46 protein-coding genes and 1 pseudogene (1 of these 47 running past the window's edge) are annotated in these 57,671 nt (G+C 50.9%); 7 read left to right on the top strand and 40 right to left on the bottom strand.

Translation table 11 applies throughout. The features are described from left to right. Both CHB92_RS08205 and gcvT read right to left on the bottom strand, forming a co-directional pair. Window positions 1–366, bottom strand: the 5' portion of a protein-coding gene (locus CHB92_RS08205) for a 2-phosphosulfolactate phosphatase (protein ID WP_089318711.1). 360 nt of this gene lie to the left of the window's left edge; the window shows 366 of its 726 coding nt (coding positions 1–366); it begins with the start codon at window positions 364–366; its stop codon lies beyond the left edge, outside the window. 88 nt (window positions 367–454) lie between these two features. Continuing rightward, window positions 455–1,543 carry a glycine cleavage system aminomethyltransferase GcvT gene (gene gcvT / locus CHB92_RS08200; protein ID WP_089318710.1) on the bottom strand — a complete coding sequence of 363 codons (1,089 nt, stop codon included), beginning with the start codon at window positions 1,541–1,543 and terminating at the stop codon, window positions 455–457. 220 nt (window positions 1,544–1,763) lie between these two features. Here gcvT and CHB92_RS08195 point away from each other — a divergent pair, with 220 nt between their 5' ends. Together CHB92_RS08195 and CHB92_RS08190 are read left to right on the top strand one after the other, a co-directional pair. Further along, entirely contained in the window at window positions 1,764–3,251 is a 1,488-nt protein-coding gene (locus CHB92_RS08195) for a sensor histidine kinase (RefSeq protein ID WP_089318709.1), read from the top strand. A gap of 36 nt (window positions 3,252–3,287) precedes the next feature. Beyond that, window positions 3,288–3,722 carry a response regulator gene (locus tag CHB92_RS08190; protein ID WP_089318708.1) on the top strand — a complete coding sequence of 145 codons (435 nt, stop codon included), beginning with the start codon at window positions 3,288–3,290 and terminating at the stop codon, window positions 3,720–3,722. An 18-nt stretch (window positions 3,723–3,740) separates the two neighbouring features. Here the strand turns inward: CHB92_RS08190 and CHB92_RS08185 are convergent, their stop codons facing one another. The 27 genes from CHB92_RS08185 to lon all read right to left on the bottom strand — a co-directional run bounded on the left by CHB92_RS08185 (window position 3,741) and on the right by lon (window position 39,243). Then, on the bottom strand, window positions 3,741–4,343 hold the full coding sequence (locus CHB92_RS08185; protein WP_089318707.1) for a ribonuclease HII: 603 nt from the start codon (window positions 4,341–4,343) through the stop codon (window positions 3,741–3,743). A gap of 220 nt (window positions 4,344–4,563) precedes the next feature. Then, window positions 4,564–6,054, bottom strand: a complete 1,491-nt coding sequence (locus tag CHB92_RS08180; RefSeq protein ID WP_089318706.1) for a SusD/RagB family nutrient-binding outer membrane lipoprotein — start codon at window positions 6,052–6,054, stop codon at window positions 4,564–4,566. An 18-nt stretch (window positions 6,055–6,072) separates the two neighbouring features. Continuing rightward, the gene (locus tag CHB92_RS08175) at window positions 6,073–9,237 is read right to left on the bottom strand and encodes a SusC/RagA family TonB-linked outer membrane protein (protein ID WP_179222988.1); all 3,165 of its coding nucleotides are present in this window, start codon (window positions 9,235–9,237) and stop codon (window positions 6,073–6,075) included. Between the two features lie 558 nt (window positions 9,238–9,795). After that, window positions 9,796–11,265, bottom strand: coding sequence for a RagB/SusD family nutrient uptake outer membrane protein (locus CHB92_RS08170; protein WP_089318704.1), 1,470 nt, complete (start codon window positions 11,263–11,265; stop codon window positions 9,796–9,798). Window positions 11,266–11,283: 18 nt separating this feature from the next. After that, window positions 11,284–14,445 (bottom strand): SusC/RagA family TonB-linked outer membrane protein, encoded by a 3,162-nt coding sequence (locus CHB92_RS08165; RefSeq protein ID WP_089318703.1) that lies wholly within the window; start codon window positions 14,443–14,445, stop codon window positions 11,284–11,286. Window positions 14,446–15,415: 970 nt separating this feature from the next. Continuing rightward, a protein-coding gene (gene prfB / locus CHB92_RS08160) for a peptide chain release factor 2 (protein WP_106219087.1) occupies window positions 15,416–16,493 on the bottom strand; the annotation gives its coding sequence in 2 pieces (ribosomal slippage) (window positions 15,416–16,432 and window positions 16,434–16,493; 1,077 coding nt in all). 101 nt (window positions 16,494–16,594) lie between these two features. Continuing rightward, window positions 16,595–17,671, bottom strand: coding sequence for a branched-chain amino acid aminotransferase (locus CHB92_RS08155; protein WP_089318702.1), 1,077 nt, complete (start codon window positions 17,669–17,671; stop codon window positions 16,595–16,597). Between the two features lie 41 nt (window positions 17,672–17,712). Next, window positions 17,713–18,261 carry a cob(I)yrinic acid a,c-diamide adenosyltransferase gene (locus tag CHB92_RS08150; protein ID WP_089318701.1) on the bottom strand — a complete coding sequence of 183 codons (549 nt, stop codon included), beginning with the start codon at window positions 18,259–18,261 and terminating at the stop codon, window positions 17,713–17,715. 11 nt (window positions 18,262–18,272) lie between these two features. Further along, complete coding sequence (locus CHB92_RS08145) at window positions 18,273–18,998, bottom strand: ABC transporter ATP-binding protein (RefSeq protein WP_089318891.1); 726 nt, start codon at window positions 18,996–18,998, stop codon at window positions 18,273–18,275. Window positions 18,999–19,008: 10 nt separating this feature from the next. Further along, the gene (locus CHB92_RS08140) at window positions 19,009–22,053 is read right to left on the bottom strand and encodes a tetratricopeptide repeat protein (RefSeq protein ID WP_089318700.1); all 3,045 of its coding nucleotides are present in this window, start codon (window positions 22,051–22,053) and stop codon (window positions 19,009–19,011) included. Window positions 22,054–22,068: 15 nt separating this feature from the next. Further along, entirely contained in the window at window positions 22,069–22,356 is a 288-nt protein-coding gene (gene gatC, locus CHB92_RS08135; RefSeq protein ID WP_089318699.1) for an Asp-tRNA(Asn)/Glu-tRNA(Gln) amidotransferase subunit GatC, read from the bottom strand. Then, window positions 22,298–23,104 carry a lysophospholipid acyltransferase family protein gene (locus CHB92_RS08130; protein WP_245842383.1) on the bottom strand — a complete coding sequence of 269 codons (807 nt, stop codon included), beginning with the start codon at window positions 23,102–23,104 and terminating at the stop codon, window positions 22,298–22,300. The genes gatC and CHB92_RS08130 overlap by 59 nt, the downstream gene beginning before the upstream one ends. Window positions 23,105–23,210: 106 nt before the next feature. Then, entirely contained in the window at window positions 23,211–23,768 is a 558-nt protein-coding gene (locus CHB92_RS08125) for an NUDIX domain-containing protein (RefSeq protein WP_089318698.1), read from the bottom strand. 237 nt (window positions 23,769–24,005) lie between these two features. After that, window positions 24,006–25,931, bottom strand: a complete 1,926-nt coding sequence (locus CHB92_RS08120) for a DUF294 nucleotidyltransferase-like domain-containing protein (RefSeq protein ID WP_089318697.1) — start codon at window positions 25,929–25,931, stop codon at window positions 24,006–24,008. 156 nt (window positions 25,932–26,087) lie between these two features. Continuing rightward, window positions 26,088–27,986, bottom strand: coding sequence for an acetate--CoA ligase (acs, locus tag CHB92_RS08115; protein ID WP_089318889.1), 1,899 nt, complete (start codon window positions 27,984–27,986; stop codon window positions 26,088–26,090). A gap of 68 nt (window positions 27,987–28,054) precedes the next feature. After that, window positions 28,055–28,471, bottom strand: coding sequence for an AMP-binding enzyme (locus tag CHB92_RS26115; protein ID WP_245842382.1), 417 nt, complete (start codon window positions 28,469–28,471; stop codon window positions 28,055–28,057). Window positions 28,472–28,491: 20 nt separating this feature from the next. Beyond that, entirely contained in the window at window positions 28,492–28,701 is a 210-nt protein-coding gene (locus tag CHB92_RS26110) for a hypothetical protein (protein WP_245842380.1), read from the bottom strand. 21 nt (window positions 28,702–28,722) lie between these two features. After that, window positions 28,723–29,040 carry an AMP-binding protein gene (locus CHB92_RS26105; RefSeq protein ID WP_245842378.1) on the bottom strand — a complete coding sequence of 106 codons (318 nt, stop codon included), beginning with the start codon at window positions 29,038–29,040 and terminating at the stop codon, window positions 28,723–28,725. Continuing rightward, window positions 29,000–29,128: a hypothetical protein gene (locus tag CHB92_RS26285; protein WP_258178993.1), complete on the bottom strand. Its 129-nt coding sequence runs from the start codon at window positions 29,126–29,128 to the stop codon at window positions 29,000–29,002. The genes CHB92_RS26105 and CHB92_RS26285 overlap by 41 nt, the downstream gene beginning before the upstream one ends. A gap of 23 nt (window positions 29,129–29,151) precedes the next feature. Beyond that, window positions 29,152–29,535, bottom strand: coding sequence for a response regulator transcription factor (locus CHB92_RS08105; RefSeq protein WP_089318888.1), 384 nt, complete (start codon window positions 29,533–29,535; stop codon window positions 29,152–29,154). A 391-nt stretch (window positions 29,536–29,926) separates the two neighbouring features. Next, on the bottom strand, window positions 29,927–31,618 hold the full coding sequence (locus tag CHB92_RS08100) for a sodium:solute symporter family protein (RefSeq protein ID WP_089318696.1): 1,692 nt from the start codon (window positions 31,616–31,618) through the stop codon (window positions 29,927–29,929). 28 nt (window positions 31,619–31,646) lie between these two features. Beyond that, window positions 31,647–31,910 carry a DUF4212 domain-containing protein gene (locus tag CHB92_RS08095; RefSeq protein WP_089318695.1) on the bottom strand — a complete coding sequence of 88 codons (264 nt, stop codon included), beginning with the start codon at window positions 31,908–31,910 and terminating at the stop codon, window positions 31,647–31,649. 549 nt (window positions 31,911–32,459) lie between these two features. Beyond that, window positions 32,460–32,879, bottom strand: a complete 420-nt coding sequence (locus CHB92_RS08090) for a transposase-like zinc-binding domain-containing protein (RefSeq protein WP_089318694.1) — start codon at window positions 32,877–32,879, stop codon at window positions 32,460–32,462. A gap of 318 nt (window positions 32,880–33,197) precedes the next feature. Continuing rightward, window positions 33,198–33,926, bottom strand: coding sequence for an SDR family NAD(P)-dependent oxidoreductase (locus tag CHB92_RS08085; RefSeq protein WP_089318693.1), 729 nt, complete (start codon window positions 33,924–33,926; stop codon window positions 33,198–33,200). 245 nt (window positions 33,927–34,171) lie between these two features. Then, entirely contained in the window at window positions 34,172–35,566 is a 1,395-nt protein-coding gene (gene hslU / locus CHB92_RS08080; protein WP_089318692.1) for an ATP-dependent protease ATPase subunit HslU, read from the bottom strand. Window positions 35,567–35,624: 58 nt separating this feature from the next. Then, window positions 35,625–36,671: a type IX secretion system protein PorQ gene (gene porQ / locus CHB92_RS08075; RefSeq protein WP_089318691.1), complete on the bottom strand. Its 1,047-nt coding sequence runs from the start codon at window positions 36,669–36,671 to the stop codon at window positions 35,625–35,627. A gap of 82 nt (window positions 36,672–36,753) precedes the next feature. Further along, window positions 36,754–39,243 carry an endopeptidase La gene (gene lon, locus CHB92_RS08070; protein ID WP_089318887.1) on the bottom strand — a complete coding sequence of 830 codons (2,490 nt, stop codon included), beginning with the start codon at window positions 39,241–39,243 and terminating at the stop codon, window positions 36,754–36,756. A gap of 224 nt (window positions 39,244–39,467) precedes the next feature. Between lon and CHB92_RS08065 the strand changes: the two genes are divergently transcribed. Further along, window positions 39,468–41,447: an OmpA family protein gene (locus tag CHB92_RS08065; protein WP_089318690.1), complete on the top strand. Its 1,980-nt coding sequence runs from the start codon at window positions 39,468–39,470 to the stop codon at window positions 41,445–41,447. 91 nt (window positions 41,448–41,538) lie between these two features. Here the strand turns inward: CHB92_RS08065 and CHB92_RS08060 are convergent, their stop codons facing one another. The 5 genes from CHB92_RS08060 to CHB92_RS08040 form a co-directional block, all read right to left on the bottom strand. Next, window positions 41,539–42,039, bottom strand: a complete 501-nt coding sequence (locus CHB92_RS08060) for a DUF6702 family protein (protein WP_245842376.1) — start codon at window positions 42,037–42,039, stop codon at window positions 41,539–41,541. 84 nt (window positions 42,040–42,123) lie between these two features. Further along, window positions 42,124–43,254 (bottom strand): LysM peptidoglycan-binding domain-containing protein, encoded by a 1,131-nt coding sequence (locus tag CHB92_RS08055; RefSeq protein WP_089318689.1) that lies wholly within the window; start codon window positions 43,252–43,254, stop codon window positions 42,124–42,126. A 15-nt stretch (window positions 43,255–43,269) separates the two neighbouring features. Further along, window positions 43,270–44,583 (bottom strand): RIP metalloprotease RseP, encoded by a 1,314-nt coding sequence (gene rseP / locus CHB92_RS08050; protein ID WP_089318688.1) that lies wholly within the window; start codon window positions 44,581–44,583, stop codon window positions 43,270–43,272. Window positions 44,584–44,636: 53 nt separating this feature from the next. Further along, window positions 44,637–45,788 (bottom strand): 1-deoxy-D-xylulose-5-phosphate reductoisomerase, encoded by a 1,152-nt coding sequence (locus CHB92_RS08045; protein ID WP_089318687.1) that lies wholly within the window; start codon window positions 45,786–45,788, stop codon window positions 44,637–44,639. A 178-nt stretch (window positions 45,789–45,966) separates the two neighbouring features. Beyond that, entirely contained in the window at window positions 45,967–47,466 is a 1,500-nt protein-coding gene (locus CHB92_RS08040; RefSeq protein ID WP_089318686.1) for a GH3 auxin-responsive promoter family protein, read from the bottom strand. Between the two features lie 165 nt (window positions 47,467–47,631). On the opposite strand from CHB92_RS08040, the gene CHB92_RS08035 reads away from it, so the two are divergent. Both CHB92_RS08035 and CHB92_RS08030 read left to right on the top strand, forming a co-directional pair. Continuing rightward, window positions 47,632–48,066 carry an OsmC family peroxiredoxin gene (locus CHB92_RS08035; protein ID WP_089318685.1) on the top strand — a complete coding sequence of 145 codons (435 nt, stop codon included), beginning with the start codon at window positions 47,632–47,634 and terminating at the stop codon, window positions 48,064–48,066. Window positions 48,067–48,119: 53 nt separating this feature from the next. Beyond that, the gene (locus CHB92_RS08030; RefSeq protein WP_089318684.1) at window positions 48,120–48,629 is read left to right on the top strand and encodes a hypothetical protein; all 510 of its coding nucleotides are present in this window, start codon (window positions 48,120–48,122) and stop codon (window positions 48,627–48,629) included. Window positions 48,630–48,716: 87 nt separating this feature from the next. On the opposite strand, the gene dnaA is transcribed toward CHB92_RS08030, so the two are convergent. The 3 genes from dnaA to CHB92_RS08015 form a co-directional block, all read right to left on the bottom strand. Then, window positions 48,717–50,141: a chromosomal replication initiator protein DnaA gene (gene dnaA, locus CHB92_RS08025; RefSeq protein ID WP_089318683.1), complete on the bottom strand. Its 1,425-nt coding sequence runs from the start codon at window positions 50,139–50,141 to the stop codon at window positions 48,717–48,719. Window positions 50,142–50,248: 107 nt separating this feature from the next. Next, window positions 50,249–51,181, bottom strand: a complete 933-nt coding sequence (locus CHB92_RS08020; protein ID WP_089318682.1) for a metallophosphoesterase — start codon at window positions 51,179–51,181, stop codon at window positions 50,249–50,251. A gap of 9 nt (window positions 51,182–51,190) precedes the next feature. After that, a complete protein-coding gene (locus CHB92_RS08015; protein WP_089318681.1) occupies window positions 51,191–51,946 on the bottom strand; it encodes a 5'-nucleotidase C-terminal domain-containing protein in 756 nt (251 codons plus the stop codon). A gap of 184 nt (window positions 51,947–52,130) precedes the next feature. Here CHB92_RS08015 and CHB92_RS08010 point away from each other — a divergent pair, with 184 nt between their 5' ends. Next, a complete protein-coding gene (locus CHB92_RS08010) occupies window positions 52,131–53,531 on the top strand; it encodes a T9SS type A sorting domain-containing protein (protein ID WP_089318680.1) in 1,401 nt (466 codons plus the stop codon). A 51-nt stretch (window positions 53,532–53,582) separates the two neighbouring features. Here CHB92_RS08010 and CHB92_RS08005 read toward each other — a convergent pair whose 3' ends face one another. Together CHB92_RS08005 and CHB92_RS08000 are read right to left on the bottom strand one after the other, a co-directional pair. After that, a complete protein-coding gene (locus tag CHB92_RS08005; protein WP_089318679.1) occupies window positions 53,583–54,920 on the bottom strand; it encodes an amidohydrolase in 1,338 nt (445 codons plus the stop codon). 304 nt (window positions 54,921–55,224) lie between these two features. Then, window positions 55,225–56,469: a serine hydrolase gene (locus tag CHB92_RS08000; RefSeq protein ID WP_089318678.1), complete on the bottom strand. Its 1,245-nt coding sequence runs from the start codon at window positions 56,467–56,469 to the stop codon at window positions 55,225–55,227. Window positions 56,470–56,725: 256 nt separating this feature from the next. On the opposite strand from CHB92_RS08000, the gene CHB92_RS07995 reads away from it, so the two are divergent. Next, window positions 56,726–57,469 (top strand): DeoR/GlpR family DNA-binding transcription regulator, encoded by a 744-nt coding sequence (locus CHB92_RS07995; RefSeq protein ID WP_089318677.1) that lies wholly within the window; start codon window positions 56,726–56,728, stop codon window positions 57,467–57,469. 100 nt (window positions 57,470–57,569) lie between these two features. Here CHB92_RS07995 and CHB92_RS26440 read toward each other — a convergent pair. After that, window positions 57,570–57,671 (bottom strand): annotated as a pseudogene (locus tag CHB92_RS26440) (PIG-L family deacetylase); the annotation flags it as partial.

Here is a 57,671-nt window from a genome sequence, read left to right as displayed (position 1 = left end):
CAGGAAGGCCCCTATCACGATTTCCTCAGCCCCCTCCGACATGCGGATGGCTCTGGTACCGTTCGTGGTCGTGATGGCAATCGTACGCCCTGTCACCTGACCATCCATATAAGCAAAAGGAGAGTTGCCCAGGTCAAAGCCTTCGGCCTTAATGCCATTCCGCTCGGCGGCTGTCAGGCAGCCCTGCGCTGCAAAGGCACGGCACTCCTCCAGCTGCATCACCGGGAAAATATTGGCAGCACCATGTGCAAAAGCTGTTACCATTGTGGAAGTGGCCCGTAGTATGTCCACGGCTACCACCGCCTTCCCCTTCAAATCATACAAGTGCAACAGCTCCGGGCTATAACACACATCTATACTTGCCATAGTGTTCTTATGATGAATAAAAAACAAAAGACACAGGGAGTAGCTTTCGCACTTGGCCTCAGCGTTCCCTGTGTCTTTCTGGTTAGTTTTACTTCTTATAAAAAGGCAGTTTTACCACCTGTGCCTTCATGTCTTTGTTGCGCACGCGGATAAACAACTCGGTGCCGGCCTTGCTATACTCTTTAGAGACATAGCCCATGCCAATGCCTTTGCTCAGTGAAGGCGACATGGTACCGGAGGTTACCTCCCCTATTTTCTCGCCTTCGGCATTTACGATCTCGTAATGTGCTCTTGGGATGGCCCGCTCCAGCATCTCAAACCCGACTAACTTGCGGCTAACGCCGGCCTCTTTCTGCGCTTTCAGGTTATCTGCATTCGTAAAGTCCTTATCGAACTTGGTGATCCAACCCAGACCAGCCTCCAATGGAGAGGTCGTATCGTTTATATCATTCCCGTAAAGGCAGAAGCCCATTTCCAGGCGCAGGGTATCACGTGCGCCCAAGCCGATCGGTTTGATGCCGTACTCTTTGCCTGCATCCATAATCGCATTGAACACCTGCTTCGCATCCTCGTTCTTCACGTAGATCTCAAAGCCGCCTGCTCCGGTATAACCGGTAGCTGACACAATCACATCCTGCACGCCTGCAAACTCCCCTTTCCCGAAGGTATAGTAAGTCATGTTGGGAAGGTCGATTGCGGTAAGCGCCTGTAAGGCCTCTGCCGCTTTGGGTCCCTGCACTGCGAACAGCGACACCTCATCCGAAACGTTCTCCATCTCCACACCTGCGGTATTGTACTTGCTTATCCAGGCCCAGTCTTTGTCGATGTTCGAAGCATTTACCACCAGCATGTACTCTTCCTCTCTCAAACGGTACACCAACAGGTCATCCACAATACCGCCCTCTTCGTTTGGCAGGCAGGAGTACTGCACCTTGCCGTCTGCCAGTTTAGAGGCATCGTTAGAGGTAACCCGCTGGATCAGGTCCAGGGCTTTAGGCCCTCGCACCATAAACTCGCCCATGTGCGACACGTCAAAAATACCCACGGCATTACGCACCGTATTATGCTCTTCTATATCTGATGAATAGCGTACAGGCATGTTGTAACCGGCAAAAGGCACCATTTTCGCGCCAAGGGCCTCGTGTACATCATTCAGGGCAATTTTCTTTAATTCCATTCTCGTTATGCTGTTCTGTGGTTCGTGGCAAATTTAAGTAAAATTAGGGCGCTACCGAAATAAAATGCCTTCTCCTGCCGGCACCCGGTCTTGCTCGGGGGCTTTCTTTTTAAGGCATTCCTCTTATCTTGCGGATGCTTGTCGTGTCGCGTAACCTAAAGTCTTCTCAGAACATGGCCTTAGGCAAGGACACGCGCTTCTGTATCAGACAAGTCTCCCCATGAAACTATCTGTAAAGCTTTTCGCCGGATTCGTGCTGGTTTTGGTGTTATTCACGGCCGTCGCCATCGTGAACTACCAACTCTCTGAGGACGTGATCAAAAACTCCCAATGGGTGTCCCGTTCGCAGGTCGTGATCCGGAACTCCGTAGCCCTGCAACGCAGCGTGGTAGACATGGAGACAGGCCTGCGGGGCTTCCTGTTAAATGGGAACAAAGCTTTTCTGGAGCCCTACGTGCTAGCGAAAGTGCAACTCCCCCGGCTGTTTAAAGAAACAGGGGCCCTTGTACAGGGCACAGAAGGACAGACGCAGAAGATCAATGAGATCATTCAGCTTCAGAACCGCTGGCAGGAGGTTTACGCAGAGCCGCTCATCGGCATGAAGCAAGCAGACAAGGTCCTGGACGACCCCGAGTTCGAAGTAAAGATTGACAGCATGATACTGGGGGAGAAAGTGCTTATGGACTCTATCCGAGCATCGTTTCGGGAGTTTAACACCATTGAGTACCAGATACGGGAAGATCGCCGCAACCGCCTGACCAGCAGTATTGCCACCACCCGCCAGGTGTCCACCTTCCTGACCATTCTGTCGGTTATACTAGGCTTAAGCTGGGCCTATTACATTACCCGCGTTATTACCAAGCGCATTGTTAAAATGGTAACGCTGGCAGAACAGATCTCGCAGGGCGACTACAAAACACAGATCATCGACACTTCGGGGGATGAGCTGAGCAAGCTCTCCGCCTCCCTTAACAGGATGTCGACCACCATCGACGAGACCTTTACAGAACTGGACCGCAAGAACAAAGAACTGGACCAGTTTGCCTACGTTGTGTCGCATGACCTGAAAGCCCCCTTAAGGGGCATAGAGGTAGCCTCGCGGTGGGTGGAGGAAGACATGGGCAGCCAGTTGCCGCCAAAGGTGCAGGAATACCTGCATATGATGCGGGTGCGCGTAACCCGCATGGAAAACCTGATCAACGGTATTCTGGCCCTTGCCCGCATCGGGCGTTCAAACCAGATAGCGGAAGACGTAGACGTAAACAAGCTCCTGAGTGAAATAGTAGAGCTGCTCTCCCCTCCGCCAGGCTTCGTTATTGACATACAAAAGAACCTCCCTACCCTGCACACCATCCGTATACAGCTGCAACAGGTCTTCAGCAACCTGATCAGCAATGCCATTAAATACCACGACAGGGACACCGGGCTGATTACAGTGCGGTACCACGAAACGGAGAAGTTTCATGTCTTTTCTGTAACCGATGATGGCCCCGGCATCGCCCCGGAGTACCACGACAGGATCTTTGTGATCTTCCAGACGCTGCAGGAACGTGATGCGGTGGAGAGTACCGGTGTAGGCCTTACCATCGTAAAGAAAATAGTGGAATGGCAGGGAGGCACTGTTCTGCTTACTTCGCAGCCGGGTCAGGGAGCAACCTTTACCTTTACCTGGCCAAAAACAGAAGAAGCAGAAGAAGAGCTGGCCTAATTTTTAGATTTAATAGAACCAGAAGCACCTATAATAATGAGTGAGAAGAAAGTTAATATCCTTTTAGTGGAGGACGACTACCTGGATATTATGAACGTGGAGCGGGAGCTTGGAAAGATCAGCGTAGAGTATCCCTTGCATGTAGCGCGCAACGGAAGGGAGGCCCTGGACATGCTCCGCGGGGAGGGGGTGCCTAAAATATCACCTGTTCCAAGCGTGATCCTGCTGGACATAAACATGCCCAAAATGAATGGCATGGAGTTCCTGGCCGAATTGCGGCGGGACCCGGAGTTCAGCCATATCCCCGTCTTTATTATGACTACCTCTAACGAAGACACAGACCGGCTGGCTGCGCAGCGCCTGAACGTGTCGGGCTATATTGTAAAGCCCCTCTCCTTCGACAGCTTCGAGCGAAGCCACTCCTCCCTGGATAGCTTCAGCCTCTTTCTGGACCTGATAAAATTAAAATAGGGAATAGACAGGGGCAGGCTACGAAACAACCAGGTCGAGTTGTTCCGGCAGCAGCGTGAAGGACTGCCGGTGATGGGCCGTAACGCCGTGCTGCATAATGCCTTCCCGGTGCTGTTTGGTGGGGTAGCCCGCATTGTTCTCCCAGCCGTAGTGCGGGTAATCCAGCCCCAGCTTGCCCATCAGGTCATCGCGATACGTTTTAGCCAGTACAGAGGCCGCCGCTATGGAAAGATAACGCCCGTCCCCCTTCACCATGCAGGCATAAGGCAGGTCCCTGTAAGGTTTAAACCTGTTCCCATCCACCAGCAGGTACTCGGGCTGCTTTTGCAACAGGTCCAAGGCCCGGTGCATCGCCAGGTAGGTCGCATTAAGAATATTGACACTGTCTATCTCGGCAGGGCTAGCCTCTCCTATGGCCCAGGCCACCGCATCTTTGAAAATGTCCTCCCGTAGCAGTTCGCGCTGTGCCCTGGTCAGTTTCTTGGAGTCATTTAGTAAGCCATGGCGATAATCTGCTGGTAGCACAACGGCAGCGGCCACTACGGGCCCGGCCAGGCAGCCTCGCCCTACCTCATCTACGCCTGCCTCCAGCAAATATCCGCTGTGGTTTGATAAAAGCATATGCTCGTGTTTGATACAAGTATAAAGATAAAAGCCCACTGGCCAAACGACGGATGAGCTTTTTCTTAACAAAAAGCGATCGGATCGGGTTCTGTTTTTCTTCGTTCTCCATGCCCCTTCACCCTGCACTTGATGCCCAATAACCTGCACCTCAGCAGAGGTGCCTCAAATAAAAAAAGGCGACCCCAAGGCCGCCTTTTTCTGCATTACCAGGTATTAATTAATCAACATCCCAGAAAATTCTTTGGTCAAAGATATTCGCCAGCTTCGGCACGTTTGTAGCATTAGAGGCAAGTTCCGTCTGCACATAAGGGATGCGCACAGGGAACTTCGGGGTAACTGCCGTCAGTGAAAGCGGGTTACCAGCAGGATAACCTGTTCTACGGAACTCGTTCCACGCTTCGATACCGTTAATTCCGTTCAAAGCGATCCACTTTTGGGTAATGATGGCCTCTACTTTGTTTGCAGAAGCCTCCCAGCCCACCAGGTTCATATCCTGCTCCAGGTAGGCATCCGCGCCGGTAGCTCCCAACAAGGTAAAGGACGCTTTCACACCAGCTTCGTACAGGGCTTTTGCATCACCTATAAGATAACCGCGCTGTACGGCCTCTGCCTGCAGGAACAGGCTTTCAGAAGAAGTCATCAGGTAAATTGGCTGGGCATACCCCGCCTCTGCGAAGGGTTTGATGATGGCTTTACCAACACCAGACACCACTGAGGACTTGTTGTCGTCACCTGGCGATACCCCGTTTCTGATACCCTTTAACTGGCCGGCATTATGAGCAGCCGTTGCCGAAACGCGGGTGTACAGTCTTTCTACCCGTGGGTCGCTGGTGGTTTTCAGGAACTCGATCGCAAACTCGTTGGCACGGGTGGCTCTGTTACCAGAAGTAACAGAACCCGTTGTGTTGTAACCAATGTTCGCTACCAGCGGGTTAGTTTTGCCGCTTGAGTTGTTAAAGCCAGGGTTCACAGCTACCTCTTCGCCAGCTGCCAGGAACTCAGCACCTGCCATGGCCTTGATGCCAGCCTCTGCTACGCTTGGCTTGGCGATGCTCTGGCGCATGTACACGCGCAGCTTCAGGGTATTGGCGAATTTCTTCCACTGCGCCATGTTCCCTTTAAAGATAATGTCCTCCGCCCCGGGCTTTGCAGCCGCCACGTCCAGCGAGGCAATTCCCTCATCCAGCAAAGTGATCACAGTCTTGTATACCTCCTCGGCCGAGTCGTAGGCTGGAGAGATCTCATCCGTGCCTTGCAGGGCACTTTTCACCGGAACGTCTCCCCACAGGTCCGCCAGCAGTTGGTAGTTATAGGCCTGCAGGATTTTGGCAATAGCCACGTAGTTCTTGTTACCGCTCTCTTTCGCCTGTTTCTCAACGTACTGCAGGTCTCTCAGGCTGCCTGCATAAAGGTTGGTCCAGGTATCGTTGTAGGAGTTAGCAGTTAAGTTGTACTGCTCCTCCGACACGTACCACAGGTAATCCGAGGCCTGCGCCCAGTTGCCCACCCACAGGTTACCCAGGATGTTAAGGTCCTCTCCTACCTCTGTGGCTGTGGCGCGCATGGCACTTGGCAGGGTAAGTTTGGCGGTAGAAACTGTTGAGTTGTTGGGGTTGGTGTTAACGTCCAGGAAGTTGTCCTCACAGGCCGTTGTTGCAAGCAACAGGCCAAGCCCCAGCATATATTTACTATATCTAAATAGCTTCATAATGACTAGTCTTATTAATTAGAAAGTTACTGATAAGTTTACACCGTAAGATCTGGTAGACGGTGTCGTGTTGTACTCACGGCCCTGTGAGTTGCTTGTACCGAAGATGCTTGCCTCTGGGTCGATGAACTCGTTTTCCTCCGGCACGAACAACAACAGGTTACGGCCAACAAAAGCCACTGTCGCTCTGCCAAAAGGCGTCTTCGCGATGAGAGAAGTTGGCAGGTTGTACGTAAGGGCAGCCTCGCGCAGCTTCACGTAAGAAGCATCGATCACGTTGTTTTCTGCCACTGCGTTGTACTGCCCATACCAGTAGTCAAAGCCGCCGTCTTTTGTCTTGATGTCTGTGTTCGGCTTAAACACGCCCGGAGACGTCTCCACAACAGAGTTAGGGTACACAAAAGGCTGACGGCCGTACTGCGCCGTTTCTTTTGAAGAGCCAGTAAACACCAGGGTGTTCTTAGTACCAGAGTAGATAGACATTCCCTGGCGGATATCCCAAACAGTAGAGAGAGACAGTCCTTTATAAGAGAAGGTGTTGTTGATACCCACGATATAATCCGGGTTAATCTTACCCAGGATCTTCAGTTCAGGATCTCTCTTCGGATAACCTGTGGCCGGATCAATAATCACACGGCCTTCTGGGTCGCGCAGCAAGGCAGTTCCTTTCAACACAGGGAAAGACTCGCCCACGATGGCCGTAGGAACGGCACCACCAGTACCAAAGGCAAGCTCTTTCGAATCGCCGTACAGGCTCTCCACGATGCTGTTGTTTTTAGAGTAGTTAACTCCGATGTCCCATCTGAAACCACCCATTGTTCTTACAGGTGTTGCATTCAGGGCCAGTTCGATACCCTTGTTGCTGATCTCTCCCGCATTTACATAAGCACCTGTGTAGCCCGAAGAAGGCGAGGTAGCTATCTTCACGATATTGTTTGTGCTCAGCGTCTTATACACGGTCGCATCCAGGGTCACCAGGTTATTGAAGAAAGACAGCTCAGCCCCTACTTCGTATGAGGTTGTGAACTCTGGTGTCAGGTTCGGGTTGTACACAGTGTTATCTACCGTGTAAGAGGTTAAAGAGCCATAAGGGAAACCGGTACCCACGCTAAAGATAGGCTGCAGCGTATAGGGATCGGCATCATTACCTACTTTGGCGTAGCTGGCTCTCAGTTTACCATAAGACAGTACGTTGTTGTCTTTAAGAGCAGGTACAGCCTCTGTAAACACAAAGCCTAAGCTGGTGCTTGGGTAGAAGTAAGAGTTGTTCTCATCAGACAAGGTAGAAGACCAGTCGTTTCGGCCTGTCACGTTCAGGAACAGGTAGTCTCTGTAACCCAAGGTAATATCCCCAAACACGCCATAGATGCGTCGCTTGAACGACTCCTCAGACGCACTTACCTCCCCTACTCGGTTACCGATGTTGTAGAAGTCAGGAATAGACAGGGCGTTGGCCGTAGCGCTCAGTTGTCTGGTGTCGCGCTGTCTGATGTTCTGGCCAACAATCACCTGCAGGTTAAGGTCATCTGTCAGGTTTTTCTTGGCAGTTACAAGAGCGTCAGAAGTGATCTCACGGATAAAGATATCTGTCTCGGTCACCGCGCCCGGGAAGTCAGAAGGACGGTCGTACTCTTCGCCGTTCGGGTCCACACCATTGTAATCTACCTGCGCAAAGGTCTGCTTTCTTCTGTCAGTAGACACGTCTGTACCCAACCGGTAAGTAAAGCTCAACCAGTCCAGCGGATCGTAAGTAACAGCCAGGTTACCCATTACACGGTCCAGGTTGCTGTGGAAACGGTTGTTGTCGATTACCCAGTAAGGGTTAGGATAGTAACCAGAGAAGAAGCCGTCAGGCGCAGCGAACTTGTTGTTTCTCCAGTCTTTGTAGTCAGCCAGGTCGATCATACGCGCACCGTTCAGCACGGCATTGTACACGCCTGTTCTACCGGTTGTACCCCCATAAGACACGTTTGTCACGTTCTTGTTGTAGCTCAAGGAAGCATTCGCGGTGATGTTGTTCGACAGCTTGGTTCCACCGGTAATTTTCACGGTGTTTCTTCCGAACTCATCGCTTGGGATAACACCTTTCTGATCTACGTCAGAGAAAGAAAGGTAGAAGTTAGACTTCTCGTTACCACCAGCCAGCGATACAGAGTTCTGGAATGTAGTACCCGTCTCAAAAAAGTCTTTCACGTTGTCTGGCTTAGCCGTGTAAGGCAGCATTAGCTGGCTTCCGTCTGCCAATACAGGACCTACCGGACGCAGCTGCCCGTCAAATTTTGGCCCCCAGTTCGTGTTTTCGTACGGCACATAGGTGTCCAGGTCATAGCCTGAGCCGAACTCGTTCTGGAAATCAGGCAGTTTCATTACGTTATCCAGCACGTAAGAAGTGTTGAACGTAACTTCTGCTTTCTTGCCGCGCGCAGCGGCGTTTTTACCAGACTTGGTTGTGATGATGATGGCACCGTTAGAGGCACGCGAGCCATAAAGAGCAGCCGCGCTTGGGCCTTTCAGTACGGTCATAGACTCGATGTCATCCGGGTTGATGTCGTTTACGCGGTTACCCACGTCCACCTGGCTACCAGATGTAGAAGAAGGCTGGATGCTGGAGTTATCGATTGGAATACCGTCTACAACAAACAGCGGCTGGTTCTCGCCGTTGAAGGAGCGCTGACCACGAAGCGTAACGCGCGTAGAACTGTTCACGCCGCCGCCTGACTTGTTGATCTGCACACCGGCCACTTTACCTTGCAAAGCACCCAGTACCTGGGTAGAACGGCCCTGTGTGATCTCGTCGGCCTTCACTTCGGCGATGGCATAGCCGATCGTCTTTGGCTTACGCTCGATACCAACGGCTGTCACCACCACTTCGCTTAACTGCTTCGTGTCTAACGACAGGGCCACGTTCACTGTGCCCGCGTTACCGATCGTACGCTCTACCACGTTGTAGCCGACAAAACGGTAGATCAGGGTCCCGCCATTGGCCGGTACGCTAATAGAATAAGTACCGTCGACTCCCGTGGTAGTACCAACTGTGGTCCCCTTTAAAATGACTGCCACCCCTGGCAGCCCCTGGGATGTGCTCTGGTCCGTTACCGTACCAGAGATCGTTTTGCTTTGGGCATACGCTTGTTGTAGAAGCGTAAGCACCAAGGCAAAACTCAGTAGTAGTAGTTTTCTCATCTGAGTTTTAATGGTTAAATTGGTTAGAATAAAGTAGATAAAAAGCTCGCGTATAGGCACAAAAAGGCCTGTAGCACCATTCTCAGGTGCCAAAAATTGGACATAACAAATACAGGACACACCGAAAACGGCGCCCGCGTGCTCGCCCATGATCAAATAAAAAGAAGTTATCCCAACGAGATACACCCTACAACGGCATATCACCTGAAATGAAGAGAGAGTAGCAGCAAAGCAACGACGAACCCGAATTTCCTACCACCCTGGTTGCCCTCGCTCCTAATCGACGTCCAAGTATATAGATATGAAAATATAAAAGCAAGGGAGCCCATAAAAAAGTTTGTTATAACATCAGTTGTCCGTTCAGGCCCCATTGCACGTTGCCACACGCTACAGCATACGTTTGCTGCTTTTTTGCCTTGGCTGTTCTCAGCGAGGCGTTTCCTGTTCAGGGCACAGCACCCTATTAACCAGACAGATAACAGAGAAACCTAATACCTTAAAAGCAAAAAAGCCCGCCATCTTACGACGGCGGGCTTTGGTTAAATTTAAAAAGGTAGCTTACAGCAATTTGTTTGTCGCTATCTCCGAGTTAGGCATCGGCCACACATAGTCGGTAGAGCTTGGAGCAACTGCCGGAGCATTTAAGCCGCTACCTGTCTTTTCAGGGAAAGTCTGAAGCGTTCTCATGATGTCCATGGAGCGGAAGCCCTCTCCCAGTAACTCAATTCTTCTTTCTTTAAGAATTGTGCTTACCAGCGCCGGCTGTGTGCTCACAGACTCAGCAGGGAAAGTATAGCTCGCGTCAGAGCGTTTCCTGACAGCTGAAAGCAGATCAGTTGCTTTAGCAAGATCGTTTGTTCTGGCTGCTGCCTCTGCATAATTTAGCAACACCTCCGCATAACGTATCACAGGAACATAATCTGTAAAAGGAGCCGGCTTGTTATACTTTTTGAGGTACTGGTTACCACCAGCAGCTACAATAAAGTTTACTCTTCTGGCATCTGTGGCTGACCAACTTGCATCGCCCACAATACCTGCACTGTTTAGATAGTACTCCCCGTTACCAGTTGGTGCCGCGTTAAAGTAGTACCCTAACTGATTTTGAAGCCCTGGGGCATCCAGATCAGACATAGGCATAGAGAATACAGATTCCGTTGTCGTGTAGTTAGCGAATGGAACTGCTACGTCAGCCTGTAAGGCATGCGCAACACCAGTAGTTGCGGTGAAAGGAGCCGCTGCTGAAACAATCTTCTGTGCTTCTTCCACTACCTTCGCATAATTGCCCATGTGCAGGTATACCCTGGTCTTTAGGGCAATAGCCGTGTTCTTGTGTGCTCTGGTTGTGTTGAGCACTGCTGATGCATAAGATGCTGGCAGACCACCCTCTGCCTCATTCAGGTCCTTAAGAATTTGCGCGTAAACCTGCGCTACAGTGCTGCGAGCCAGATCGTTGTTTGCTGTAGAAGTCTCAGAAATCAAACGCAGTGGCAGGCCAGGCGAGGCCCCGTTATCAGCATTAAAGGGCTTTGCGTAAAGCGTTACCAGGCTGTGGTAAGACAGTGCCCTCAGAAACTTGGCCTCTGCCTGGTACTGGGTGTAAAGCGTCGGATCAATCTTAGACTTGTTGTCCTCCAGCCCTTGCAAGAACACGTTAATGCGGTTAATAGAGGCATAAGCGGCTCCCCACAGGTTCTGCACCTCGTTAGTGCCTGACTGTACGTTTTGCTGCCAGGTCTGTAAGCCCGTAACGCCATTCGTCAGTCGGTTGATGTACTCTTCTCCTCTGATCTCGTTGTAAACGATGAGTCTGCCTCCGAAGAACTGGCCGCTTTTTAAGGCGTCATACAAACCATTTATCTGCCCTTGTATTCTATCCGGAGTGTCAAAAGCGTTCTTGTCTGAGATAGAGGTTTCCGGAACCGGGTTTAACAGTTCATCTGTATCGCAAGCTGCAAACGTGAATGGCAAAGCAAGAAAAGCCATTCTCAACAGATAACGCTTGCGTAAGGTTATATTTAAACTTTTCATTTTCCTTAATTTAAAATGTTAGAAGCCAACGTTTACACCCATTGTGAATGTTCTGCCCTGCGGTACAGAGTTACGCTCTACACCTGGGGTAATATTTGAGTTACCATTGGTTGAAATCTCAGGGTCAGCGCCAGTGTATTCTGTCAATACAAAGGCATTGAATACCTGAGCGTAAATTCTTACAGAGCTGATTCCTGCTTTACTCACAAGTGCCGCTGGTATTCTGTAACCCAGTGTAGCTGTCTGCAGCTTCAGAAAGTCCGCCTTCTCTACGTTCTCAGAAATTACAAGAGCTGAACCGTTAGACACGTTATCACCAAATACTACACTCGGGAAAGCTGTGCTCTTGTTCTCTGGGGTCCATCTGTCAAGCACATCCGTGTGGTTGTTCCAGAAGCGCTGATCGCGCAAGCCTGCTTTTGTACCGTTGTAGATGTAGTTGCCGCCAGAGTAAGTAAAGTTCAGGCCAAGGTCGATGTTACCATACTTAAAGGTGTTCTGGAAACCACCATACCAGGTAGGCAAGGCGTTACCAAGAATCTGTCCGTCAGCAGCAGCCGTAATAGCAGGGGCAGTAGTACCGTCCAGGTAAGTCCAGCGCTGCGAAGCTGGGGCAGCATGGTTGTACTGTACTTCTTTGCCTTCTTTGTTGATAAAGATACGCTGTCCGTTGTCTGGGTTAACCCCCGCAGTTTTAACACCATAAATGCTACCTACTGAATGCCCAACACGCGTGACGTTTGTCATTTCCAGACCACCTGTAAAGCCGAAGATATCTGCGTTACCGTCGGAAAGTGCCGTTACCTCGTTCTTAATAGAAGTGAAGTTAAGGTTTGTGCTCCAGGTGAATCTGCCGTTATCGATTGGGGTAGCGTTGATCGCAAACTCCAGGCCTCGGTTATACATAGAGCCCACGTTCTTTAGGATAGTGTTATCAGGAATACCCTTTGAAGGTGACTGGGGCGCGTTTAGAATCAGGTTATTTACATCATTGTTAAAGTAAGTGGCTTCGAACTGGATACGGTCATTCAGGAAGCCTAGGTCAACCCCGATGTTTGTCTGCGTACTGGTTTCCCAAGCTAACTCTGAGTTACCTGCCTGGCTGAATACCAATGTAGGCATGTCAGCATACAGGCCTGATCCGTACAGGAACAAAGAACCGTAGGCTGTTGGCAGGTTACCGTTACCTACTTTACCCCAGCTGGCTCTTAGCTTCACGTTGTTTGCTACGTTAGATAAGCCAGATCCTTTGTAGAAGCCTTCTTCTGAAAGTGCCCATCCACCAGACACACCACCAAAGTTACCCCACTTGTTTTCTGCAGCCAGAGCGGAGTTACCGTCTCTACGGAAGTTGACAGTCAGGAAGTAACGCTTCGCAAAATCGTAGCTAAAGCGAGAGAAAGCAGACACAAAGGCTCTCTCAGTATAGAAGTTGTTTGAAGGAGCTATGTTGGTAAAGTTACCCTGATACTCGTTAAAGAAGTTATCAGCCACACCAAACCTGTTAGCGCCCCATCCCTTGTTCTCAAAAGCCTGAATGTCAGAACCTACCAACAAAGACAGGTTGTGGTCATTGGCAACAGTCTTTTGCATAGACAAGGTATTGATCCAGTTCCAGTTGTCTAGGCGCTGGAAAGTGTTAGTTGCGTTACCCTTGTTCGTAAATCCGTCACCGTGCAATGGGTTCTGGAAAGAGATGCCCTCCACGCTTGTTCTGTCCATGGAGTAGGACGTGTTAAAGTCTACGCCTTTCACTATCTGCACATTGGCTCCGAAAGTACCGAATATACGGTCTGTTTCAGAAGTAAATGAGCTGAGGTCAAGGAGCGGAAGCGGGTTAGTGAAGCCAGACTGCGTCAGGTTGTTTCCTCTACCCATGGTATTATCAGGGCGGATGTTGTAAGACCCGTCAGGATTTCGAGGAGCAACGTTTGGCGCCGTTACAATCGCTAAACGACCAAGGCCACTCGTGTTGAAGGATGTGCCCGGAACAGAGCCTGTGTTTGGTGCGGAGTTAAAGCTGTTCACGTAGTTTGCGCCCGCTTTCAGCTTCAGCCAGTCCGTCAGCTTATGATCGATGTTAAAACGAACTGTCTTTCGCTGAAAGTTATTTCCTTTAATAAAGCCGTCCTGGTCTGTAAGTCCGGCAGAGAAAAAGTATGTCGTAGCATCAGTACCACCAGACACGCTTAAGTTATGGCTTTGAGAATATGCCTGACGGTATACCTCCTTGTACCAGTCTGTGTCTACTAAAGAGCCATCCTCATTGTAAGAAGGGAAGAACAGGGCCGAGGCTACTTTCTCGTCGTCTCCTTTACCACTCAGGATCTTCTGGTTCAGAACTGCTTCGTTCTTGATCATCATATACTGCTCCGCATTAAGAAGCTCCGGAAGCCTCACTGCTTTTGTAGTACCTGCCCAGCCTTCGTAATTTACTCTTGGCTTGCCAGATTTACCTTTCTTAGTTGTAATAAGCAGTACACCACCAGCCGCTCTTGATCCATAGATGGCTGTAGAGGCAGCATCTTTGAGAATGTCAATGGACTCAATGTCAGCAGGGTTGATATCGCCCAGGGCGTTGCTTGCCGCTGATGTGGCAGAATTATCTCCTGTATTAATAGCAATACCATCTACCACTACCAACGGGAAAGAGCTTAATGAAATGGAGTTTGTACCGCGGATGCGTATGACCGGTGGGTTGTTAAGCACACCGTTAGGCTGTACAATGTTAACACCGGCAGCTCTACCACCTAAAGCCTGATCAAAGCTTTGCACAGGCATTTCCTTTAACTTGTCCCCGGAAACAGAGGCGGCAGAACCAGTAAATTCCTGCTTACTTTGTGTACCATAACCTACCACCACAACCTCTTCCAGCTGTTTGTTATCTACAGCTAGTCCAACATTGATCGTGCTGGCATTCCCAATAGCGCGTTCGGTTACCTGGTAACCAATAAAGCGGAAGACTAAGGTGTTTCCACTAGCAGGCACACTGATGGAATATGTACCGTCTGCGCCAGTTGTTGTACCCACTGTTGTCCCTTTCACGATAACTGCCACCCCCGGCAGTACTTGCGATGTGTTCTGGTCCGTTACCGTACCAGACACGGTTTTGCTCTGGGCGTAGGCCTGCTGCAGCAGCGTTAGCACCAATGCAAAACTCATCAATAGTAGTTTTCTCATGTGAGTGTTTGTAATAAAGGTGAATAAGTAGTTAAAAGGTTAGATAAATTGTTTGTAATATTTTTAGTTAAGGCATAGTAAGGCCATGAACACTTTTTTTGAGTGCTTAAAATTGTACACTGTGGGGTCTGGGCAGCCTTAAAAAGGGAGCCAGCAGTGTTAAGTCTATAAGTTTGTGTATGGGGTTATTCCAAATTGATGCGCTCTACAACAGACACAGCAGGTTGGAACTGCGAGTGGGAATAGGAACTTGGCGTTAAGCTTTCTGTCAAATTTAGCGCCCCTGCTCCTAAACTTTCCCAATAATATGGTGCGGAAAATTCAAAAGCAATAGGCAATGAAAAATATTATGCATAGCGAATATCTATGGTTAAACATTATACAGCTCAACCTCTTACCCCCGCAGCAGGCCAGCACCAACTATGGCCCTTTGGGCGCTAGCTGCACAGATATCAGTTCCTCGCTCTCTTTATATCCAGCGCTGTCACCGGTTTCTTTTTACCGGAAGGCATTCTCAGTGCAAATTACCCCCCTAATACGGCACTACCTGAAAGTACAACACCATCTGGTTATACCATAATTGTGCTCTAGTTCTAGTTAGGAAACCAGGATTCTCTGCTAACACCAAAAGCTTCGCTCTTTATCCTACTATATTCCTATCACAAGGTTAACAACACATTGGCATTAAATCAAAATTATGGCTTAATTTTTAATTACTAAACAAAATAAAAGACATATTTTTAACATTATATCAAATTAACAGACTATATAATAAAATATTGTCAATACAACAAAAGTAAGCAAACACTTACCTGTTTGGACTATTCTAACAACCTCTTAGAAGCAAGTTTCCTTTATTGTAGTCTCCCAACACTATCTTATCCTTTTGTACAGGAACAAGCTTATAAAACGAGCAAGGCCAGTGTTATTAACACTGGCCTTGCTCGTTTTATTCATCAGATCGTGATGTTTACGCCTGCATCAGATAAGCCTTGATATATTCATCCAGGTCTCCATCCAGCACGTTTTGCACGTCGGTACGCTCCACGCCTGTGCGGATGTCTTTAATCAGCTTGTAAGGGTGCAGCACGTAGTTCCGTATTTGTGAGCCGAAATCGATCCGCTTCTTCGTACTCTCGATGCGGTCACGCTCTTCGTTGCGCTTCTCTATCTCCATCTGGTACAACCTGGACTTGAGCATGCGCAGGGCGTGTTCTTTGTTCATGAGCTGTGAACGCTCAATCTGGCACTCGATCACAATACCTGTCGGCTTGTGCTTCAGGCGTACCGCCGTCTCCACTTTGTTTACGTTCTGCCCGCCGGCACCACCCGAGCGGAAGGTATCCCACTCTATGTCGCCCATGTTAATCTCGATGTTGATGGTGTCATCCACAACCGGGTAGGCAAAAACCGAGGCAAAGGACGTATGGCGACGGCCACCGGAGTCAAAGGGCGAGATACGCACCAGGCGGTGCACCCCGATCTCGGACTTCAGGTAGCCGTAGGCGAAGTCTCCGGTAATCTCTAAAGTGGCGGATTTTATACCAGCCCCTTCTCCGGCATTGTAGTTCAGCTGCTTTACCCCAAAGTTGTGCGACTCGGCCCACATGATGTACATGCGCATGAGCATCTCGGCCCAGTCCTGGCTCTCGGTGCCGCCTGCCCCTGGGTTAATTTCGACAATGGCGCTCAGTTGGTCTTCCTCGCCGCTCAGCATCCGCTTAAACTCCAGCCCTTCTACAGCCTGCTCAGCTTTCCCATGTTCCTGCCGGATGTCTTCTTCCGACACGTCCCCCTCTTTGTAAAAGTCGAACAGCACCTCAAAGTCAGACACGGCTTTCTCCACCTCTTCATAGTGGTCTGTCCACACCTTTACCGCCTTAATCTCTTTGAGGATCTTTTCGGCTTCCTTCGGGTCATCCCAAAAGTCGGGGGCGGTGGTCTGCTTCTCTGTTTCCGCTATCTGCTCTTTTCTGGCATCGTAGTCAAAGATACCTCCTCAAGGCCTCTACTCTGGCCTTTAACTCTTTTACTTGCTCTGTTGTCATGCGTGTTGTGTATAATTCGTTTGTCTTGCTCCTAAATAAGAAAATGCTGAAGCACAAACCACACTAGCTTATACTTCAGCATTCTGTACTCCTTTAGCCGCTTACAGGCTGATTCTATACGTCCAGCCGTACTGGTCCTCTACCTGGCCAGTTTTGATCTTGTCTAATTCTGCCGCAATTTTGTTCGATACATCACGTCCCTCCACCGGCGGCAACTCATAATCTGTACCGTTGTAATGGATAACGGCAATCTGTGCCACAGTAGCAGCGGTGCCTACCCCGAAGGCCTCCTTCAGCTTGCCAGCATCCTGCGCCTCGATTACTTCCTCTACAGAGACTCTACGCTCTTCCACGGTATAGCCTAAGTCACGGGCCAGGCGCAGCACACTGTTACGTGTAATGCCGTTCAGGATAGTGGTGCTAACAGCCGGAGTGATGATCTTGTTATCGATCAGGAACATGATGTTCATGGTACCCGCTTCTTCTATGTACTTGTGCTCGCGGGCATCCGTCCAAATGAGCTGGTGGAAGCCTTTCTCCTGCATTTTGCGGGCTGGCATCATGGCAGCGCCATAGTTACCGGCTGTTTTCGCGAAGCCTGTTCCTCCCTCAGCGGCACGCGCATAGTTTGGCTCGATGGCTGCTCTTACCGGATGATTATAATAAGCGCCTACCGGACAGGTGAAAACGATGAAACGGTACGTAGCCGACGGACGGACGCCAATAAAGTCATCGGTGGCGAACATGAAGGGACGCAGATACAGGGCGCTTCCCGGTGCGGATGGAACCCAGGCAGCATCCAGGCGCAACAGCTGCTCCAGCCCTTGCATGAATATATCCTCCGGCACATCCGGCATGCACATGCGCTCTGCCGACAGGTTCAGCCTTTTCAGGTTATCCAGCGGGCGGAACAGCAACACGTCGCCGTTCTTGCTGTCACGGTAGGCCTTCATCCCCTCAAAGATAGACTGGCCATAATGCAGGGCCGAGGTAGCAGGACTTAAGGACATATCGCCATAAGGCATGATCTGCGGCGTTTGCCAGGCACCGTCTTTATAGTCGACCACCAACATGTGGTCTGAGAAGACTTTGCCAAACTCAATGTTACTGAAGTCCACTTCAGCAAGGCGTGACTGTTGCACACGCTGTGTAGGTATAGTTAGAGTATCAACTGACATAGTAAATTTATTTATTTCTGATAGGGTATTCTGTAGCGTTCCTAAACCCTTGGCTTCCAGGTTATCTCTTCGGCCTGTAGTTCATGGGTCATTTTACGGCAAAGCGCAAAAAGATAGTCCGACAGCCTGTTCAGGTACTTTATCACCAGGTCCTCGACCTCGGAAATCTCCTGCAGGCTGATTGCCAGGCGCTCTGCCCTGCGGCACACGCAGCGGGCAACATGGCAAAATGATACAGACTGGTGCCCTCCCGGTAGCACAAAGGCGCGCAGCGGGGGCACCTCGGCCATCATCTTGTCTATCTCCTGCTCCAGTAAGCTGATGTCCTCCTCATGCAGGTCCGGCGTTTTCATCTTAGACTTCTCGGGGTCTGTGGCCAACAGAGCACCAATGGTGAAGAGGCGGTCCTGTATCTCTTTCAAAATATCCAGCCGCCCTTTGTTTACCTCCTGGTCGCGCACAAGCCCAATGTAAGAGTTTAACTCGTCCACGGTTCCATAGGCCTCAATGCGCAAGTGGGACTTCACCACCCGTGTACCACCAATAAGAGAGGTTGTTCCCTTGTCGCCGGTCTTTGTGTATATCTTCATGGAGTTTACTGCTATTGTTCTGTCTGTAGGCGGGCAGCTGTGATCACATCCTCATTCACCAGGTCAGACTCTACCAGCCCGTCGCGCAGCCGAACAATCCGGTGCGCATACCGGGCGATGTCCTCCTCGTGTGTGACCATGATGATCGTGTTGCCCTTGGCATGCAGGTTCTCGAACAGCTCCATAATCTCATAAGAGGTCTTGGTATCGAGGTTACCGGTAGGTTCGTCGGCCAGTATAATGCTGGGGTCGTTGATCAGGGCACGGGCAATGGCCACACGCTGGCGCTGGCCACCGGATAGCTCATTCGGCTTATGCTTGCCACGTGTACCCAGTCCTACGCTCTCCAGTGCTTTCTGCGCCTTCTCCTCTCTCCTGCTCTTGTTATAGCCGGCATAAATGAGTGGCAAGGCCACATTCTCCAGAGAGCTCTGGCGGGGCAGCAGGTTGAAAGTCTGAAACACGAAGCCAATCTCTTTGTTACGCACCTCGGCCAGCTCGTTATCGGTCATGTTACTCACATCCTGCCCGTTGAGGACGTACGTACCGCCTGTGGGTGTGTCGAGGCATCCGATAATGTTCATAAAGGTTGACTTTCCAGAGCCGGAAGGCCCCATGAACGCCACGTACTCCCCTTTGTTTATTTTGATGGATACCGATTTCAGGGCGTGGATCGTCTCTGCGCCCATGCGGTACACCTTTGAGATATCGTTTGTTTCGATGATGGTGCTGCTCATATGCTTTTTTTCATAGTTGCCAGTTTTCAGCACGCGCCTCGATTTCCTGGCGTTTTTGGTCTAACGTCTCTATAAATGTACTGTATTCTGCCGCAGGAAGCAAGTTGCTAAGCGTTTCCTGCGCCTGCTCTGCATAGCTATAAAGCCCCTGATCCAGGCTTTCCAGGGCATAAGCCTTGTAAAGCTCCGCAGCGAAAGGGTTGTAGGTAATGCCGCTCAGCAAAATGTTATAAGCGGTCTCTTCCTTCGGCTGATACTTGTTAAAGAAATTTGCCGCTGCCAGCACTACCTCTTCATCATACAACAGCATCTTCAGGGCCTGCTCGTAACGGGCGGCTGCCTCTTCTGTACGTCCTTTCACTTCCGCAATACGCGCTTTAAAGTACAGCTTCTGGCGCTCGTCCCGGGCGGTAAAGTACAGCCGGTCCATCCGGTCAAGGAGGGCATCGTAGTTCTTGGTGTACAGCCAGAGCCTGAGCTGCTGCAGGTTTAGTTGGGAGCGCAACTCCCCTTCCGGTTGTAGTTGCGTAGCTGTTTCCTTTATAGCAAAGTAAGCGGTCCGCCACTTCTTCTGCCCCATCAGGTAATTTACCCGGGCCACCAGCGCCCTTCGTTTCAGGTCTTTCTCCCCGACGGCCTCTACCAGGGCATCCACCTCCCGCCTGCTCAGTTCCGGCAGGTAGGTAAGCAGGTACTGTACCTTGTCCTTGTCCGGGGCCTGTGCTATAACCGAGTCCACCTCCTGCTGTAAAAGCGCAGCAAGGTCCTGGGCCACCGCCGTCGCCGCTTCATTCTCTGCAAAAGCCACCTCCTCCAGTGCCTGCACGGCTTCTTCCGGCTGGTTTGCCAACGCCAGGGCGTAGCCATGCGAGAGGTAGGCCTGCGCATAACCATGGTCTTTGGCTTGCTTAAAGTAAGCGGCGGCAGCCTTGTAGTTCTGCTCTTCCAGCATCCACTGCCCTAAGGCGTTATAGTAATAGCCGCTGTTACTTTCCGACTGCAGGGCCAGGTTCTCAACCAGGCGCCTCCCCTCTTTTGGGAGGCCGTTGTAATGGTGCACCAAGCCTTTGAGGTAAAGCAGGTCCTCGAAGAACAGCTGGTTTCCCGGAGTGGCCAGGTAATTGTTTATCGCTTGCAGCCGGCTAGTGTCCCCTTCGTTCAGCCGGCTTATGGTCTGGTTATAGAAGAGGGTAAAGTCCTCCACCGCCTCCAGCGAGTCGGGTATAAAGGCCTCCTTACTCTCCGGGTCCTGCCCCAGCAATTGCCTGAGGGCGGCCATGTTGCTGCGCAGGGTCTTGTACTTGCCCTTCCGGCTCTCCTCCAGCACGGCCCGTGCCGGATCCAGCATCGCCTGTCGGGTATAGAAAGCCAGTTGGTTACTGTGTACAAAGTCCTCGTCAGAGGCAAACCGCTCTGCCAGGTTAAAGTAATACGCTGTGCTGTCCTGCACACTGGTTTGGGAATAAAGCAGTGCCAGGTTGTTATAGATCTCGGCACTCTCCGGGAACTCCTCAGCCCCCTGCTGCAGCACGTAGAGCTTCTCAAAGAAGTACTCCTTCTCGTTGTAAAGGTTAGCCAGGCGCACGTACAGCTTCGGGTTCGGCCGCTTCTCCAGGGCCTCCTTCAGCCGGAGAACCTCCTCATTCCGCTCCTGCGCCTCCCGGTGCATCGAGGCCAGGCTGTAATTAGCCTTCACATTGTTAGCATCGTAAAGATCGCTCTCCTCAAAAAAGCGCTCCGCCAGGATCTCATTCCCTGAAGCCGTATACAGGTCGCCGAGGTAATTGTAATAGCCCGCCTGCGCATAGAAGTAAGAGCGGTACTGCGTCCGCATCACCAGAATGGCGCACAGGGCCATGCTTATCAGCAGAAAAGAAAAGAGAGAAAGCTTCTTCGGCTCATACACCACCTTGTACACGGGCAAGCGCTCCTCCATCAGCCTGCCAAAGTTAACCATCACGTACAGGAAGAACCCAAAGCCAAAAGCCAGATGGGTGTACACAATCAGGTCGTGATACAGTACGGTAAGGGAATCGTTGGCAGTGGCGAAAGCATAGCCAATGCTCAGGAAGGTGATGGTGGCAAACACCAGGTACAGCACCGCCCCTGTCGGGCGGAAATGAAACAGGTTCTTATAGTAAGCCTCCCGCTGCCGCATGCCCCAAAAACCAGTCAGCGTAGACAGCAACAGGATAAAGTACCCGTTGAGGTAAAACAGGTCATCAGCCTTCAGGTAGCCTACATGGCGCAAGTACAAGAGCAACAGGCTGAGCAGGTACAGTACGCTGATCAGCATAAACTGCCACAGGCTAAAGCGCCGCTCTGGCGTCTTGCCCTGTGTATTGATCCACACAAGGGCATTCACGTTCTCATAAGACACCCACAGCATAAACAGAACAGTGGCGACCAGGGTACCGATACTGCTGTAGCTTACCAGGTGCAGGGTAACTAGTTCAGGGGGGAACTCCGCTTCGCTGTAGATCAGGAAGCCCAGCACGACCATCACCCCCAGCATGGCTACGACGCGTATGGCAAAGGGCGTACCCGGCCAGAAGGCCTGAAAGGCGTAACTGGTAACTGCCAGCAGGGCAATGCTGAGCAGCAAGGCCGTCTGGCTGGCACCGCCCCCGAAAACATCCAGCAGGTCGAAATTAAAGGTGGCCAGAAAAAGCATCAGCAACAGCACGCCTCCAAAGTAGGGTAGCCGCTTCATTGCGCTGATCGCAGCCGTATAAAAGGCAACGCATATGGCCAGAATACCCAGCAACAGCATGGCGGCCGTGGTGTTGACCGTGGGCAGGGCCACGTCGTACTGCTCAAAGATCAGGTAGCCGTTGGCGGTAAGCGTAAAGGGTTCCAGCAGGCGCGTTACCTCATGCACCGGCACCGGCACTACCTGCAGGTCCGTCAGCTTGTCCCACCCGAACACACTGCTTTCTCCTGTAAAGTAGTGGTACACGCCAGCAAGCAGGGCCACGACACTCAGCAGGAGTAAAAAAAGATAGGGATACCTTGTGTCAGTATCCCAGCCTTTCCAAAATTTGATTTTATTCATAAAGTAGTCTACGGATTACTCCAGTACTTTTGGTACACGGAAATAGTCCGAGTCTTTTTTAGGCGCATTCAGCAGGGCCTCCTCATGCGATACAGTATTTACAGCCACATCCTCGCGCAGCACATTCACCTCCTCCGACATATGGATCAGCGGCTCTACGTTCTCTGTGTCCAGCTCGCGTAGCTGATCCATCCAGTTCAGGATCTTGTTCAGGTCCTGCAGCATTTCCTGCGCTTTCTCCTCGTTAAATTCTAGCCTCGCTAAATGCGCTATTTTCTTGATAGTCTGGATATCCGTTGACATATGTCTTACTGTGTTTCGTTATTTCTGTTTGTATAATATTAAATACTCTCTCTTTTAGCTCCGGCAAGTCTGCCAGGGTCATGCCCTTTGTATCGATCGGCTCGTGCACCACGATCTTGAGCGGATGCCAGCGCACCTTCAGCTTCCCATCCAGGTCGGGCAGGAAGTGCTGGTTATACGGCATGGTAACCGGCACAACGGGCACCTGCATTTCGATGGCGATCTTAAACGGCCCGTCCTTAAAGGGGAGCATCTTCACTCCCGCCGTTTTGGGAATGGTGCCTTCCGGAAAGATAACCAGGTTGCGCCCCTGCTCCAACGTTTTCTTTGAGCGGATGTAGCTTCGGGCACTGCTCACCGGGTTCCGGCGGTCCACGGGAATGTAAAGCTTGCTGTATACCTCTCCCCAGAGCGGCACTTTCGCCAAGGAGCTTTTGCCCACAAAGTTAAGAAATCCGGGAATGGTATGCAGCAACATCGGAATATCCAGGTAAGAGCTGTGGTTAGGCGTGAAAACATAGAGCTGCTTTCGGTCAAACCTCATGCGCCACTCCACGATCAGCGGGGCGAGGAACATCCGTAAAAAGACAGTAGACCAGGCCCTGTTGATGTTATGCACATGCCGGTACCACTTCTCTTTTCTGGATAAAAAAGCCTGCAAGGGATACGTTACCACAAACGGCACCACAAACCAGGTAACGCACCAGGTTGTGTAAATTCGATGTGATAAATATTTAATGGCTTTCATACTTCCAAATGTAAGCATTCTACATTATTGTACAACAGCGAAGCGCTGGCACATCCGGCTCCTCTTATAACGCTGGGCCAGCCATACTGGTATACCGGCCATTTCGTTAAGCCTCTCGCCGAAGTAGCAGGGCTGCCTTCAGGATACCGGCCACGCTGATCGCATCTGTTATTTCGTTATTCATCGCCATGCGCACGGCTTCCTCAAAGGGCACCCGTTTGATGTGCAGCTCCTCTGTTTCCTCAAAAGCTGTTTCCCCGGAAGTTAGTTCCTGTGCCAGGAAAACAAAGCCTTCCTCGTCGGTAACGGAGTTGGAGGTGTGCAAGCGGCAGATATTCGTCCATTTAGCAGCGGTAAAGCCTGTTTCCTCCTTCAGCTCCCGCTTGGCGGAGTCCAGGATATCATCCTCCATGGGCCCTCCGCCCATGGGTATCTCCCAACTGTACTCGTTTAAGGGATAACGGTACTGCCCGATCAGGTAGGTATAACCTTCATCATCTATGGGGATGATACCGATCGCCTTGTTCCTCATGCTCACGACTCCGTAGATGCCCTCTCCCCCTTTCGGGTTCAGCACCTGGTCTTCGCGCACCCTGATCCAGGGATTTTGATAAATGTCTTTGGAGGAAAGGGTGGTCCAGGGGTTATGTTGTTCGTCTGGCATAGCTTGTTCTTGTTCTTTTGCAAAGATAGGGTTTTAGTGCACGCAAAGCTTTAAGCTTGCACCTCCCGGATTACGAGGGCAACTGCCTTACCGTTTCTGTCTCTCTTTTTCTGGCTTATGTTAGCAGCCTGAGCAGAAGCAACCTGTTGTTCATACGCTCTTCAAAGGTATATGAGAAAGCAGGAGCACCGGAATTCGCCTGCGGCTTGGCTGGCAGAAGTTATCTCCACCAACTCATCAGCCCAGGTAGTTCAGTTGAAAGCGCACCTGCAGCAGTTCCTGCACGTCGCTGATTGGCCTGAAGGTATTCCGGAGCGTCTGCCGTTCCAGCTTGCTGAGTTGCGCAGGGTTGATGTAGCGCCCGGAGTCGTGGTTTTGCAGGCCGCTCAGGGCACGGTGCCGCATCATGATCTCGTAGGCCAGGGCGGCCTCTTTGTAAAGGCTTGCATTCTGCGGCTCTAAGGTTGCCAGCTTTGCAAAGCGCTTAAAGGTATTGTTTTCCCCAGTCATGCGGTTTTCCAGCGCTAGCACCCGGGCAGCGTCCACGAGTGGGGCCATGGCACGGAGCTTTATGTCGAACCGGTCTTTGTGCTCCCCGCCGCGTTCCACAACAAAGTTGCGAAAGAAGCTGAGGGGTGGCGGGCTTTGCAACGCGTGCTTGGCCAGGTAAGGCAGAAAGATGTGCTCCTGCTGTATGTACCGGTAAATATACGCCGTCAGCTGTTCGGCCAGACTGAACTCACCATACACTGGCCGATAGTCGAAAAAGATGCTGGCATTCAGCAGGGCCTCCTCCGTGGGCTCGAGGATCCAGTCATGAAAGTACCCCTTCCAGACCTGCAGGGGCTGGCACCACCTGGGGTTGCCTGCCATCATGTTGGCCGGGCACTTCTCAAAGCCACACTTCGCCAACACCTCATTCACCAGCCTGGCCAGCTCTACAAAATATGCCTGTGCCTCCTGCTCCTTGCCTGTATGGGTATCCTCAAACACCAGCGCATTATCCTGGTCGGTGCGCAGCAACTGCTCTTCGCGGCCTTCGCTCCCGATGGAGAGCCAGCAATAGCGCAGCGGAGGCTCACCCAGCACCTTTTCGGCATGCTGCAACGCCCGTACCACCAAGGCATCGTTTATCTCGGTCATAACGTTGGCCACAAAAGCAATGCTTACGTCCTGCTCCAGGTATTTCTGCAGAAGTTCCTCGGCCCGGTTACGAATGGAAGGTAAGTTCTCTACGTTTGGCGTTTGTCGGATTTCCTGCACTATTACAGCCGGGTTGTTCCCCTGGGCCAGCAAGAGGTGATGCTCAGTCAGCACCCCTTCTACCGGCGTCTTACCCGAGCCGTCGGTGGTCACACAAAGGTGCTTGACACGGTGGCGCATCATCAGCAGAAGAGCCTCTGCCAGTCGGGGATTAGGCGCTATGGTGACTACCGGTGCAGACATCACTTCCGTTACAGCGTCATCTACACTCAGGTGCCCCGCCACGACGCGCTTGCGCAGGTCTGAGTCCGTCAATATACCGACAGGGTGCTCCTGCTCATCCACCACCAGCATAAAGCTGGAGTTTTTGTCGCTCATGATCTGTGCAGCCAGCCGAATGGAGGTATGGGCAGCACAAGTCACTTGGTTATGATGCGTAGGCAGTGGCAGGATATCCTCTAAATGCAGGGGCTGCGTGCTGTGGTGATGTAAACGACGCGCCTCTTTGGTTTCCTGCATGCTACCCTGCTGCCGGGGTGCCCCGGCCGCGAACCCGGCGGCAAAGTACAAGGCCACTTCCGGGCTTTGATGCAGTATGGGATCGAACAGGGCGACCGGGACTCCATACACGAGGGTTTCTTCAGCGGCCGTAGCAGTGGAAGAGTAATCTTTTTTGGCGATAAGGGCCCGTGCACCGAACACGTCGCCTTCATCGCAAATATCCACTAAACGCTGCGCATGCTCCGGCCCCTGCTCTAAGCGCACCGATCCCTGCCGGACGACATAAAACTGGCTGTGTGGTGTGTCTCCCTGCCGGAAGAGCACCTGCTCCGGCTCCAGGACCTGTACTCTTACCTGTTCCGCCAACTGGCGCAACTCCTCCTCGGGTATCAGGTTAAATGGTGGGTATTGCTTCAGGAACCCCAGTACGCGCTCTTGTGTAGCATTGGCAGGTGACATTTCAACAGGTTTTATCCTTGTTTAAGGTAGTGGTTTTGAGGGTGCGGCGCAAGCGGGACGAGACGTAAGGCGTTTGCCTGTTCACATAGATGCCACCGCTACAAAAAAGGTCCTGCAGCGAGAACCACAGGACCTTCTTTCACAAAAGCCAGCCACTTATATGGCTCCTTCTTTGATCTCATCCACCACAGCCGGATCGAGTAGCGTAGAGGTGTCTCCCAGGTTAGAGGTATCTCCTTCGGCTACTTTGCGCAGGATGCGACGCATAATTTTACCAGAACGTGTCTTCGGCAGCCCGCTCACGATCTGTATCTTGTCCGGCTTCGCGATCTTACCGATCTTCTCTACCACCGTTTCGATGATCTCGGCCCGCAGCCAGTCCTCATTCTCCGGCTTGCCTTTCAGAATCACAAAGGCATAGATACCCTGCCCCTTCACATCGTGCGGATAACCCACCACGGCCGACTCCACCACGTGCTCGTTGTGGTTGATGGCCTCCTCTATCTCGGCTGTTCCAAAACGGTGCCCGGAAACGTTGATCACGTCATCTACACGGCCAATAATGCGGTACAAGCCGTTCTCGTCACGCTTGGCGCCATCTCCCGTAAAGTACAGCCCCTTGTAGGTGGAGAAATAGCTCAGGCGTGCGCGCTCATGGTCGCCATACGTGGTGCGGATAATGCTTGGCCACGGGAACTTCATGCATAGGTAGCCTTCCACCCCGTTTTCGGTGATCTCGTTTCCATCGCTGTCTACCAGGATCGGCTGTATCCCTGGCAGTGGCAGGCCCGCGTGGCTGGGCTTCATAGGCGTTACGTCTGCGAGAGTGGAGATCATAATACCGCCCGTTTCTGTTTGCCACCAGGTATCCACTACCGGGCAGTCCTCCTTGCCCACGTGGATATGGTACCAGTGCCAGGCCTCTTCGTTGATCGGTTCGCCCACTGACCCTAACACCCGGAGGGAGTCCAGGCTGTAGGACAACACATCCTCGATATCGCCTCCCATCAGGGCACGGATAGCCGTTGGCGCGGTATAAAATATCGTAACGCCGAACTTATCCACCACCTGCCAGAATCGCCCGTTGTCCGGGTAGGTAGGTACCCCCTCAAACATCAGGGTAGTAGCACCGGCCAAAAGCGGGCCGTACACCAGGTAGGTATGGCCTGTGATCCAGCCCACGTCTGCCGTACACCAGTACACATCACTTTCCTGGTACTGAAACACGTTGCAGAAGCTGTACTGCGCATATACCATGTAGCCGCCGCAGGTATGCACCACCCCCTTGGGCTTACCGGTAGAGCCAGAGGTATACAGGATGAACAGCATGTCTTCGGCATCCATTTCCTCAGCCGGGCAGTCTTTGCTCACATCCTCCACTTCGTCGTGGTACCACACATCACGGCCTTCCACCATGTTCACGGCCCATCCCAGGCGCTCTACCACAATCACTTTCTTCACAGACGCACAGTCCTCTAAAGCCTCGTCTACCACGCGCTTGACAGGTATCTGCTTGGCACCACGGTTCAGCCCGTCCGAGGTTAAGACCATGCTGCACTGGGCATCGTTAATGCGGTCGGCCATGGCCGAGGCAGAGAAACCGGCAAACACCACCGAGTGAATGGCCCCAATGCGGGCACAGGCCAGCACCGCGATGGTCAGCTCGGGGATCATCGGCATGTAAATACAGATGCGGTCCCCCTTCTTCGCCCCATTCTTTTTCAGGACGTTGGCGAACTGGCACACTTTCTCGTGCAACTCGCGGTAAGTGTAGCGGATAAAACGCTCTTTCGGGTCGTTGGGCTCCCAGATCAGGGCAAGCTTATTGCCCCGGGTTTTCAGGTGGCGGTCCAGGCAGTTTTCCGTAATGTTCAGCTTGCCTCCCAGAAACCACTTCACGTTCGGCTCCTCAAAGTTCCAGTCCAAGACCTTATCCCACTTCCTGCGCCAGGTAAAGGTATCGGCTATGTCAGCCCAGAACCCCTCCGGGTCCTCGGTGCTGCGCTTATAGGCTTCCTGGTATTCTTCATAGGTTTTAAGCTGATAGTTCGTCATGGCTAAACTTAGTTCTTGGTTTGAATTTAATTTATAGGGTGGAAAGGCGCTGCCTATGTTTCTTTTCTTTAAAGGTCTCGTATTTCTGTCAGTATGGCCGGATCGTCGACGGTAGAGGGCACGGCATAATGCACACCGTCCGCCATATGGCGGATAATTTTACGCAGGATCTGCCAGAGTGTGTCTTCGGGAGCCTGTTTACCATCAAAAACACTGTGAAAGCAGGCCACAACCCCGATCTTTTCACGAATCAGCGCTACCAGCACCTGCTCCAGTTGCCCCTCTCCTACGGTCTGCCCGTCTTTCAGTACGACCAAACCCACAGGACGCTGTCTGCACAACTCGACGGCAATGCCAACCACAGCACACTCTGCCTCTGCCAGATGGGAGGAGACCACCTCCTCCATCTCCCCGGTAGGCAGCCGGTGCAGCCCATGGTATACACATAGCCCTCCTCTTCGATATAACCCGCCGTCGCGGGTCATGTAGTAGCCAGGGAAGCGCTTCAGACAAAAATCACGGAAGCGGCCATCCTCCTGCCAGCGTATTGGCCGCCGGGGGGCAGCGGCAGCTTTACGGCTACCACACCTTCCTGATTTAGGATAAGCAGATTCTCCTCCTCTCGCAGGACCTGCACATTATAGCCGCAAACGGGTTTACCTGCAGCGCCCGGCTTGGCAGGCATTTCCTCCAGCCCCACCAAGTTGGCCACCATTGGCCGGCCTGACTCTGTTTGCTACCAGTGGTCTACCACGGGCACCTGAAGCAAGTTCCTGGCCCAGTAATACGTAACCACGTCGCAGCGCTCTCCAGCTAAAAATAAGAATTTAAGTGATGCCGTGTCATACTTTTTCTTGAATACCCCGTCCGGATCCTCTTTTTTAATGGCACGAAAAGTCGTTGGAGCCGTGAACAGCACCTTTACCCCGTGCTGCTGAAGGATACGCCAGAAAGTGCCGGCATCAGGCACACGTACGGACTTGCCCCCTTTAAACCAGCGGTAAAAGCCTTGTTCATCGGTCGAGCGAATGCCTGCTGTGGTTTTTCGTACCATGCCAGTCGTCCGGCCTGCTCTCCCAGCATGCCTCCGGGTCCGTGCTACTCTGCGCGTAGGTGCTTGGTGTTTCGGTCAAAGTCTCCATAGTTTTAACTTTTTTGCCTTCCGTCAACATGCTGTCAGGTCTTTTATTTTCTCCATCAGGAAGCGCGTGGAGAAAGGCTTTAAGATATACAGGTCGGCCCCTACAGCATAGCCTTTCTTTATGTCGGCCTCCTTGGTCTTGGCACTCAGGAAAATAACCTTGGCGCCACTCATTTCCGGTTTCCCGCGAATGTGGCGGCACACCTCATAGCCGTCCATTTCGGGCATCATGATGTCCAGCACCACCACTTTCGGCAGTTCCCTGTTCACACTCTCCATTGCCTCCACGCCATTGCGGGCTATAAACACCTGGTAGCCGTTCTTGCGCATCAGGAACTCCAGCGGCATCAGGATGCTGGGCTCATCATCCACCACCAGCACCTTCAGTTTTTCTTTTTCCTTGCTCATCGTTTTATGCTTTAGCGGCAGGGTAAAAGAGAACCTTGCCCCTTTGCCCGACTCGTTCGCTACCCACAGTCGCCCCTGGTGCGACTTAATTATCTTTTTGCAGAGGGCCAGCGGGCATAGGCATAAGGGTTGCGTACAAAGCTCCTCCTTGCTGCTGAGCGGCGCTCCGCCCAGGAAACCAGCCCTAACAGCAAGGCCAGGTATCAAAACAGCACCCTGATCACAAGCCAATAACTCATGCTCTTTACTTCGGTTTCCGGATGGGCTTTCGCTCTCCAGACAAACCAATAACCACAACACCCCCTCGCCCCACTACAAAAGAAACGGTACGCTTGCGTAGCTTCTTTTATTTGGGGCGAGGGGTGAGTCTAACTGTGTTGCGGAAAAGAGACTAGTGGTGCGCTGCCGCCGCTACTGCTCCACGTGGAATCCGAATGTCCTCTACCAGGTCCTGAATATGAGCCGGCGGCGGTGGCGTCATGCGGGATATCACAAAAGACACCACAAAGTTTAGCAACATGCCAAGCGTACCGATACCCTCCGGTGATATCCCGAACCACCAGTTCTCGGGCTGGTTAGCGGCCGGGTTGATAAACTTAAAGTAGGAGATGTAGACGATGGTAAAGGTAAGGCCCACGATCATCCCCCAGATGGCTCCCTGCTTGTTCATGCGCGTGGAGAAGATGCCCATGATAATGACGGGGAAGAAAGACGCAGCAGCCAGACCAAAGGCAAAGGCCACCACCTCGGCCACAAAACCGGGTGGGTAAATGCCAAAGTATCCGGCAATCACCACCGCCGCCGTGGCTGCCAGCCGTGCCGCGATCAGCTCGTTCTTCTCTGATATGTCCGGCACAAAGGACTTCTTGAGCAGGTCGTGGGAGATAGAGGTCGAGATAACCAGTAACAGGCCTGCTGCCGTGGAAAGGGCGGCCGCCAAGCCACCGGCTCCTACCAGGGCAATCACCCAGTTGGGTAGTCGCGCAATCTCCGGGTTGGCCAGCACCATGATGTCTTTGTCAATGGTCAGTTCGTTCTGCTCCGGGTTCTTGACATACTGAATCAGTCCATCCGCGTTCTTGTCCGTCACAGCAATCAAACCTGTCTTTCCCCAGTTCCCCACCCACTGTGGCATAGAGGCGATAGGTTGGTTACTGGTGGTGGTGAGCATGTTGTACATACCGAAAGCAGCAATAGCCGGCGCGGTCGTATAGAGTATGGCGATGAATACCAACGCATACCCCGCCGATTTGCGGGCATCCTTTACCTTTGGCACTGTAAAAAAACGGACAATTACGTGTGGCAGGCCAGCAGTGCCTACCATCAAAGCAGCTGTGATAAAGAAAACATCGATGGTAGACTTGGTACCGGCCGTGTAGGGAGCGAAGCCCAGTTCTGTGAGCATGCCGTCCAGCTTGGCCAGCAAGGGAGTGCCATCGGCTACATCACCACCCAAACCAAGCTGTGGAATCGGATTGCCGGTAAGCATTACCGAAATGAAAATGGCCGGTACCATGTAAGCAAAAATCAGCACACAGTACTGTGCCACCTGTGTATAAGTAATGCCCTTCATGCCACCCAATACTGCGTAAAACAGCACGATAATCATCCCGATGATCACGCCCGTCTCAATTTCCACTTCCAAAAAGCGGGAGAACACGATTCCCACACCGCGCATCTGCCCGGCCACATAAGTAAACGACACGAAGATGGCACAAACTACCGCCACCAGGCGGGCCGTTTTAGAGTAGTAGCGGTCACCCACAAAGTCCGGCACCGTAAACTTCCCGAACTTACGCAGGTAGGGTGCCAGCAACAGGGCCAGCAGCACATAGCCTCCGGTCCAGCCCATCAGGTATACAGACCCGTCGTAGCCCATGAATGAGATCAGGCCCGCCATGGAGATAAAGGAAGCGGCACTCATCCAGTCGGCGGCAGTGGCCATGCCGTTTGCCAGTGGGCTTACCCCACCGCCAGCCACATAGAATTCTTTTGTAGAGCCGGCACGCGACCAGATGGCGATGCCGATGTAAAGGGCGAACGAAAGGCCCACGAGAAGGTATGTCCAGGCTAAAATTCCCATTTTTCTGTTTCTTTTAAGTTGCTACTAATTAGTCTTCATCCACGTCAAACTCTTTATCCAGCTTGTTCATCAGAACCACATAAATAAAGATGATGATAACGAAGCAGTAAATGGAGCCTTGCTGGGCAAACCAGAAGCCGAGCTTAAAGCCTCCCAGGTGAAACTGGTTAAGCTTTTCCACGAGCAAAATCCCGAACAGATACGAGACCGCGAACCAAAGACCGAGCAGTGTAAGCAGGATGCGCACGTTGCGCTTCCAGTACTCCTGCATCTTTTGTCTGTTGTTTTCCATGTGCTAAAGTTTAGTGTTTTGAGTAATGGTGTTAGAGACAGTTCCTAGCCTGTAAGGTGACCTCAGGCTAATCCTGTAGGTTGTCTATTTTGTAAAGTCGGGACGGTGATGAAGCGTCATCTACGCATGGTGCTCCCCAGTAGTAGGTTCTGGCATAGTTAAGTCGAAGTATTTTAAGCCATCCTTGTTTAGAGGCTTTTTCGTACTGAACCATCAGGGAGGCACTGCTCCAATAGCAGCAAAGCCCAAGACGGGCCACCACACTTCGGAAAAGTTTGTTCGCTACAATCCAGGAAATAAGGTACTTACCCGTGCGCAGCTGGTCCCTGAATCTTAAATCTAGTATATAGGATTAGCAGGAGAAAGGATAAACAGGGATATACAAACGCTAACTTGCTATACATCTTCGTTTTAAGAGCTACGGTAAAAGCTTTACAAGGCCTGCTTCTGCTATTCAAACAGCTGCGTAGCACCATAAAAGCAGAATACCGCTAATTAACTTAAGATGCGAGTTACTCAAGAACTTGAGCCAATAAGGGAAGGGCTCTGCTAGTCTCTGAAACGTTTCCACTTAATCATGATGTACTTATCACCTAGCTCTGTGATGATCATACCAGCGCCCTTCAGGTTTCCCCCGTTTTTGATGTGTTCTACGAGTTCGTTGTGATTTAATATTTTGTAGGTAGGGTGGTACTCTGTCTGTTCGGGGGCCTTTATCTTATACTTTCGCACCCAATTCATCACCGACACGTGGCTTACCCCTAAGATACGCTCAATTTCACGGTAGCTAATCCCCTCAATGTAAAGCTGCAGGGCTTTTGTTACGTAGTAGTTATCGATGTTTTTACCCAATTTATTTACCGTGTAGTAGTAGTTGCAAGACTTACAACGGTACCGCTGCCGCTCGTTTATAATGCCACTCTTCACTACGTCTGGCGCATTGCAACGGGGGCAGGCAGGGCTTTTCATCGTTTTCAGCGTATCTAACTGAGTAATCAATTACCATATATATAAACTTAGCGTATCTATAGTAAATTAGCAAATTAATCTTCCAGAATAGATGGGTCTATTTAAACATACCTAGGGGAATCCGCAACAAAGGCAGTCGCTGTGGGCAAGTAAAAGCCCTGCCATTGCTGACAGGGCTTTTTACAGAAGGTCAAATAGGGGTATTTAGCTTTAGCAGAAAATCTCAAGGACTTTGTCCGTCGCTGCCCTTCTTTGGAACAACATTGCAGGGAAACAAGATACTAAACAGCCTGTCACCTGAGGGTTCCCTAGCTGGTTTTACATATCCCGCAGGGAGACAATCACTTCGTTATACTTCTCTACCCCGTTTAGAAAGGTAACAACCTTACGGCCTACTTCTTCTGGCGAAGTCAGCTCTCCCTTCGCCTTGTAGTCTTTGAAACGTTGTATATTACTAAAGCGCGTGGCATCGCTGCTCCGTATGTTTCCCTGCATTTCTGTATCTACTACACCTGGGGACAGGGCAAACACTTTCACACCGGTGCCTCGTATGTCCTGTTCCTGCTGCGCAGTTTGGGAGAGCATGTCGATGGCTGCTTTGGAGGCGCAATAGCTGGCCCAACCGTCCACAGGGTATTTTCCTGCTCCAGAGCTGATGTTTACTACTACCTGCTGTGCCCTGTGGTGCCGGTAGGTCTTTAGGAAGGTGTTCATTAGCATGGCAGGAGCCACTACGTTTACATCAAACACAATCTTAAACGTCTCGTTCGGTAGGTCCTCCCCAACGTACCCGATGTCGCCCAGCACCCCGGCATTGTTTATCAACCCCAAGCGGGCCGCGTCCTGGTAAGGCAGAAACACTTCCGGCAGCATTTTCTCCAAACTGGTTAGGTCAGAAAAATCAATGGGGTGATGCCGGTAGTTAGGGTGCGCTATGCTGCTACTGCGCGACAGGCCGATAACCTGATTATTCTCGTCTTTCAACAGTTCCTCTGCGATGGCCTTGCCAATTCCTTTGCTTGCTCCGGTAATTATGTAGATGTTCAATTTCTTTCAGCTAAATGGTGCGCTCTAAGTTACGGATGAAACAGGAAGAAGGGTCAGGTGCCAGGTGGAAAGGGCGTAGACGATGAAAACAAAGAGCCGGCGCCCCTACACATGTAGAAGCGCCGGCTCTTAATGATAAACCAGCTAAGCAAAACCAGCCTGACGGCTTGCACTGGCCTAACGCAGCTAACACGGCTAAATCAGGCAAACACATTGTACCAAGCCGCCGGTCTCACCTTTTAAGCTTACAAAATATACTGGCTTAGGTCGCGGTTCTTTACCATGCCCGACAGCTTTTCCTGCACCATTTCGCGGGTAACCACGATATGGGCATTAGCACCAATCTTATCTGGTACATCAAAGAGGATGTCGTTCAGCAGGCGGCTCATTACCGTGTGCAGGCGACGTGCCCCGATGTTCTCTACCTCTGTGTTTACTTCGTAGGCAATAGACGCGATCTCGTCCAGCGCCTCGTCGTTAAAAGTCAACTCTACCTCCTCGGCCGAAAGTAAGGCTTCATACTGCTTGGTCAGCGCATTCTTCGGGAACTTCAGAATTTGGTAGAAGTCATCTTTTGTCAGGCTGTCCAGCTCCACGCGAATCGGGAAACGACCCTGCAATTCCGGGATCAGGTCTGATGGTTTGGCCACGTGGAACGCACCGGCTGCAATAAACAAGATATGGTCTGTGCTGATGATACCATACTTAGTATTAACGGTAGAGCCTTCTACAATTGGTAACAGGTCGCGCTGCACTCCTTCACGGCTTACGTCCGGCCCACCGCCTCCTTTGTTGCTCGCGCTGGCAACTTTGTCGATCTCATCGATAAAAATCACACCAGAGTTCTCCGCCTTAAAGATAGCTTCCTCCTTCACTTCGTCCATATCAATGAGCTTAGACGCTTCCTCTTCCAGCAGAATTTTACGGGCTTCCGCGATCGTTACCTTTCGCTTCTTGGTTTTCTTAGGCATCATGCCGCTGATCATCTCCTGTATGTTCATCATAGAGGCCTCGTCCATGCCTGGCCCCATCACGCCTACACCCGGAGCACTGCTCTGCTGCACGCGGATCTCGATCTTGCGGTCTTCCAGTTCCCCGTTGCGGATCTTCTCACGGAACTTCTCACGGGTACGCTCGTTTAGTTCATAATCGTTGTCTGGAACGGCATTCGGGTCCGAAGTAATAGAAATGGGGGTATTGTTCTTGCCCTGGATCGGCGGGATGAGCGCATCGAGGATGATGTCTTCCACCACCTCAGCGGCTCTTTGCTTCACCTCTTCCTTTTTCTTCTGCTTCACCATGTTCACCGACTGCTCCACCAGGTCGCGCACCATGCTTTCCACGTCGCGGCCCACGTAACCAACCTCTGTAAATTTAGAGGCTTCTACTTTGGTGAAAGGCGCATCGGCGATCTTGGCCAACCGACGGGCTATCTCTGTTTTACCCACACCGGTTGCCCCGATCATCAGGATGTTGTTCGGCACAATGTCGCCCTGTATGCTCTTGTCGGCATTCATACGGCGCCAGCGGTTTCGCAGGGCAATAGCGACATTGCGCTTCGCGTCCTTCTGCCCGATGATATACTTATCCAGCTCCTCAACAATCTGGGCTGGCGTCAGGGATGCAATATTGTCTAACATGATTTTATCTCTTTCTTCTATGATGGGCTACACCTCCTTTAAGAGCTGCCCATGGTTTTCAACTTCTTTTCTTCTTTAAGAACGTACGGGTATCCGTGCTTAAAGTAATATAATGCGTGGCACCGGACGGATGGAAAAAGGCGCTGCCGTAGTTTAACTCAAAGGACCTTACCCGCAACATAGCCCCTACCGACAAGCCTGCCCCCCCGGATCTAGTGTCCAGACGAAGCTCTTTGCGCCGCAGGTAATTATAGCCTGCCCGTAGCTGAAAGTTCTTGCTAAAAGCGAACTCTGCCCCGGCTACAAAATGACGGGCGATCTTATCTCCCAACTGTTTTTCCTCCTTCACTTCGTTCCCGTTCTCGTCTAGCTCACCCGGGGCGTTTGGGTCTAGGTATACGATATCGAACTGGTAAAGGCGGTGTGCGGTGAGCGAAAGCCGCACTGGCATGTGCTCAGGCTTATAAGTCACGCCCAGTTGTGCATCAAAGGGCATTGGCTGTCGTTCGCCCCCGTCGTAGGGCTTTACCTGATAGCCCACATTCTTAAACGCCAGGCCCACGGTAAAGTCTCTTTCCGGATGTTTAAAAATTACCCCGGCATCAGCTAGTATACTTATAGCCTGATTCCCCGCGATGCTGGATACGGCCACTCTGGCCGTAGCACCCATACGGAAGGCCTCTACCTGCCGTGCATGCGTTAGGTTCAGCGCATACTCGTTCACGCTAAAGTCTCCCTCCACAGCACCGGAGGCGTCCCGCTGCACAAAGTCTCCGTAGTTCAGATAGTTCACGCTGGCGGCCCAAGCACCTTTCTCCCCGGCCTTAAAAGCATAAGCCGCGTGGCTCTGCTTTATGTCGGCCAGGTAACCCACATAGGTCAGGCTGAGCTGCTGTTCCATTTCCTCGTTTAGCAGGGCCGGATTAGCCGATACCATACCTACATCATGGCCTCCTGCCGTAACGTTAACACCACCTAGCGCAGCCAGCTTAGCGGTGTTTGGCAATTCGAGAAAAGAAAAGCCCCGCTGCCCACCCACCTGCGCCTGTGCTGTAAGCAGCAGGCACAGCAGCAGTAGGGTTAGCAAAGCCTTTTCTCTTCTCATGCCTCTTATCGGTAAATTAGAATAACTGACTTTTGAAGGATAGAACAGCAAGGCTCGATGCCATCATTTAGTCATTCTACCTTTAACTTTCTGCGGCAACTTTATCTTCCGTTACCGTCAGCTTAAGCGGGTTCTTTACTTTCTCTTTCAGCAAGGCAATCTTCACCACCTCATCCACACGATCTACGAAATGAATGCTGAGACCTTTGATGTACTGTGCCGGAATCTCGTTGATGTCCTTCTTATTTTTCTGGCAAAGAATAACATCTGTTATTCCCGCACGTTTGGCTGCTAAAATCTTCTCTTTAATACCCCCTACCGGCAACACTTTGCCACGAAGGGTAATTTCCCCGGTCATGGCCAGCCTCGACTTCACTTTGCGTTGTGTAAACACCGACGCAATAGAGGTAAAGATGGCGATACCGGCCGATGGTCCGTCTTTCGGCACTGCCCCTTCCGGAAAGTGGATGTGCAGGTCGTACTGGTCGAACAGGCGGTAATCAATCTCCAGCAACTCAGCATGTGCTTTCAGGTAAGAGATGGCCGTCATGGCCGACTCCTTCATCACATCCCCCAGCTGACCCGACAAAGTCAGTTTGCCCTTGCCTTTGCTCAGGATGGACTCAATAAACAGGATGTCACCACCCACAGAGGTCCAGGCTAAGCCCGTCACCACCCCAGCTGTGTCAATGTCCTGGTAGATTTCCTTATCAAAGATCTCCGAGCCAAGGATTTTGACTACATCGTCTGGCTTGATGGTATGCGCATACTCCTCTTCCATCGCTTTCTGCTTGGCGGTGTTACGCACCAGCTGCCCGATCTTACGCTCCAGGTTTCTAACGCCCGATTCGCGGGTATAGTCTTCGATTACTTTCTGGATCGTGTTTTTCGGCAGTTTCACATCGCCTTCTTCCAGGCCATGGTCTTCTACCTGCTTCGGCACCAGGTGGCGCTTAGCGATTTCGGTCTTTTCTTCCATCGTATAGCCTGTAATCTCGATGATCTCCATACGGTCGCGCAGGGCTGGCTGAATGGTATCCAGAGAGTTGGCCGTAGCGATGAACAGTACCTTAGACAGGTCATACTCCACGTCCAGGTAGTTATCCATAAAGGTATGGTTCTGCTCAGGGTCCAGCACCTCTAACAAGGCAGAAGACGGGTCGCCACGAAAATCTGAGGCCAGCTTATCGATCTCGTCCAGGATAATGACTGGATTTGAAGAGCCTGTCTTTTTGATCTGGCTGATGATTTTGCCTGGCATGGCCCCCACATAAGTACGGCGGTGCCCACGTATCTCCGCCTCATCCCGTACGCCACCGAGCGACATGCGCACGTAATTTCGTCCCAAAGCTTTGGCTACAGAGCGGCCAAGCGAGGTTTTACCAACCCCCGGAGGGCCATAGAGGCACAGAATAGGTGCCTTCATGTCCTGCTTCAGCTTTAGCACAGCCAAATACTCCAAAATGCGCTCCTTCACCTTCTCCAGGCCGTAATGGTCGGCATCCAGGATCTTTTTGGTGCGCTTCAGGTTGAAATTGTCCTTGGTATACTCACTCCAGGGCAGGTCCAGCAGGAACTCCAGGTAGTTTACGGCCACCGGGTACTCAGCTGCCTGTGGGTTCAGGCGGCCTAGTTTGTCTATTTCCTTCTTAAAATGCTGTGCTACCGGCTCGGGCCACTTTTTCTTTTTGGCGCGCTCCCGGAAGCGCTCGATCTCCTGGTCGGGACCTTCCTGCCCCAGCTCGTCCTGCAGCACCTTTATCTGCTGCCGCAGGAAATAGTCCCGCTGCTGCTGGTCGATGTCGGTATGTACTTTGGTGTGGATTTCCTGCTTTAGCTCCAGTAACTGAATTTCGCGCAGCATCAGCTCGAGCAACTGTGTTCCCCGCTCCTGCCCGTCGTTCACTTCCAGCAAAGCCTGCTTCTGGGCTACCTCCACGTTCAGGTTGCTAGACAGGAAGTGCGTGAGGAAGCTCGGACTATCAATACTCTCCAGTGCCACCTGTGCCTCTTGCGGTATCTCCGGGTTCAGCTTCAGCATTTTAGCGGCCGCATCCTTTAGCGACTGCACCAGAGCCTTCACCTTCTTATTCTCTTTATCCATCGGTACCTCTTCGCAAAGGCTTACTTTGGCTGTCAGATAAGGGTCTTCCTGCAAAATCTCCTCTACTTTAAAGCGGCTTTGTCCCTGAATAATGATGGTGGTGTTCCCGTCGGGCAGTACCAGCATCTTCAGGATTTTGGCCACCGTACCCACTTCGTAGAGGTCCTCTGCAGTGGGGTCATCGCTACTGGTGTTCTTCTGCGCCACTACTCCTATGACTTTATCACCGCTGTGCGCCTTGCGTACCAGTTTCACCGATTTTTTCCGGCTCACGGTGATGGGTAACACCACGCCAGGAAAGAGCACGGTGTTACGCACTGCCAGTATAGGTAGCTCATCCGGCAGATCCTCCGCCTTCACCTCATCCTCTACCTCTGCCGTTATTACCGGAATAAACTCAGCGTTATCATCGTCGGAAATACTGCTTAAGAGTAGGTTGTGTAAAAAGTGCTTGAATGTATAGTTCATATCTTGTTTAATGCCAATTTGACAGAAAAGCACCTGCTGGTCCCCCACTTTTCTGCACTGCACTAGTATTGTCAAGTCCTGTGCCAAGCTGCCCTGGCTGAAGTTTTGTCGGGAAATAGGTACAAGACTGCTACTATTTTAAAGATCGGTGCCGAAAAATTGCCATCTCACAAAAAATTAGCGCAAAAACAATATCTTTGACTTCAGGTATAACACGTAAGCTGATGAAGCGATCTATCCTGCTTGGTCTGTACTTTCTGCTTTTCCTCCCTTTCCTATGCATGGGGCAAAAGTACAAGCATGTCCCGCTTGAAGCAGGCCCAAGCCAAAAAGTACACAAAAAGAGCCCTAGCCCTGAATTACATCTCGATTTCCCTAATTTAAACAAAATACCCTACTATCGTAACTCCCGGCAGCTTGCCGCCATCCAAAAGCTCGAAAAACGGAAGCGTTATGACCAGGTACTCCCGCTGTTGGAGAAGTACGTGCACAATTTCGGGGTTGAGAACTTTTACAAAGACACTCGCCTGCTCTGGCGTTTAGGCCAGCTGGCAGAGCGACAGGGAGAACTGGAAAAAGCAAAAGCGCTGTACAGGCTCGTACTGAAGCACCATCGTTCCGATGTGCGCCGTGTTGCCTCTTATTACGACTCTTTAGAGCAAAACACGAAAGACTACTATGTGCCGCTAGACTACTACTATGAACTGGTAGAGTACCGTAAATCCGTCACTACCTTTAAGCCACCCAAAGGGGTATACGTAAACATGGGCAAGGCCATTAACTCCTCTTATGCGGACTACGGCCCTACTCTGAGCGACACGAATGCTACTCTGATCTTTACCTCCAAACGGCACATTCACGGGCTAAAGGACCGCTCTAATGAGGACCTCTTCTATAGCAGGCAAATTAATGGGTTCTGGGAAGAAGCGCAGCCATTCGGCAAGCCTGTTAACAGCATTTACAATGAAGGCTCCGCTTACCTGAGCCGTGATGGCCACACGCTTTTTTTCACACGCTGTGAAGCGCGCGACAGCTATGGCAACTGTGATATCTATACCGCCACAAAACAGCCAGACGGCAACTGGGGGCAGATCAAGAACTTAGGCAGCAATGTAAACAGCGAGGCGTGGGACTCTCAACCCACCCTGTCTGCCAATGAAGATACGCTCTACTTCTCTTCTGACCGTCTGGGTGGCTTTGGCCTGTCAGACATCTACTATTCCTACAAAACCAAAAGCGGGGACTGGGCCAAGGCACAGAACATGGGCCCTGTGATTAATACCCGTGATAGTGAAGTCAGCCCTTTCTATCACCCGCTTTACCAGGTATTGTATTTTAGTTCAAGAGGACAGCTCAATAACTTCGGAGACTTTGATATTTACAAGACGTACAAGGTGCAGGGCCACTGGCAGGAGCCACGAAATATAGGGCCCCTGGTTAACGGCCGTGGCAGCGAGTACTATTTTACCATTGATGCCGCCTCCAAAAACCTGTACTACGCCCGCTCTGAAGCCGATGACATTGAGAATCTGGATCTTTTCTCCTTCCCGCTGCCCATGGAAGCGCACCCCTTAGCAGTAACTAAAGTAGTGGGAATGCTAACTGACTCTGTGACACAAAAGCCGCTCTCCGGGGTTATCTCCGTGATAGACCTAGACAACGGCATCGAGATCTCCTCGAAATATATCCGCCCGGATGGCTCTTTTGAATTTAACCTGATCGATAACAGCAACTACCTGCTCCTGATCCAAAGCCCGGACTTCTTTACTATTGAAAAGCAATTACAGCTGCAGCAGGACACAAGCGTCCAGGTTATGACCACCGTTATCGACTACAGCATCCCGCTTGTGTTTAAGAACATTGAGTTTGACCAGAACCAGTCTTCTATTAAGGAGGACATGAAGCCTGTGCTCGATGAAGTGGCTCTCTTCCTGATGGACCACCCCACTTACCGCCTGCAGATTGCCGGTTATACTGACGGCTTTGGGGATCCTAATTTCAACCTCTCGCTTTCCCAGGACCGCGCCGATGCCATTAAGCGCTACATTGAGCGGCAGATTGGTATTCCGGGTACTGACAGCCGCGTGGAGGCAATCGGCTATGGCAGCACAAGGCCTTTGCGGGAGGAGAAAACAGAAGAAGACAGACGTATTAACCGACGGGTGGAATTTAAAATCATCAAGCCGGATAAGGGCCAGTTTTGAGGTGATACGTTACACGCGCCCAGGAAAAGAAGTCTAAACCAAAAGGGCTCAGCAGTTAGCTGAGCCCTTTTGGTTTAAGCTTGAGAGTAGCTTAGAAGGAGACCTTCTTGGCTACCTCCCCCCGCTGCATCATCACGCTTTCTGTTGTCCCCCTGTAGTTTACGTTCACGATGTTCATCTGATCTGAGAACAGTTCTGTAAGTACGGCGTTCTTGACATATAACTGCGGCACAGATGCCTGCTGTACGGGTACTTCCACATACATCCACACCACATCGGCGTCCTCTTCCGAGCCAACAAACTTTTGCTTCAGCGGCTTACCTTTCTCCACCTCAAATACCAGGTTGGCACTCAGGTAATCTGCCAGGTACTTCTTTACCTGTTCCGATGCACTGTAAGTAACGCTGCTTTTGGTCCGGCGGGAGAGCGCAGCCTCCAGGTCATCCATGAATACTTTCACGGCTACTTCAAGGCTCTGCGTGCGCGGGTTAAACTTTACGTCTGTAATGCTGGCATGGTAATCATGCGCTTGAACGGGCTGTGCAAGCATAAACCCCAAAAGCAGCAGGAATCCTAATATTTTAAATTTCATAGTATAAAGGTACAAGGGTTAAGACATATGATCATATCAAAAACAGCACCAAACTCCTTGCACCCTCTCGAAACCAGGGAAAAGCTATTTAGCAGCTGGCAAATCCGATAGCACCTGTCTGGCCATACCCGGCATGCTCTCACTTACAATCCGCTGTACATCGTTGATGTTAGAATGATAAGGGACTTTCACCTTGTTACCCGATACTAGTTTCCCCTTGTTATCATAAATGGAATAGTGCACCAGAAAGTCGCGCTCATAGTTCTGAGCCGCCCTGTCCAGGCAATGCTCGTACACCGTTTTTACCTCAAACTGATTGATGAACACGTAATAGTCGATGCCATACTGGTTATTGAAATAGCTGAAGAACTCCGGGTCTTTTACTTCTACCCCGAAATGCTTGTTTGGGTCCTGGGCTACCGGCACCTCTTCCGGTTCTCTCTGCAGCCCCAGTTTCTCTTTTTGGCGCTGCACCCAGGCTACGGCTCCTACCGTCTCCTCTTCCACTACCTGCGGCTGACGGTTATAACGCGACTGTTTGTTGTCTTGATAACCATAGTTCAGCGACTCGTAGACGCGGCTCAGCTCACTTACACTATCACGGTAAACACCGCCTAGCAAATGAATTGTTTCGTATCCTTCCGGTGCCAGCATGGCATTGAGCCGGCCCCGAAAAATGTGGCGCACGTTCTGGCGAGGAATGTGCGACTGACGCGCTATCTCGTGGTCAGCATCTGAAAAATAGAGGTGTGGGTCGAAGGGGATGACCAATACGCGGCTCTTTGTCTTAAAATCGGCTGTTTTAGGCGCCGGTGCCACTGAAACCGTCGTACTGTTGTTCGATGGTCCTGTTTGGGAAACAGCGGTTGCTTCATTTTTAGTGGTAACAGCGCGCCTTTTAGTACGTCTTTTGGAGGAGGCAACAGCCTTAGAGGCAGAGTCTCCCTGCCCCGTTAGATATAGGGTTTGCCCAATCTGTAATTTATTTCTGTTCCACTTCTGAAGGGAGTCAATCGGCAGGTTAAAGCGCTGGGATAAGCTGTAATAGGTATCTCCTTGCTGTACCATGTACACGCTGTCGCTCAGTAAAGCGACAGCGTGCTGGTTTATGGAAGCCAGCCGGGAAGCAGGTGCTGCTCCAGCGGCATTTTGGATGGCAAAAACGAAAAGAAAAATTAAGCTTGTTAAGGTAGTGCGCTGTACGATGTTCTTCATGAGAGAAATCTTTTGTTAGAAGATTATCTTGAATACATCATTAAAGATAGCAAATGCCATTAAGCCTAACAAAATTACCATGCCCACTTTCTGGGCGTTCTCTAAAAAGTTATCAGAAGGTTTACGCCCACTGATCATCTCATAAGTCAAAAACACTACGTGTCCGCCATCGAGTGCAGGAATGGGCAGGAAGTTCATGAACGCCAGCACCATGGAAAGCATGGCGGTAATGTTCCAGAACTTATACCAGCTAAAGGTATCGCCAAAGATCTGTGCTATACCAATGGGCCCGCTCAGGGACTTAGACGCAGAAACTTCTCCTCTGAAAATTTTGCCAAAGCCTTTCACGTTAGCTGTGATTACCCCAAAGGCCTGCTCTGTACCAAGCGGGATAGCCTCCCCTAAGCTGTACTCGCGGGTTGCAAACTGCAGTAGTTGCACAGGCTGGAAACCAATTGTTCCCTCTTCACTTACCTGTGCCTGTAGTTTGATGGGCTTTCCGTTACGCTCTACCGTCATGGTGACCGTCTTTCCGGCATTCTCCTGCAGGGCCTGCTGGAACTCGTGGAAGAACTTCACACTCTCCCCGTTCACTTTTTCAATGAAGTCGCCTGTTTCCAGGCCTGCTTTGTCGGCTGCGCTGCCCGCTAAAACCTGGCCTACCTTAAAAGGCTGTCGCGGCTGTACAAAGAACATGCGGTCTTCCTTGTCTGCCAACCGATCCATCAGGTCTACCGGTACTTTCAGGTCTACCAGCTGTCCTTCACGCTCTACTGTGTAAAAAGCATTCTGCCCCAGCAATGCGTCCATTGAGTACACATCCTCAAACTTCTCCAGTTGTCTGCCATTTACAGCAACAATTTTATCGCCTGTTTCAAAGCCAATGCCCCGTCCAATCTCATTCGGCACCACGCCGTACTTCACTTCCTTTGCCGGAATATACTGCTCACCATAGTTAAAGGTCAGGGCAATGTAGATGACAATACCCGTGATTACATTCACGATGATGCCGCCCATCATCACGATCAAGCGCTGCCAGGCAGGCTTGGCCCGGAACTCCCAGGGCTTTGGTTCCTCTTTCAGGGCCTCTGTGTCCATGGACTCATCCACCATACCTGATATCTTGACGAAACCACCCAGGGGAATCAGGCCCAACATATACTCTGTCTCACCGAACCTTTTCCCGAAAATTTTAGGCGGGAAGCCGATCGCATACTTCTCTACGCGCATCCCAAACCACTTGGCTGCCAGCATGTGCCCTAACTCGTGCAATCCTACCAGGATTGTCAGGCCCAGAATAAGCTGGCCTACCATTACTAATATATCCATCTACAAAAGAAAAATTTATAATCTTGATTTACCTGAGGGTTAACCAGGCTTTTCTACTTACACTTGCACTCCATCGCCAGCGCACGCGCCTCTCCGTCTGTACTAACATAGTCCTCGTACGAAGGATTCGCAATATACGCAACTTTTGCCAGACAGCTTTCGATCATGTCGGACATGCCCAGGAAGCTTACCTCATCACGCAAAAAGGCACTGACAGCTACTTCGTTGGCAGCATTCAGGATACAGGGCATGTTCCCTCCTTTGGCCATTGCCTCATAGGCCAGCTGCAGGTTCCGGAACGTTTCCAGGTCCGGCTGCTCGAAGGTCAGCTGCGGGTAGTCCAGAAAGCTGAAACGCGGAAAATCTGATTTCAGGCGCTGCGGATAGCCTAAGGCATACTGAATCGGCAACTTCATGTCCGGCAGGCCCAGCTGCGCTTTGATGGACCCATCCTCAAACTGCACTAGCGAATGGATGATAGACTGCGGGTGCACCACTACGTCAATCTGCTCGTTGCGCAGCCCAAACAGCCACTTGGCTTCGATCACTTCCAGCCCCTTGTTCATCAGCGAAGCCGAGTCGATCGTAATCTTAGCCCCCATGTCCCAGTTAGGATGCTTCAGGGCCTGTGCTTTGGTTACTTTTTCCAGCTCCGCTGCCTTATATCCCCTAAAAGGGCCTCCGGAGGCTGTCAGGATGATTTTCTCGATCGGGTTATGGAATTCGCCGGCCAGGCACTGGAAAATAGCACTGTGCTCTGAATCGACGGGGTAAATGTTTACCCCATGCTCCTTTGCCAGGTCGGTAATCAGCTGCCCTGCTACCACCAGCGTTTCTTTGTTAGCCAAGGCAATTTGCTTGCCAGCTTTAATAGTCCTGATGGTGGGCAGTAGTCCGGCATAACCTACCATGGCCGTCAGCACCATGTCTACCGTACCCATTTCCACCACCGAGCAAAGGGCCTTGCTCCCGGCATACACTTTTATATCCTCCCCCTGCAGTGCCTCCCGCACCTGCTCGTACAGGTCTTCCCGCACAATAACTACGGCATTAGGCTTAAACTCCAAGGCTTGCTGTACAAGCAGGCCGGCGTTACTGTGAGCTGTAATTACCTCCAGCTCAAAACTCTCCGGATGGGCTTTTATCACGTCGAGGGCTTGTGTACCGATAGAGCCGGTAGAGCCTAAAATGGCGATTCTCTTCATGGAATGAGTTCAGTACGGACGGCATCAGTCCTAGACCAGCAAAGGCCTAAGAAAAATGCCTACCGTCGCTGTAGTTTGTTTGTTATAATCAATGCTTTATGGCTGTCCCTGCCGTCTTACTTAGCAATAGCCTATCTGCTCGACACAAGGGGTAGAAGAGTTTTAAGCTTCCTTCCTCTTAAAGTTTGGCAACCCCTAGCAAGCCATCAGCCAGCTTGCGGTCGTTACTCAACCTCGGCACTTTGTTCTGCCCACCCAGTTTGCCCTGTGATTTCATATAATCCCGGAAAGTGCCTCTCGGCAAGCCTGTAATCTTTAGTCTCTGCAGAATGTTTCCGGAAATTAAATCGTAGTAGTACGAGTTCAGCTTCTGTAACTGCTGGTCCAGTTCATCCGTGAAGGCCTCCAGATTTTGAGGTTCCCTCGAAAACTCTACCAACCATTCGTGGAAGGATGCGCCTTTGTCCTGGCTCACATGTGGCGCTACGGTAAACTCAATCAGCTCCACAGTAGGGAACTTAGCCATGGTTCGCTGCATCGCCTTCTCCACCTCCTCGCCAATCACGTGCTCACCGAAGGCAGAAATAAAGTGCTTGATACGACCACTCACCACTACCTTATATGGTTTTATGGAGGTAAACTTCACCGTGTCACCAATAGAGTAGCTCCACAGACCGGCATTGCTGCTAATAACCAAGGCATAGTTTACCCCTGGCTCCACCTCTCCAATCGTCAAACGGGTAGGGTTCTCCTTGAAGTACTCCTCTACTGGTATAAACTCATAGAAGATGCCATCGTTTAGCAACAGCAACAGTCCTTTATCCTGCTGCTGATTCTGGTAAGCGAAGAATCCCTCTGAAGCCGGAAAAAGCTCAATGGAATCTACCTCTTTGCCAATCGACTCGAAGAGTTTCTTGCGGTAGGGCTCAAAGTTCACGCCTCCGTACACAAATAGCTGGAAATTCGGGAAGATATCTTTAATGGGCTTGCCCGTCTGCCGCATGAGCTTGTCGAAATACATCTGCACCCAGGGCGGAATACCGGAGATCAGCGTCATGTTTTGGTCTATGGTCTCCTCAATGATCTGATCGAGCTTTGTCTCCCAGTCTTCGATGCAGTTGGTCTGATAGCTTGGCAGCTGGTTCGTGCGCAGGTAACCCGGTACATGATGGTTGGCTATACCCGAAAGGCGGCCAGTCTTAATACCGCCTATTTCCTCCAGTTCCGGGCTGCCCGACAGAAAGATCAGTTTGCCATCCAGAAAGGCGGAGTTTCCGGTTTCGTGTACATAGGCCAGCAGGGCATTGCGGGCCCCGTTGATGTGATTCGAAATGGAATCGGAGGTAATCGGGATGTACTTCGTGCCGGAGGTCGTGCCGGAAGTCTTGGCCAGGTACAAGGGCTTGCCCGGCCATAACACGTCTTTCTCGCCCTGCTTTACCCGGTTAAAGTAGCTGGAGAGCCCTTCATAGTCCCGAACCGGGACGGCTTGTACAAAATCAGCATGCGAGGAAATGGCGGAAAACCCATGGTCACGGCCAAAGCGGGTGGCCTGCGCCTTGCGCACGATACTTTTGAACACTGCCTGCTGCGCCTCTACAGGGTTCTCTATCCAACTTCGATCCTTTTTGTGCACGTATGCAGCCAGAGGCTTGCTCAACAACGCCTTTACACCCATACAATCTCATTTAGTGGCAGGTAAAGATAATTAGTTAATGCTGCAATGCATAACCCTGCAGGAAACATAGAAGTATTACTAACAGGTTTCTAGCCTTGAAATAGAGAAACATCCTTCCAGCGTTTAAGTTATTACTATAATTAACACAGCTAAACCTTAAAGCAAATGAAAAAACACAGAGCACAAGCAAGATGGAACAAAGGCCTGAAAGACGGAGAAGGTGAAGTAAAAACCGGGAACGGCGCTATAGAGTCAAAATACAGCTATGCCTCCCGCTTCGGTGACAGCAACAGCGGTACCAGCCCGGAAGAATTGATCGGTGCTGCCCATGCCGGTTGTTTCTCTATGTTCCTGAGCGCGCTGATGGGAAACCAGGACCTGACGCCTGAGTACATCGAGACAAAGGCCGTTGTTTCGCTAGGCGAGAAGGACGGAGCACCGCTTATCCAGAAAATAGAACTGACGACCGAGGCGAAGGTAGACGGACTGGACGAGAACACTTTCCAGGAACTTGTACAGCAAGCAAAAGCAGGCTGCCCGGTATCAAAGGCGCTTAATGCAGTACCCGAGATAACAGTGGAAGCCAGCCTTGCAAAATAATTGCTATATTGCAAGGCCGTTTCTGGCCAATTATCTGACTTAATATCCTAACAATGGCAGTATCTGGCAGTAGCTCAAGGTCTACCCTGATTGTGCAGCTAAGCCCAACCCGCACCGCGAAGCTCTCCTTTACGGTGCAACTTATCCTCACAGTCTTTTGGCTGGCCTGGGTTATAGCGCTTTTGCTCTCTAGTAATCCGGAAAGCAGCCAGAGCTTCATGCACTATATTTTCCTGGGTTTGGGGCTTGCCTTCCTGGTGTACATCATACTACAGAATACTTCTGTTTTTGGTGTGCAGTCCTACATTGAGGTAACGCCGCAGTACATCGTGCAAAAGTTTGGTGTTTTCCGGAAAAAGCAAGTCATCCCAATTCCCGAGATAGAGCAAGTGTACATTTCGCCCCTGGCTCTCAGGGTGACAAGGAAGGACGGCGCGAAGGTGTACCTGGATCTGAAGCAGGTGCGCAAAAAACGTGACATGGAGAAAATAAAGGCAAAAGTACGTCACATGGCCCCCGAACACGGCTATGTGGTAACAAATGCTACGAATCAGCGCTCTTAGTTAGCTTAAGAACATTATAAAAAAAGCGGAGGCGGTACTTGTACAAGTACCGCCTCCGCTTTTTTATGCTATACATCTAAAGGCTGCTTAGCCTGCCTTAGATTTAAACTTCTTCTGTAACTCCTGAATACTTACTTTAAACTTCTTATCGGTATCTATGAGGTCAGACACCGTTTGTACAGAGTGAATAACTGTACTGTGGTCACGGCCACCAAAATGGTAACCGATAGACTTGAGGGAATGGCTGGTAAACTCTTTGGCAAAATACATCGCAACCTGGCGCGCCGTCACAATCTCTTTCTTGCGCGTTTTGGCCTTCAGCGAGTCCAGGCTTACCTGGAAGTACTCGGCCACGGTTTTCTGGATGAAGTCGAGGTTTACCTCTGTTTCTACATCCTCTATGATATGCTTCAGGGCCTGCTTGGCAAGCTCCAAATCAATTTCCTTGCGGTTGAGCGATGACTGCGCAATCAAAGAGATCAACACGCCCTCCAGTTCACGCACGTTGGTATCCACGCTGTAGGCCAGGTACTCCACCACGTTGTCCGGGATATCGATGCCATCGCTTTGCATCTTCTTCTGGATGATGGCCATACGCGTTTCAAAGTCCGGGCTCTGCAGGTCGGCTGTCAGACCCCACTTAAAGCGGGACAGCAAACGCTCTTCCAGGCCCTTGAGGTCGCGTGGCGGACAGTCAGAGGTCATCACGATCTGCTTGCCGGACTGGTGCAGGTGGTTGAAGATGTGGAAAAACATCTCCTGCGTTTTATCCTTTCCGCTCAGGAACTGCACGTCGTCAATGATCAGGATGTCCACCAGCAGGTAAAAGTTAGCGAAGTCCTGCACATTATTCGTCCGCACCGATTCAATGAACTGGTTCACGAATTTCTCGGAGGAAACGTACAGCACGAACTTCTCCGGGTCGCTGTTTTTGATGTGGTTGCCGATGGCCTGCACCAGGTGCGTTTTTCCCAGTCCTACCCCACCGTATACCATTAAAGGATTAAAGGAGGTGGTACCGGGCTTGTTGGCCACCGCAAAACCAGCCGAGCGGGCCAGGCGGTTACAGTCTCCCTCAATATAGTTCTCGAAGGTATAAGCCGGGTTCAGCTGCGAATTCAGGAAGTTGCGGTCGATGGTCTTCGACTCGAAAGGGCTCTTAATAAAGCTCTGCTCGGGCTTATAAGAGTTAACAACCGCAGCGGGTATTTTCTTTGTAGGGATATTAACCGTCTGCGGCTTGTTTACCTCGTTGCCGCGGTCTACAATAATAGAGTACTCGAGGCGCCCCTCACTCCCCAATTCCTGGTAGATGACCTTTTTTAAGAGCTGCACATAGTGCTCCTCCAGCCATTCGTAAAAGAACTGGCTGGGCACTTGTATGGTCAGTACGCTGTCGCGCAGGGATATAGGCTTTATTGGCTCGAACCAAGTCTTATAACTCTGTTCGCCAATATTGTCCTTTATAACCTGCAGGCAGTTACTCCATACAGTTGAACAGTCTTTGATCATCCAATTTTCCAAAGCTCATTAAGATTCGTTTGGTGAAACAAACCTCTCCTTTATCGGCAGGCGGGTTACAAATTTGATTAAATATCTGTAAACAAAAAATTATTTTTTCACGAAGATGTTACAGGTCTGTTTACCGGCAAAAGTGCGGTTCTCATATCTGTTCTTCGCTTTGAGTTTTTATTGAATGAGAAGTCTATACGGCCTAAAAACAGGCCTGACCACCCCACCTGATTTATCAGGGTTTCATGGCCGCTGGCATGCCGGATAAGCTCCGGCAGCTCTAAAAAGGTATGGGTGTGCCCACCTAAAATCAGGTCAATTCCTGCTACCTGTTTTGCTAGCTTAATATCATCAATTTTTTCTTCCTGATAACTATAGCCCAAGTGCGAAAGGCAAATAATTAAGTGACATTTTTGTTGCTGCCGTAACTCCTGTACCATTTCCCGCGCCACGGCTACCGGATCCTGGTAAACTGTCTCCCCAAAGTTGTTCTTGCTCACCAGTCCCTCCAGCTCTATGCCCAGGCCAAACATCCCTATGCGCAGGCCCTGCTTCTCAAAAACCTTGTAGGGCTGAAAGCGCCCCTTCAGAATGGTATCAGAGAAATCGTAGTTGGCGATCAGGAAGGGGAACCGGGCATGTGGCAACTGGCGCTCCAAACCAATAAGTCCGTTATCGAAGTCATGGTTTCCGAGGGTGGCCGCATCGTACTTCATGTCGCTCATCAGCTTAAACTCCAGCTCTCCGTTAAAGAAGTTGAAGTAAGGCGTGCCCTGCCAGATGTCCCCGGCATCAAGCAAAAGCACATTGGGCTCCTCTTTCCGGATCTGCTCTACCAATGTGGCCCGCCGCGACATGCCCCCCATGCCGCCGTACTTGCGCCCATCATCCGGGAAGGGCTCGATGCGTGAGTGCTGGTCATTGGTGTGCAAAATCGTCAGGTTTATGCTTTGAGCGGCCTCTGCAGAAAAAGGCAAGCCCACCAGGCTAAGCCCTGCCGCCCCTACTGCCGTTGTTCTAAGGAAATCTCTTCTGTTCATTTGGTTTTCTTATGGAAGGACGGTCACGCGCATGGTCGTGTCTGCGCCAATAGCCTGCCCTTTGGCGGTTAGCTCCCGGATCTGCTCTATGATGGCATCCCGCATCATCAGGCCCACCTTCTCCGTCTTTAGCGCGTTTTTAAACATACTCAGGTTATCCCCGCCTCCGGCCAGGTAATCAGAGGTAACAAGGGTATAGTTCTGGTCTAGCTTCAGCGGCTCTTCGCCAATCCTGATGTCCATTGCCTTGCCATCTTTCACGGTATAGGTGGCGTTGGCAACAGGGGCATACTTGGCTTCGGCGGCCACATCGAAAAAAGCTTTCACCGTATGGCCATCCAGTGTCAGCACCACCAGTTCGTTCTCGAAGGGCATCAACTCAAAAATTGTCCCCATTTCCACGTAACCCATCGGGATGGGAATTCGCAAACCTCCGTTCGTGGTGGTGGCCATGTCAATCTCCCCCTCGTAGCGCTCGCGCGCCTGTGCCAGCATCAGGTCTACCACGAAATTACCCAGTGGCGACTGGTAGTCCGCCGTGCCCAGTTCTACAGGCGCTCTACCAATAATCTCAGCCATCTTTTCGGTTACCTGCTCCCGGTAAGGCGCTATCCGGGCCTCCAGTTCCGGATCCGGAACAATCGTTTTTTCAACGGGTACATCTGTCGTTTCCAGATTGGGGGAAGCTACCCAGGCGCGCTGACAGGAGGCAAGGCTAAGGAGAAGTAATAAAGCGCTAATACTTTTAGAAAAATATCGGGTCATTCTGGTTAATGAGGTTCCAACATCAAGTAGTCTGCCTCTGCAACATTAACCCAAGGGCTTAGGTTCTACACAAAATTCACTTCTTACGCAGCAGTATAAGTAGAACCCATTTTACATATAAATATATTAACAAATCATATTAGTTATATGTATATTATGTCTGAGACACTTTACCCTCCTGCCCATGAAGACAAAACTCATTATCAGCATGTTAGTTCTACTGTTACAACCACTGTTCGTAGAGGCCTTGCACCTATACAGTGGCTACATCAGCTATACAGTTGATGCACAAAATCCGCGTCAGTTTAACTTCGTCTTAACACTCTATACCGACATGAGATCTAGTGCTGATGATCCGGTTGTAAGTGTTCAGATGGGTGATGGGAACACGTTGGATATTTCTAACCGTAAGGTTACACGCTACAGTCAGCTGTATGACAGAGAAACCTTTACCTGGAGCTACATCTACTCCAGCCCTGGTAACTATACTGTTTCCTGGAGTGGAATTAACCGTAATTCTGGTGTTATCAACTCACCGGAAGATGTTGAAACGCAGTCCATGTACATATACACTAAGGTAAAAGTAGAAGCTTTGACGGAAAACAAGAACGGAGTTAAGCTAGCTGGCATCCCCATTCTTGAGGCTTATACAGGAGAACCAATGACGTATAACTTATTAGCCTACGATGCCGATGGCGACCGATTGACATACGACCTAGTACCGCCGAAGCATAAAACACAAGAAGGAGTTGTAAGTTACCTGCCAGGTTACCAATTCCCCCAAGGGCTTAGAGTAGACAAGTTTGGGGAGTTGCAATGGGATAATCCTAGTATTAAAGGACCCTATATTGTTGCTCTGCTTGTAACGGAGTGGCGTGGGGATAAGGTATTAGGCTCTATGGTTGTGGATATGACTCTTAACGTAACGGAGCGTAGCCGTCAACCAGAGCTAACACTTCTGAACAGAGACCGCCTCAACTTGAGTCAAAATGACGGCTCTGTGCTGGCGCGGCCCAACCAGCCTCTTAAGCTAGAATATCTCCTACGCAACAGTCCTGACCATGACCTACCGCTAAGTGCCCGGCAATATGGTGAGCTAGACACTTTAAACCTACCCAACACTACACTTGCTGTGCGAGACACAACCGAGGGTTTGGCCGTTACCCTCACCTTTACCCCTACCTCTGAACTGCAACGTCAGGAGCCTTACCTGATAGGGGTGCGGGGCAGAGCTGGAGAAATATCTTTTGGAGAGGTTTCTAGCTCCTATCTCGAATTCGATTGGGGCTTTACCTATGTTTATGTAGGGGAGCAGCTCCCCACAGCAGCTGAAGATGAACTGACGAAAGCAGGTTTTACACTATATCCCAATCCTGCCACTAATAGGTTTGTGATAGAAGCTCCGGAAATGCCTGCGATGCATCTGCAACTGTACAACGCAACCGGAAAAGCAGTCGGCTCCCTCACCTTAAAGCCGGGGAAAAACACGATAAACAAATCTCCCAAAATGTCCAGCGGTTTATACTTTTATACCATTAGCAGCCGCCAAAAACCTATAGGCAGCGGCCGACTAGTCGTACACTAAACAACAAAGGCAGCCGAAATGGCTGCCTTTGTTGTTTTGGTAGTGTTATGCTTACGAGCTCTTGCCTTTGCTGTTCATGTAGTCCAGCGTCAGGTTAGTAAGCGTTTTCACGCCTAGCTTCAGGCCACTTTCGTCTATAAAGAAGTCAGGCGTGTGGTGGGGTGCTGCCGTAGCAGGGTCTTGCCCTTTCGGCATACCACCTACAAACACGTACAGCCCCGGAATCTTCTCCTGGAAGAAGGCAAAGTCCTCGGCACCTGTCACGGCTTTGGTCAGGATCACGTTCTCCTTACCAGCTGTGGCTTGCAGCGTAGGCAGCATCTTCTGCGTTAGGGCTGGATCATTGTAAGTGACAGGCGTTTGCGGAATGAACGACACTTCTGCAGTAGCCCCGGCGCTCTCCGCAATCTTCGTGGCCGTCAGGCGTATCTTCTCGTGTATCTTCTGCTGCATGTCCGTGTTCAGTGTGCGGATCGTTCCCTCCAGGTGCACCTCTTCCGGGATAATGTTGTTACGCACCCCACCGTGGATCATACCAACTGTCACAACAGCTGCGTCTTCCAAGAGCTCTGTCTGGCGGCTGATGATCGTCTGCAGACCATTGATGATCTGTGCGGAGGTTACGATCGGGTCGACCCCGTTCCAGGGATAAGCCCCGTGTACCTGCTTGCCGTTTACCTTAATGCGGAAAATATCCGCACTGGCCATAGTCCCCCCCGGGCGGTACTTGATTTGGCCAACCTCTGTCTGCGAGTTGATGTGCAGGCCGAAGATCACCTCCGGCTTGGGGCCTTTTTCCAGCACCCCTTCCTTCACCATCAGCTTGGCACCACCCTCCTCGCCTACCGGCGATCCCTCCTCGGCTGGCTGGAAGATAAACTTGACAGTCCCAGGCAAGTCCTTCTTCATGCTGGCCAGCACTTCGGCTGCCCCCATCAGCATGGCAATATGCGTGTCGTGACCGCAGGCATGCATCACGCCTACCTCCTGGCCATTATAAACGCCTTTCGCCTTCGAGGCAAAAGGTATATCGGTACGCTCGGTTACAGGCAAGCCGTCGATGTCCGCGCGTAATGCCACGACAGGTCCCGGTTTACCGCCTTTCAGCACGCCAACCACGCCCGTTTTAGCGACACCCGTTTCTACCTCCATACCCAGCTTTTTAAGGTGTGCGGCTATTTTGGCTGCTGTTTCTTTCTCCTGGTTGCCCAGTTCCGGATGCTCGTGGAAATCACGGCGCCACTCTATTACCTTGGGCTCCACTTTATCGGCCAGGGCGCTGACTTTCGCTAACTGCTTGCTGTTCTGAGCCAGTGCAGGCACAGTCAGTAATCCGAATCCAAGCGCAGAAAGCAGGGTACGCTTGGCTAAAGTATAGTTCTTACTCATGTGTCTTGTGTTTGGGTGAAGCTTTGAAGATAATGAATTTTCAAATTGTGAAAGAGAATTTTAAGAACCTTGGTTCCTAATATCAGAGTGATGTTAAAGAAGTTCCACGCTATGGAGCAATTGGAAAACTGGTACACGCTTATCCAATTCTTTCCTCATCTGCGTTTCACAGCCCCTGGCTCTCTGCTCGCCTCGCCGGCTAGGCCTCCTTATCTCCTTGATAAGGCTGGATATGAGGCCGCCAGTTCTTCAAAGACTAGAGTCTAACACTGCCTGCAATGCAAACAAAGAACAAAGGTTTATGCTACTGCTTGAACTTACTTAAATCAGGGCTGTACTTCCTTTCTCGTTTCAGTTCATGGTCGTAAATGATCTGCCCTACCTCTTTAAAGAAAGGATACCCAACTTCCTCGTACTCGTACTTGTTGTCGTTCAGCACCCCGTCGCTGTTCACGTAGATCACGGCTGACAGCATATACTCCACCTTGTTCTTAAAATCAACCACATAAGAAGCGTCTGTCAGGAAGCCATAGGACCAACCCGTTTTGTTGAATACCCGCATGTAGTCCGGTATCTTGCTTTTGTCCGCCCGGAACATGAAGAACTTTGTATAGCTGTCGAAGAACTCATTGGTATCGTAGGACGGGTAGTCGCTCTCAAAGGGGAGCTTGGCCATGTACTCATAGAGGAACGTGTAATCTTCATGGCTTAGGTTAAAGCGCTTTTTGGCTGGCACTGACTCCGGAAACATCACAGACTGCAATAGCTGCTGTAAGTCCTGCAGGGGCAGCTGGTTATGAGTCGTAAAGTCAATCGGCTCATGAATCAGTTCATCGTCCCAATTATAATGTGCCTTGCCAACATGAATGGTTTTACTGAAGTCGAAGTTTGCGTTGCTTCGAACGGCAGCCTGCGCATACAGTACTTTATCCTGCTGCATAAAACGGACTGGGTTTGTCCAGCGGTTCTCCTCTTCCGACATTGGGGTAAAACGACGGGTAATGCGCACGTCCTTATAGCCTTTCTGCCACAGCCCCTCGTTCAGCGTTTGCTGCCCCACCCATTCATACAAACGGTTGTAGGCATCGTTATCACTTACCAGGAACACTTTCTTGATATAATGGGCAATGGAAGGTAAACCGTTTTCAGCCGTTGAATCGGATACCACAGCAGTTTGCTTGCTAAAGGCACTGTCTGTGAGCATGGCCGTGAACTTGTCCACTCCTTTTAGCTGTAGCGTATTGAGCTTCTCCAAAGCCATGAGGGCTGTGGGCAACTTCACCGTAGAAGCAGGATTGTGGTACCTGTTGCGGTCGACGTTAAAATAGTGATGCTTAAAGTGAGGCCGGTTGTGCTTATCACGGTTAATTTCGGTATAAATGATCTGGTACTGGAAGGTATCCGGCTGATTGAGCACCTGCTGTAGAAGCGGCGATCCTTGGGACCGCAACAGGTCCTCTAACCAGCGGTCACCTTTTGTCTGAGCGTTAACAGTAGCAAAGGCCGAACCGATAAGACAGCAAGCAGCTAGCAGTAAGGGAAGTTTCATGTATACATCTGTTGATAGTGGCTCCCTAATATATAGAATTATAAACTTACTTAACAGCGCCCCTTGCTCCTGGCAAGAGCTACTGTGATGCATAATCATCCAACGCCTTTCATACTCCCTTTCTTTGCTCTGGGCCAGCACAGCTTCCTGCTTCTTCCGTACAGCTTTTGGCTCTCAGCTGTGTTTCTTTTACAAAAGCCCGCCCTACTTTAATTCAAATTCAAGTATATTTGAAAACACTTGACTAATTAACGGAATGCTAAAGGAAGAACGGCAGGCTTTTATCATTAAGCAAATAAACCTGCACAACAAAGTCCTTTCATCAGACCTGAGCGCTCAGCTTAATGTTTCTGAAGATACCATCAGGAGAGACTTACATGAGTTGGCCGAGGCCGGTAAGATTTTAAAAGTACACGGCGGGGCCTTGTCCAAGTCCTTTCATTACCCCTTTCAGGAGAGCGAGACATACGCCAAGGAAGCCAAGAAAGAAATAGCCCGAAAAGTACTTCAGCTGGTTCAGGACGAGATGGTGCTGCTGGTTGGCGGTGGCACGACCATGATTGAGGTGGCCCGCATGGTACCGGAAAGCCTCAAGTGTACTATCTTTACGGTAAGTCCACTTGTGGCCCTGGAATTGGCCGAACACCCTAACGTAACAGTTATCCTGATCGGCGGGCAACTATCAAAGAACTCGCACATTAGTTTTGGTGCCCAGGTCATCAACCAGCTCTCGGAGATCCGGGTAGATCTCTGTATTCTGGGCACGAACGGCCTCTCTCTTTCGGAGGGGGTAACAGATTCAGATTGGGAAGTGGTACAGGTAAAAAAGGCCATGATCAAATCAGCCAAGAAAATAGCGATCATGGGCATCGCTGAAAAACTGGATTCTGTGCAGAACATGAAAGTCTGCAACTTAAACGCAGTACACTACATGGTAACGGACGTGGAACCATCCAGTCCTGCTTTAAGGGAATACGCCAAAGTAGTCACGGTGCTTTAACCCGGTATAGCCTGCACTCTCTTTGCTCTTACATTGAGGCAAAATAAAAAGGGGGCGTTTCAACAGAAACGCCCCCTTTTTACTACCTGTCAATGCGTTGTTAAAACTTCCACCGCACAAAGGCCTCCATCGCCTCATACTCGGCCAACCCCAGTCGGTCATATGATCGGGCAGTCTCACTGGTCCGTTCTTCGGCCCGCAC

The sequence above is a fragment of the Pontibacter ummariensis genome (assembly GCF_900188175.1).
Lineage (GTDB): Bacteria > Bacteroidota > Bacteroidia > Cytophagales > Hymenobacteraceae > Pontibacter > Pontibacter ummariensis.
The sequence above is the reverse complement of the archived record's forward strand: the minus strand, read 5'-3'. Positions and strand labels throughout refer to the sequence as shown.

Coding starts and splice junctions, on each gene's coding strand:
- CHB92_RS08170 (WP_089318704.1), bottom strand. CDS start 11,265: ATGAAAAGTTTAAATATAACCTTACGCAAGCGTTATCTGTTGAGAATG.
- CHB92_RS26105 (WP_245842378.1), bottom strand. CDS start 29,040: ATGGTACGAAAAACCACAGCAGGCATTCGCTCGACCGATGAACAAGGC.
- CHB92_RS08145 (WP_089318891.1), bottom strand. CDS start 18,998: ATGAGCAGCACCATCATCGAAACAAACGATATCTCAAAGGTGTACCGC.
- CHB92_RS26115 (WP_245842382.1), bottom strand. CDS start 28,471: ATGACCCGCGACGGCGGGTTATATCGAAGAGGAGGGCTATGTGTATAC.
- CHB92_RS08150 (WP_089318701.1), bottom strand. CDS start 18,261: ATGAAGATATACACAAAGACCGGCGACAAGGGAACAACCTCTCTTATT.
- CHB92_RS08190 (WP_089318708.1), top strand. CDS start 3,288: ATGAGTGAGAAGAAAGTTAATATCCTTTTAGTGGAGGACGACTACCTG.
- CHB92_RS08120 (WP_089318697.1), bottom strand. CDS start 25,931: ATGTCACCTGCCAATGCTACACAAGAGCGCGTACTGGGGTTCCTGAAG.
- CHB92_RS08125 (WP_089318698.1), bottom strand. CDS start 23,768: ATGCCAGACGAACAACATAACCCCTGGACCACCCTTTCCTCCAAAGAC.
- CHB92_RS08005 (WP_089318679.1), bottom strand. CDS start 54,920: ATGAGTAAGAACTATACTTTAGCCAAGCGTACCCTGCTTTCTGCGCTT.
- CHB92_RS08010 (WP_089318680.1), top strand. CDS start 52,131: ATGAAGACAAAACTCATTATCAGCATGTTAGTTCTACTGTTACAACCA.
- CHB92_RS08060 (WP_245842376.1), bottom strand. CDS start 42,039: ATGAAATTTAAAATATTAGGATTCCTGCTGCTTTTGGGGTTTATGCTT.
- rseP (WP_089318688.1), bottom strand. CDS start 44,583: ATGGATATATTAGTAATGGTAGGCCAGCTTATTCTGGGCCTGACAATC.
- CHB92_RS08105 (WP_089318888.1), bottom strand. CDS start 29,535: ATGAGCAAGGAAAAAGAAAAACTGAAGGTGCTGGTGGTGGATGATGAG.
- CHB92_RS08140 (WP_089318700.1), bottom strand. CDS start 22,053: ATGAATAAAATCAAATTTTGGAAAGGCTGGGATACTGACACAAGGTAT.
- CHB92_RS08165 (WP_089318703.1), bottom strand. CDS start 14,445: ATGAGAAAACTACTATTGATGAGTTTTGCATTGGTGCTAACGCTGCTG.
- lon (WP_089318887.1), bottom strand. CDS start 39,243: ATGAACTATACATTCAAGCACTTTTTACACAACCTACTCTTAAGCAGT.
- CHB92_RS08040 (WP_089318686.1), bottom strand. CDS start 47,466: ATGGGTGTAAAGGCGTTGTTGAGCAAGCCTCTGGCTGCATACGTGCAC.
- CHB92_RS08130 (WP_245842383.1), bottom strand. CDS start 23,104: ATGAAAGCCATTAAATATTTATCACATCGAATTTACACAACCTGGTGC.
- CHB92_RS08175 (WP_179222988.1), bottom strand. CDS start 9,237: ATGAGAAAACTACTACTACTGAGTTTTGCCTTGGTGCTTACGCTTCTA.
- CHB92_RS08035 (WP_089318685.1), top strand. CDS start 47,632: ATGAAAAAACACAGAGCACAAGCAAGATGGAACAAAGGCCTGAAAGAC.
- CHB92_RS08100 (WP_089318696.1), bottom strand. CDS start 31,618: ATGGGAATTTTAGCCTGGACATACCTTCTCGTGGGCCTTTCGTTCGCC.
- CHB92_RS08180 (WP_089318706.1), bottom strand. CDS start 6,054: ATGAAGCTATTTAGATATAGTAAATATATGCTGGGGCTTGGCCTGTTG.
- CHB92_RS08015 (WP_089318681.1), bottom strand. CDS start 51,946: ATGACCCGATATTTTTCTAAAAGTATTAGCGCTTTATTACTTCTCCTT.
- CHB92_RS26285 (WP_258178993.1), bottom strand. CDS start 29,128: ATGGAGACTTTGACCGAAACACCAAGCACCTACGCGCAGAGTAGCACG.
- gatC (WP_089318699.1), bottom strand. CDS start 22,356: ATGTCAACGGATATCCAGACTATCAAGAAAATAGCGCATTTAGCGAGG.
- gcvT (WP_089318710.1), bottom strand. CDS start 1,543: ATGGAATTAAAGAAAATTGCCCTGAATGATGTACACGAGGCCCTTGGC.
- CHB92_RS08065 (WP_089318690.1), top strand. CDS start 39,468: ATGAAGCGATCTATCCTGCTTGGTCTGTACTTTCTGCTTTTCCTCCCT.
- CHB92_RS08090 (WP_089318694.1), bottom strand. CDS start 32,879: ATGAAAAGCCCTGCCTGCCCCCGTTGCAATGCGCCAGACGTAGTGAAG.
- CHB92_RS08195 (WP_089318709.1), top strand. CDS start 1,764: ATGAAACTATCTGTAAAGCTTTTCGCCGGATTCGTGCTGGTTTTGGTG.
- CHB92_RS07995 (WP_089318677.1), top strand. CDS start 56,726: ATGCTAAAGGAAGAACGGCAGGCTTTTATCATTAAGCAAATAAACCTG.
- CHB92_RS26110 (WP_245842380.1), bottom strand. CDS start 28,701: ATGGTGGCCAACTTGGTGGGGCTGGAGGAAATGCCTGCCAAGCCGGGC.
- CHB92_RS08000 (WP_089318678.1), bottom strand. CDS start 56,469: ATGAAACTTCCCTTACTGCTAGCTGCTTGCTGTCTTATCGGTTCGGCC.
- dnaA (WP_089318683.1), bottom strand. CDS start 50,141: ATGATCAAAGACTGTTCAACTGTATGGAGTAACTGCCTGCAGGTTATA.
- hslU (WP_089318692.1), bottom strand. CDS start 35,566: ATGTTAGACAATATTGCATCCCTGACGCCAGCCCAGATTGTTGAGGAG.
- CHB92_RS08055 (WP_089318689.1), bottom strand. CDS start 43,254: ATGAAGAACATCGTACAGCGCACTACCTTAACAAGCTTAATTTTTCTT.
- CHB92_RS08045 (WP_089318687.1), bottom strand. CDS start 45,788: ATGAAGAGAATCGCCATTTTAGGCTCTACCGGCTCTATCGGTACACAA.
- CHB92_RS08095 (WP_089318695.1), bottom strand. CDS start 31,910: ATGGAAAACAACAGACAAAAGATGCAGGAGTACTGGAAGCGCAACGTG.
- CHB92_RS08185 (WP_089318707.1), bottom strand. CDS start 4,343: ATGCTTTTATCAAACCACAGCGGATATTTGCTGGAGGCAGGCGTAGAT.
- CHB92_RS08030 (WP_089318684.1), top strand. CDS start 48,120: ATGGCAGTATCTGGCAGTAGCTCAAGGTCTACCCTGATTGTGCAGCTA.
- acs (WP_089318889.1), bottom strand. CDS start 27,986: ATGACGAACTATCAGCTTAAAACCTATGAAGAATACCAGGAAGCCTAT.
- CHB92_RS08155 (WP_089318702.1), bottom strand. CDS start 17,671: ATGTCAGTTGATACTCTAACTATACCTACACAGCGTGTGCAACAGTCA.
- CHB92_RS08020 (WP_089318682.1), bottom strand. CDS start 51,181: ATGAACAGAAGAGATTTCCTTAGAACAACGGCAGTAGGGGCGGCAGGG.
- porQ (WP_089318691.1), bottom strand. CDS start 36,671: ATGAGAAGAGAAAAGGCTTTGCTAACCCTACTGCTGCTGTGCCTGCTG.